The sequence below is a fragment of the Pseudomaricurvus sp. ABR4_320 genome (assembly GCF_056159445.1).
Map to the genome: position 1 here is coordinate 346,028 of NZ_JBSWVF010000005.1, position 57,223 is coordinate 403,250.

58 protein-coding genes and 1 pseudogene (1 of these 59 only partly in view) are annotated in these 57,223 nt (G+C 51.0%); 22 read left to right on the forward strand and 37 right to left on the reverse strand.

The window, feature by feature from the left end:
• On the forward strand, window positions 1-697 hold the 3' portion of the coding sequence (locus tag ACXAFR_RS13015) for a MipA/OmpV family protein (RefSeq protein ID WP_475177517.1). The gene continues 176 nt to the left of window position 1, outside the view; 697 of the gene's 873 nt are visible here — the last part of the coding sequence; its start codon lies beyond the left edge, outside the window; it ends in the stop codon at window positions 695-697.
• A 6-nt stretch (window positions 698-703) separates the two neighbouring features.
• Here the strand turns inward: ACXAFR_RS13015 and ACXAFR_RS13020 are convergent, their stop codons facing one another.
• Window positions 704-2,257, reverse strand: a complete 1,554-nt coding sequence (locus ACXAFR_RS13020; RefSeq protein ID WP_475177519.1) for a sodium:solute symporter family transporter — start codon at window positions 2,255-2,257, stop codon at window positions 704-706.
• A gap of 35 nt (window positions 2,258-2,292) precedes the next feature.
• Entirely contained in the window at window positions 2,293-2,856 is a 564-nt protein-coding gene (locus tag ACXAFR_RS13025) for an NUDIX domain-containing protein (protein WP_475177521.1), read from the reverse strand.
• Between the two features lie 199 nt (window positions 2,857-3,055).
• Here ACXAFR_RS13025 and ACXAFR_RS13030 point away from each other — a divergent pair, with 199 nt between their 5' ends.
• A complete protein-coding gene (locus tag ACXAFR_RS13030; RefSeq protein ID WP_475177525.1) occupies window positions 3,056-4,702 on the forward strand; it encodes a CHAD domain-containing protein in 1,647 nt (548 codons plus the stop codon).
• Between the two features lie 44 nt (window positions 4,703-4,746).
• A complete protein-coding gene (locus ACXAFR_RS13035) occupies window positions 4,747-5,505 on the forward strand; it encodes a ParA family protein (protein ID WP_475177527.1) in 759 nt (252 codons plus the stop codon).
• 2 nt (window positions 5,506-5,507) lie between these two features.
• On the opposite strand, the gene ACXAFR_RS13040 is transcribed toward ACXAFR_RS13035, so the two are convergent.
• Complete coding sequence (locus ACXAFR_RS13040) at window positions 5,508-5,867, reverse strand: roadblock/LC7 domain-containing protein (protein WP_475177530.1); 360 nt, start codon at window positions 5,865-5,867, stop codon at window positions 5,508-5,510.
• A 25-nt stretch (window positions 5,868-5,892) separates the two neighbouring features.
• Entirely contained in the window at window positions 5,893-7,491 is a 1,599-nt protein-coding gene (locus ACXAFR_RS13045) for an FAD-binding oxidoreductase (protein ID WP_475177535.1), read from the reverse strand.
• Window positions 7,492-7,734: 243 nt separating this feature from the next.
• Between ACXAFR_RS13045 and ACXAFR_RS13050 the strand changes: the two genes are divergently transcribed.
• The 5 genes from ACXAFR_RS13050 to ACXAFR_RS13070 are packed head-to-tail and all read left to right on the forward strand — an operon-like array spanning window position 7,735 to window position 11,501.
• Window positions 7,735-8,322 (forward strand): hypothetical protein, encoded by a 588-nt coding sequence (locus tag ACXAFR_RS13050; RefSeq protein ID WP_475177537.1) that lies wholly within the window; start codon window positions 7,735-7,737, stop codon window positions 8,320-8,322.
• A gap of 2 nt (window positions 8,323-8,324) precedes the next feature.
• Window positions 8,325-8,852, forward strand: coding sequence for a GTP-binding protein (locus ACXAFR_RS13055; protein WP_475177540.1), 528 nt, complete (start codon window positions 8,325-8,327; stop codon window positions 8,850-8,852).
• A 1-nt stretch (window position 8,853) separates the two neighbouring features.
• Complete coding sequence (locus ACXAFR_RS13060) at window positions 8,854-10,182, forward strand: phosphatase domain-containing putative toxin (protein ID WP_475177542.1); 1,329 nt, start codon at window positions 8,854-8,856, stop codon at window positions 10,180-10,182.
• 6 nt (window positions 10,183-10,188) lie between these two features.
• Entirely contained in the window at window positions 10,189-11,073 is an 885-nt protein-coding gene (locus tag ACXAFR_RS13065; RefSeq protein ID WP_475177543.1) for a hypothetical protein, read from the forward strand.
• Window positions 11,074-11,111: 38 nt separating this feature from the next.
• Window positions 11,112-11,501, forward strand: coding sequence for a roadblock/LC7 domain-containing protein (locus ACXAFR_RS13070; protein WP_475177545.1), 390 nt, complete (start codon window positions 11,112-11,114; stop codon window positions 11,499-11,501).
• Between the two features lie 14 nt (window positions 11,502-11,515).
• Here ACXAFR_RS13070 and ACXAFR_RS13075 read toward each other — a convergent pair whose 3' ends face one another.
• On the reverse strand, window positions 11,516-11,812 hold the full coding sequence (locus ACXAFR_RS13075; RefSeq protein ID WP_475177548.1) for a PilZ domain-containing protein: 297 nt from the start codon (window positions 11,810-11,812) through the stop codon (window positions 11,516-11,518).
• 203 nt (window positions 11,813-12,015) lie between these two features.
• The gene (pckA, locus tag ACXAFR_RS13080) at window positions 12,016-13,623 is read right to left on the reverse strand and encodes a phosphoenolpyruvate carboxykinase (ATP) (RefSeq protein ID WP_475177549.1); all 1,608 of its coding nucleotides are present in this window, start codon (window positions 13,621-13,623) and stop codon (window positions 12,016-12,018) included.
• 456 nt (window positions 13,624-14,079) lie between these two features.
• Here pckA and ACXAFR_RS13085 point away from each other — a divergent pair, with 456 nt between their 5' ends.
• Entirely contained in the window at window positions 14,080-14,625 is a 546-nt protein-coding gene (locus tag ACXAFR_RS13085; RefSeq protein WP_475177552.1) for a DUF3617 domain-containing protein, read from the forward strand.
• A gap of 47 nt (window positions 14,626-14,672) precedes the next feature.
• On the opposite strand, the gene ACXAFR_RS13090 is transcribed toward ACXAFR_RS13085, so the two are convergent.
• Complete coding sequence (locus tag ACXAFR_RS13090) at window positions 14,673-15,335, reverse strand: SDR family oxidoreductase (protein ID WP_475177554.1); 663 nt, start codon at window positions 15,333-15,335, stop codon at window positions 14,673-14,675.
• A 326-nt stretch (window positions 15,336-15,661) separates the two neighbouring features.
• On the opposite strand from ACXAFR_RS13090, the gene ACXAFR_RS13095 reads away from it, so the two are divergent.
• Both ACXAFR_RS13095 and ACXAFR_RS13100 read left to right on the forward strand, forming a co-directional pair.
• Window positions 15,662-16,720, forward strand: a complete 1,059-nt coding sequence (locus tag ACXAFR_RS13095; protein ID WP_475177559.1) for an efflux RND transporter periplasmic adaptor subunit — start codon at window positions 15,662-15,664, stop codon at window positions 16,718-16,720.
• A 34-nt stretch (window positions 16,721-16,754) separates the two neighbouring features.
• Window positions 16,755-19,928 (forward strand): efflux RND transporter permease subunit, encoded by a 3,174-nt coding sequence (locus ACXAFR_RS13100; protein ID WP_475177562.1) that lies wholly within the window; start codon window positions 16,755-16,757, stop codon window positions 19,926-19,928.
• A 47-nt stretch (window positions 19,929-19,975) separates the two neighbouring features.
• On the opposite strand, the gene rnhB is transcribed toward ACXAFR_RS13100, so the two are convergent.
• The 25 genes and pseudogenes from rnhB to ACXAFR_RS13225 all read right to left on the reverse strand — a co-directional run.
• Window positions 19,976-20,575 (reverse strand): ribonuclease HII, encoded by a 600-nt coding sequence (rnhB, locus tag ACXAFR_RS13105; protein WP_475177564.1) that lies wholly within the window; start codon window positions 20,573-20,575, stop codon window positions 19,976-19,978.
• Window positions 20,568-21,722, reverse strand: coding sequence for a lipid-A-disaccharide synthase (gene lpxB, locus ACXAFR_RS13110; RefSeq protein WP_475177565.1), 1,155 nt, complete (start codon window positions 21,720-21,722; stop codon window positions 20,568-20,570). The genes rnhB and lpxB overlap by 8 nt, the downstream gene beginning before the upstream one ends.
• Window positions 21,723-21,728: 6 nt before the next feature.
• Window positions 21,729-22,499, reverse strand: coding sequence for an acyl-ACP--UDP-N-acetylglucosamine O-acyltransferase (lpxA, locus tag ACXAFR_RS13115; protein ID WP_475177568.1), 771 nt, complete (start codon window positions 22,497-22,499; stop codon window positions 21,729-21,731).
• Window positions 22,500-22,510: 11 nt separating this feature from the next.
• Window positions 22,511-22,948 carry a 3-hydroxyacyl-ACP dehydratase FabZ gene (gene fabZ / locus ACXAFR_RS13120; protein WP_475177571.1) on the reverse strand — a complete coding sequence of 146 codons (438 nt, stop codon included), beginning with the start codon at window positions 22,946-22,948 and terminating at the stop codon, window positions 22,511-22,513.
• A 26-nt stretch (window positions 22,949-22,974) separates the two neighbouring features.
• On the reverse strand, window positions 22,975-24,021 hold the full coding sequence (gene lpxD, locus ACXAFR_RS13125; protein WP_475177572.1) for a UDP-3-O-(3-hydroxymyristoyl)glucosamine N-acyltransferase: 1,047 nt from the start codon (window positions 24,019-24,021) through the stop codon (window positions 22,975-22,977).
• Between the two features lie 62 nt (window positions 24,022-24,083).
• Window positions 24,084-24,593: an OmpH/Skp family outer membrane protein gene (locus ACXAFR_RS13130; RefSeq protein ID WP_475177574.1), complete on the reverse strand. Its 510-nt coding sequence runs from the start codon at window positions 24,591-24,593 to the stop codon at window positions 24,084-24,086.
• A 40-nt stretch (window positions 24,594-24,633) separates the two neighbouring features.
• Window positions 24,634-27,207 (reverse strand): outer membrane protein assembly factor BamA, encoded by a 2,574-nt coding sequence (bamA, locus tag ACXAFR_RS13135; RefSeq protein WP_475177575.1) that lies wholly within the window; start codon window positions 27,205-27,207, stop codon window positions 24,634-24,636.
• Window positions 27,208-27,322: 115 nt separating this feature from the next.
• Window positions 27,323-28,678 carry an RIP metalloprotease RseP gene (gene rseP / locus ACXAFR_RS13140; protein ID WP_475177578.1) on the reverse strand — a complete coding sequence of 452 codons (1,356 nt, stop codon included), beginning with the start codon at window positions 28,676-28,678 and terminating at the stop codon, window positions 27,323-27,325.
• A 206-nt stretch (window positions 28,679-28,884) separates the two neighbouring features.
• Window positions 28,885-30,096 (reverse strand): 1-deoxy-D-xylulose-5-phosphate reductoisomerase, encoded by a 1,212-nt coding sequence (ispC, locus tag ACXAFR_RS13145; protein WP_475177580.1) that lies wholly within the window; start codon window positions 30,094-30,096, stop codon window positions 28,885-28,887.
• Window positions 30,097-30,111: 15 nt separating this feature from the next.
• On the reverse strand, window positions 30,112-30,939 hold the full coding sequence (locus tag ACXAFR_RS13150; protein ID WP_475177583.1) for a phosphatidate cytidylyltransferase: 828 nt from the start codon (window positions 30,937-30,939) through the stop codon (window positions 30,112-30,114).
• Window positions 30,932-31,666 carry a polyprenyl diphosphate synthase gene (gene uppS / locus ACXAFR_RS13155; protein ID WP_475177585.1) on the reverse strand — a complete coding sequence of 245 codons (735 nt, stop codon included), beginning with the start codon at window positions 31,664-31,666 and terminating at the stop codon, window positions 30,932-30,934. Before uppS ends, ACXAFR_RS13150 begins: the two co-directional genes overlap by 8 nt.
• Before the next feature lie 39 nt (window positions 31,667-31,705).
• Window positions 31,706-32,263 carry a ribosome recycling factor gene (gene frr / locus ACXAFR_RS13160; protein ID WP_475177587.1) on the reverse strand — a complete coding sequence of 186 codons (558 nt, stop codon included), beginning with the start codon at window positions 32,261-32,263 and terminating at the stop codon, window positions 31,706-31,708.
• A 17-nt stretch (window positions 32,264-32,280) separates the two neighbouring features.
• Entirely contained in the window at window positions 32,281-33,036 is a 756-nt protein-coding gene (pyrH, locus tag ACXAFR_RS13165; RefSeq protein WP_475177589.1) for a UMP kinase, read from the reverse strand.
• 107 nt (window positions 33,037-33,143) lie between these two features.
• Window positions 33,144-34,016 carry a translation elongation factor Ts gene (tsf, locus tag ACXAFR_RS13170; RefSeq protein WP_475177591.1) on the reverse strand — a complete coding sequence of 291 codons (873 nt, stop codon included), beginning with the start codon at window positions 34,014-34,016 and terminating at the stop codon, window positions 33,144-33,146.
• 110 nt (window positions 34,017-34,126) lie between these two features.
• On the reverse strand, window positions 34,127-34,876 hold the full coding sequence (rpsB, locus tag ACXAFR_RS13175) for a 30S ribosomal protein S2 (RefSeq protein ID WP_475177592.1): 750 nt from the start codon (window positions 34,874-34,876) through the stop codon (window positions 34,127-34,129).
• 349 nt (window positions 34,877-35,225) lie between these two features.
• Entirely contained in the window at window positions 35,226-35,732 is a 507-nt protein-coding gene (locus ACXAFR_RS13180; RefSeq protein WP_475177594.1) for a hypothetical protein, read from the reverse strand.
• 31 nt (window positions 35,733-35,763) lie between these two features.
• Window positions 35,764-35,982 (reverse strand): hypothetical protein, encoded by a 219-nt coding sequence (locus ACXAFR_RS13185; protein ID WP_475177595.1) that lies wholly within the window; start codon window positions 35,980-35,982, stop codon window positions 35,764-35,766.
• Window positions 35,983-35,995: 13 nt separating this feature from the next.
• The gene (locus tag ACXAFR_RS13190) at window positions 35,996-36,286 is read right to left on the reverse strand and encodes a hypothetical protein (protein ID WP_475177596.1); all 291 of its coding nucleotides are present in this window, start codon (window positions 36,284-36,286) and stop codon (window positions 35,996-35,998) included.
• A gap of 167 nt (window positions 36,287-36,453) precedes the next feature.
• The gene (locus ACXAFR_RS13195) at window positions 36,454-36,906 is read right to left on the reverse strand and encodes an HNH endonuclease signature motif containing protein (RefSeq protein ID WP_475177598.1); all 453 of its coding nucleotides are present in this window, start codon (window positions 36,904-36,906) and stop codon (window positions 36,454-36,456) included.
• Between the two features lie 524 nt (window positions 36,907-37,430).
• The gene (locus ACXAFR_RS13200) at window positions 37,431-37,664 is read right to left on the reverse strand and encodes a hypothetical protein (RefSeq protein ID WP_475177600.1); all 234 of its coding nucleotides are present in this window, start codon (window positions 37,662-37,664) and stop codon (window positions 37,431-37,433) included.
• Between the two features lie 105 nt (window positions 37,665-37,769).
• Window positions 37,770-38,714 (reverse strand): ParB/Srx family N-terminal domain-containing protein, encoded by a 945-nt coding sequence (locus tag ACXAFR_RS13205; RefSeq protein ID WP_475177602.1) that lies wholly within the window; start codon window positions 38,712-38,714, stop codon window positions 37,770-37,772.
• Between the two features lie 851 nt (window positions 38,715-39,565).
• The gene (locus ACXAFR_RS13210; protein ID WP_475177603.1) at window positions 39,566-40,054 is read right to left on the reverse strand and encodes a hypothetical protein; all 489 of its coding nucleotides are present in this window, start codon (window positions 40,052-40,054) and stop codon (window positions 39,566-39,568) included.
• Window positions 40,055-40,105: 51 nt separating this feature from the next.
• Window positions 40,106-40,687, reverse strand: coding sequence for a recombinase family protein (locus tag ACXAFR_RS13215; protein ID WP_475177606.1), 582 nt, complete (start codon window positions 40,685-40,687; stop codon window positions 40,106-40,108).
• Window positions 40,688-41,199: 512 nt separating this feature from the next.
• On the reverse strand, window positions 41,200-42,246 hold the full coding sequence (locus ACXAFR_RS13220) for a tyrosine-type recombinase/integrase (RefSeq protein WP_475177661.1): 1,047 nt from the start codon (window positions 42,244-42,246) through the stop codon (window positions 41,200-41,202).
• A 69-nt stretch (window positions 42,247-42,315) separates the two neighbouring features.
• Window positions 42,316-42,501 (reverse strand): annotated as a pseudogene (locus tag ACXAFR_RS13225) (DUF6538 domain-containing protein); the annotation flags it as partial.
• 209 nt (window positions 42,502-42,710) lie between these two features.
• On the opposite strand from ACXAFR_RS13225, the gene map reads away from it, so the two are divergent.
• The 4 genes from map to nth are packed head-to-tail and all read left to right on the forward strand — an operon-like array spanning window position 42,711 to window position 48,099.
• Window positions 42,711-43,481 carry a type I methionyl aminopeptidase gene (gene map / locus ACXAFR_RS13230; protein WP_475177608.1) on the forward strand — a complete coding sequence of 257 codons (771 nt, stop codon included), beginning with the start codon at window positions 42,711-42,713 and terminating at the stop codon, window positions 43,479-43,481.
• Window positions 43,482-43,484: 3 nt separating this feature from the next.
• Window positions 43,485-46,214 carry a [protein-PII] uridylyltransferase gene (locus tag ACXAFR_RS13235; protein ID WP_475177610.1) on the forward strand — a complete coding sequence of 910 codons (2,730 nt, stop codon included), beginning with the start codon at window positions 43,485-43,487 and terminating at the stop codon, window positions 46,212-46,214.
• Between the two features lie 6 nt (window positions 46,215-46,220).
• Window positions 46,221-47,426: a succinyldiaminopimelate transaminase gene (dapC, locus tag ACXAFR_RS13240; protein WP_475177612.1), complete on the forward strand. Its 1,206-nt coding sequence runs from the start codon at window positions 46,221-46,223 to the stop codon at window positions 47,424-47,426.
• A complete protein-coding gene (gene nth, locus ACXAFR_RS13245; RefSeq protein ID WP_475177614.1) occupies window positions 47,413-48,099 on the forward strand; it encodes an endonuclease III in 687 nt (228 codons plus the stop codon). The genes dapC and nth overlap by 14 nt, the downstream gene beginning before the upstream one ends.
• A gap of 91 nt (window positions 48,100-48,190) precedes the next feature.
• On the opposite strand, the gene ACXAFR_RS13250 is transcribed toward nth, so the two are convergent.
• On the reverse strand, window positions 48,191-48,661 hold the full coding sequence (locus ACXAFR_RS13250) for a hypothetical protein (RefSeq protein ID WP_475177615.1): 471 nt from the start codon (window positions 48,659-48,661) through the stop codon (window positions 48,191-48,193).
• A gap of 279 nt (window positions 48,662-48,940) precedes the next feature.
• Here ACXAFR_RS13250 and ACXAFR_RS13255 point away from each other — a divergent pair, with 279 nt between their 5' ends.
• From ACXAFR_RS13255 to ACXAFR_RS13285, 7 genes are all read left to right on the forward strand, one after another.
• A complete protein-coding gene (locus ACXAFR_RS13255) occupies window positions 48,941-49,291 on the forward strand; it encodes an ArsC family reductase (RefSeq protein WP_475177616.1) in 351 nt (116 codons plus the stop codon).
• Between the two features lie 38 nt (window positions 49,292-49,329).
• Window positions 49,330-50,364, forward strand: a complete 1,035-nt coding sequence (dapD, locus tag ACXAFR_RS13260) for a 2,3,4,5-tetrahydropyridine-2,6-dicarboxylate N-succinyltransferase (RefSeq protein ID WP_475177620.1) — start codon at window positions 49,330-49,332, stop codon at window positions 50,362-50,364.
• Window positions 50,365-50,386: 22 nt separating this feature from the next.
• On the forward strand, window positions 50,387-51,520 hold the full coding sequence (gene dapE, locus ACXAFR_RS13265; protein WP_475177663.1) for a succinyl-diaminopimelate desuccinylase: 1,134 nt from the start codon (window positions 50,387-50,389) through the stop codon (window positions 51,518-51,520).
• 252 nt (window positions 51,521-51,772) lie between these two features.
• Window positions 51,773-52,513, forward strand: a complete 741-nt coding sequence (locus ACXAFR_RS13270) for a flagellar brake protein (protein WP_475177623.1) — start codon at window positions 51,773-51,775, stop codon at window positions 52,511-52,513.
• A 71-nt stretch (window positions 52,514-52,584) separates the two neighbouring features.
• Complete coding sequence (locus ACXAFR_RS13275; RefSeq protein ID WP_475177625.1) at window positions 52,585-53,775, forward strand: molybdopterin molybdotransferase MoeA; 1,191 nt, start codon at window positions 52,585-52,587, stop codon at window positions 53,773-53,775.
• A 9-nt stretch (window positions 53,776-53,784) separates the two neighbouring features.
• On the forward strand, window positions 53,785-54,093 hold the full coding sequence (locus ACXAFR_RS13280; protein ID WP_475177627.1) for a DUF1244 domain-containing protein: 309 nt from the start codon (window positions 53,785-53,787) through the stop codon (window positions 54,091-54,093).
• A 2-nt stretch (window positions 54,094-54,095) separates the two neighbouring features.
• Window positions 54,096-54,941 (forward strand): MOSC domain-containing protein, encoded by an 846-nt coding sequence (locus ACXAFR_RS13285; RefSeq protein ID WP_475177628.1) that lies wholly within the window; start codon window positions 54,096-54,098, stop codon window positions 54,939-54,941.
• A 10-nt stretch (window positions 54,942-54,951) separates the two neighbouring features.
• Here ACXAFR_RS13285 and ACXAFR_RS13290 read toward each other — a convergent pair whose 3' ends face one another.
• The 4 genes from ACXAFR_RS13290 to ACXAFR_RS13305 form a co-directional block, all read right to left on the reverse strand.
• On the reverse strand, window positions 54,952-55,644 hold the full coding sequence (locus tag ACXAFR_RS13290; RefSeq protein ID WP_475177630.1) for an aspartate/glutamate racemase family protein: 693 nt from the start codon (window positions 55,642-55,644) through the stop codon (window positions 54,952-54,954).
• 49 nt (window positions 55,645-55,693) lie between these two features.
• Complete coding sequence (locus tag ACXAFR_RS13295; RefSeq protein WP_475177631.1) at window positions 55,694-56,062, reverse strand: cupin domain-containing protein; 369 nt, start codon at window positions 56,060-56,062, stop codon at window positions 55,694-55,696.
• A 128-nt stretch (window positions 56,063-56,190) separates the two neighbouring features.
• Entirely contained in the window at window positions 56,191-56,643 is a 453-nt protein-coding gene (locus ACXAFR_RS13300; RefSeq protein ID WP_475177632.1) for an HIT family protein, read from the reverse strand.
• A 337-nt stretch (window positions 56,644-56,980) separates the two neighbouring features.
• Complete coding sequence (locus ACXAFR_RS13305; RefSeq protein WP_475177635.1) at window positions 56,981-57,148, reverse strand: hypothetical protein; 168 nt, start codon at window positions 57,146-57,148, stop codon at window positions 56,981-56,983.
• Window positions 57,149-57,223: the final 75 nt, after the last annotated feature.

The window sequence follows — 57,223 nt, forward strand, 5'->3', positions numbered from 1 at the left end:
AGGTTCCGATAAAAGTAACAATTATGTGCTACCCGCACCTTATGGAGCTTATCGAGGAAAATACCTGCGCGCAGATCGAGATGGACTGACGGGATACCTGTTTCAAAACCCACATCTACGGCTCGGCCTCAGTGCCAGCTTCGCCCTGCCCGCTGACAGTGACGATAGCGATATCCGAGAGGGAATGGAGGACCTGGATCCGATGGTTGAAATCGGGCCTCGCCTACAGCTGCCTATTTGGGACGCAGATCAACAACAGCTGGGCATAGATCTACCCATACGCGCGGTATTCAGTGTTGGAGATGCCACCGATAACTACATCAAACATCAAGGTTGGACATTTGAGCCTCGGGTGTATCACCGTATGGAATGGCATGAATGGTCATTTACAACAAGTGTTAGCGTGTTGTTTGGTGATGAGCAATATCACAGCTACCTATATGGCGTAAGTCAGGATGTCGCCGAATCCTGGCGACCGGCCTACGCCGCGAAAGCTGGCTACACAGGCGCACGCCTGTCAATCGGGGCTAAAAAGCGTTTTGGGCGCCTGTTTATCGGTACCCGACTCGGAATGGGTTATCTGGAAGGTGCCGCCAACGAAGACAGCCCACTGTTTATCCGTAATGGCTACCCGACCGTCGCCCTACTCGTCGCCTGGGTCTTTGCGGAATCCAAACAACGGGTCCCCGACGATTGACGAAGGCTAGAGAAATTGCAAAAAACAGCAGATTGCCAAGATTACGAAAAAGGTTAATAACAGCGTCACAATTAAGTGTTTTTCAACACTTGCCTGTAAATCTGGCAGGTCAATGACGAGACAGCCTTTAACTCGGGAAAACGCAAACGCCAATATCAAGCACAGCCCAAAACCCAGCGGATTCCACCATAACCACGACATGTCCGGTAGGCACAACCAGCAAAAAAGATTGGCCAGCAGCGCCAGCGAAAAAGCCAGCAGCACGCCGCCCTGCCATACCTGCCGACACACCATGGCTAACACAAACAGTGCCAGAAGCGGACCGTTTGCCATGGAGCCAATTTTATTTATCGCCTCTAAAACCGTTGGTGCGATGCTCTCGACTTGAAAGGAAAACACCACAGCAAATAGCCCCCAGGCTACCGTCGTTACTTTAGAAGCGAGAAACAGCTGTTTCTCAGACAAGCGGCGGAACCGATCCAGGTAATCTTCCACCGTGCTTGCCGATAAGCTGTTGAGCGCCGAATCCACCGACGACATCGCAGCAGCAAAAATGCCGACAATCACCAGCCCCACCAAACCCGGCGGGAACTCCGCCATGACGAATCCTGGAAAGACCAAATTGATATTGGGTTCACCGCTTCCCGTACGCGGCAAACTCTCAAGGAAACCACTGTGTTGGGCGGCGTAGACAGCCAGCCCCAATCCCAACAGGCAGTAACAGAACACCAAGGGGAAACGCAGCAAACCATTCAGCAGTAGAATTCTCTGCGTTCCTTTCAAATCGGACGCAGACAGGAGGCGCTGCGCCTGGCTTTGATCGCAGCCATAATAGGCAATATAGAGAAACAGCCCGCCGAACAACATGGGCCAAAAGCCATAGTCGTTGCCACTTTGCAAGCCCCAATCGTTCACCAGCGCGGCCGCCCTGGGTCGTACCTGCTCAAAATTATCCAGCAATGGACCTGCCAGCCACACCAGTCCCACGACGATAGCACCTATCAACAGCAGCATCTGCACAACATCGCTGAGCACTACCGCTTTCATGCCCCCCAGCAAATCGTATGCGATCGTGATTCCCATAAGAATCATCACCGCGTAGAAATAGCTGATACCGGACACCAACTCGATAACTGACGCTACGCCGTACACAGTTACACCAGTCGCTATGCCCCGAAAAAACAAAAAACAGCCCGATGCCAATAGCCGGCAATGCAAACCCAAGCGTCGCTCAAGAAAGCTGTAAATTGAGATCAGATGAGATTCACGCAGGGGTACAAACAGATAACACAAAAGCAGCATCGCGAGCGGCACGGCCAACTCGTATTGCAGCCAGATCATACCGCCGCCAATAACAAATCCAACGAACGCCGGAGCCCCCAGCAGACTGTTCGTTGAGCATTGAGTCGCGATAATCGACGTGGCCAGCGTCCAGTTGGGCAGCTCGCCACCGGCGCGATAATAGTCATCTCGGGATGACTGCTGGCGTCCCAAAAACCAGGAACCGACCAACATGACCTGTAGGTAGAGAGCAACCACCCACCAATCGAGACTGCTCATCTTCCCCCCGGATTCATACTGACTAAGGCAACCAGCTACAAACGGTGCCTGCGAGCCAGACTCAACAGCGCAGCCACGGAAATAGCGTCGGTAATCTCACCGCGATCTATCATCGCTAACGCATCGACCAAAGGCAATTTGCGCACACTGATATCTTCCGTTGCTTCAGGTCTTGACTCCCCTTGCACAAGATCCGTTGCCAGGTAGACTCTCGCCTCTTCATCACTGACCGAGTTTGACAGATGCATGGTTAAAATCTGCTCCCAGGAACCCGCCTTGAGCCCGGTTTCCTCTTCGAGCTCTCTCTGCGCGGCATCCAGTGGTTCCTCATCAAAAGGCGCGCCGCCTTCAGGAATCTCCCAGCTGTATTGATTCAGCACGTAGCGCGTCTGCCCCACCAACCAAATATTTAACTCATCATCCAGAGGTACAATGCCGATTGCACGGCTTTTAAAATGCACAACCCCGTAAATTCCGTCGGTATTCGCCGGTGTTTTCACCGTATCGTGGGACAGTTTGATCCATGGGTTCTCATAAACGTCTTTTCGAGAAACGCGCCGCCAAGGCCCGATCGACGCGTTACTATCACTGTCACACATATGTATCGATTTCTTGTTTAGATGGGAGAGCCCGCAAGCTCCAAAAGCGGCTTTGATCCTATCAACTGAGGCAAATCAAGCAGCGTACAGAGACCGAATGTACCAACTCACAGGGTTGTTGACAAACACGCGGCGCCCGTTAGGGTTAGCACAGAATTATCCAGTACAGGCGTAGGCGCCTGCAGACAGGCACAAAGTAATGATCGAATCCACTGGCAACCCGAGTCCGCTTTCCGCTCCGGAGGCATTCTGCAATCTCACCAAGCTTCACCTTATCCCTCCCCCCTCAGATCCCGACGCCTTACATGAGGCTGTCACCTTACCTGCGGGATACACATTGGCAGCATCGGAAATACGTCCACCTGACCAACAGCTACAATTACTCGACAGCTTTGATCGCCTGCTCCTCGGCCAGAAAAAAGTTCTCTTGCGGCAGGAGAGTAACTTTGCACTGGCGCTGCTGAAGACATCTCAGATACTCGTCACTGGAGTCTCAAAACTCAAAAGCCAGGATATTGATCCCAGCGACCTGCCAGACGAGCTGGCAAGCTTCGTAAAGCCTGTGGTGTACCCTAGGGTAGTCTTCTGGCAAAACACTCTCCTGTGGCGTCAGTGGCCATGGGTTTTGCGAGATGATGAAGAAAAAATCATCGCCCATGTGAATGTGCACCATTGGCAGCTGCTCGATCAGGAAGCCCCCTTGCAAGATCAATGGGGGCTGGAAGTCTGTACCCTTCGAGGTTACGACAGTGAAGTGTCGCAACTCAATATCCCCGCCTGTTTTAACCCGGATCCTCAAAATCTTCCCCTGCAACCATTGACGGATCTTATTGGCCCCTGGCTTAAAGAGCTGACCAATAACGGATATCGCAGCAAGCCCAGCTTACAATTTCGTCACGACGAGCCGGCAATTGAGATATTTGCCAAGGCAATGCAGGAAAATCTCAACGTTGTCCTGGCGAATCTGGATGGCGTCAGCCGAGACAGAGATCCCGAGTTTCTCCATGACTATCGCGTCGCCCTGCGTCGCATGCGCGCAATCCTATCGCTGCTGAAAGGTGTTTATGCACCGGAGCTTAAATCATCCTTGGGTCAATCCCTCAAAGAATTCGCCAAGGCGACGAATGCCCAAAGGGATCTTGATGTGTGGCTGCTCGATGCCGATGAATTTTGCAGCCTGCTACCGGATTCCATGCATCTGGGGTTCAAACGCCTGCAGACGCAAATTGCTCACGAGCGTAAACGAGCCTATCAGGGCGTTAAGCAGTATTTAAAGAAACATCAGGTAGAATCACAACTGGAATCGTTATTAAAACAGTTTACTGACGATGTTGAAGCTATCTCAGGTCCTTCTGCACAAACACCTGCAGCGACCATCGCGAGTCGCAAATTACGTAAACAAAGCAATCAGCTCATCAAAGCTGCGGACAGTATTACCTTTGATTCACCCGATGACGATGTGCATGAAGTCCGCATTCACATCAAAAAATTACGTTACGTTTTGGATTTATTCAAACCTATCGCCAACGTCGACATGGCGAGAACATTGACGCGTAACCTAAAAGCACTGCAAGATCATTTGGGTAAATTTAACGATCTGGCGGTACAACAGGAATTTCTGTCTGAGATCATGACATCGCTAGAACAGCAGAACAAATTGGAGCTCTCCTCCACAATGACTGCCGGAGCCCTCTTGTGCTTGATGCAACAGGAAAGTCGACAAGCGAAATCCCATATTATTGGGCTGTTGCCCGCGTTTGCAGAATCTCTTAAACAAATGGATATCTCTGCGCTGTTTGATCCCAATACTGGTATCGAACCCGAACGCCAAGACAACCGTCAATAACATTTAACACTCTCAACCTAATCTACGTGTGCTCAGATAAATCTATGAAAATCATCGCGTCCTATAGCATTAAAGGCGGTGTTGGTAAAACTGCAACGGCGGTCAATCTGGCAATGGCTGCAGCTCAAAAGGATAATCGTACGCTGCTGATCGACCTCGACCCGCAAGGTGCTTCCTCGTTTTATTTCCGGGTTAAGCCCTCCAACAAATTAAAAACTCGGCGTTTCTTTAACACCGGCGAGAAATTAATGAATCATGTCAGGGGTTCCGACTTCGCGAATCTCGATGTACTGCCAGCGAATCTTTCTTATCGAAAGTTTGATCTCACCCTTAATCAGGAGTCTTCCAATCGCAAAGCGCTGAAAAAAATCTTGAAGGCAGTTGCAGAAGACTATGATCTTGTTGTGTTGGATTGTCCTCCCGGCCTCAGCCTGCTCGCTGAACATGTGTTTGAAGCCGCCGAGCAAATTCTGGTGCCGGTCATTCCGACCCCTCTGTCCGAAAGGACTCTGTCCCAGCTCTATGACTTTTTCAAAGATAAGGGGTTACCGAAACGAAAGATCCAGCCTTTTTTATCGATGGTTGATCGGCGCACGTCACTGCAGAGAGAACACTGTGAAGCCCTTAGAAAGAAGTATTCGAACTTGGCTCGAGCATTCATTCCACTGTCAGCCGAGATCGAAAAAATGGGCATACGTAGAGCGCCAGTGTTGAGTTACGCCCCTCGACATGTGGCAAGTGACAGCTACCGCAGCTTATGGCAGGAAATCACACCGTCCATGAAAAAACGTCGCAAACGCTGAAATTAAATCGTGTCAGCCAGGCTCCTTACCGCCTTCCAAGTGACCATTTGCAATTTGGAGGCGTTGAGCCGCGGCGTCGACATACAGGCGAGAAACCCCTTCGCCTGAATAGGAACGACTGTCACACATCCTGACGCCGAACGTAGAAAAATTTCCTCGACGCCATCATAGTCAAGTTCGGACAAAATCTTCTCACAAACCAATTGTAATTCAACAAAGTAAGCGCCAAACATATCCGGCTCTTTTACGTTACCCTCATGGCCAATCACCAAACCATCGGAGGTTAATACCATCGACAACAGAATATCTTCCGATGATCCATTCAGCTCAACCAAAATCTCATTCAGTTTTTCGTGGGACACTCGTTCACCTCAAGCTCAACCGTTATCACTTACTTGCGTTAGGACAGTCCACTGTCATGCCATCGGGATGACAGTGACGACAAAATACCTGCCCAGTACGCAACTCGTATAGCACACGCTCGCCTTTATCGATCACACCGGAACAACTGTCGCAACAACAGCCCTCATCGAGAACTTCATACGCGAAACCTCCAGCAGGTTGCTCTACACCCCCTACTCGACGCCCCCGAGGCGCTTCTTTTACGATATCCTGACGGTAATAATTCTCATAAAACAGCCACTTTTGTACGAAGGCTTCAGGTAGATTGTGGCGTCGCATAGAACGCGTCAGTAAATCAATACGATAGTCGTAGAGTTCGTTGTCGATCACCATCCAGGAATGTGAGTTGCGCGGTCGATCACCGAAAAAAACCTTCTCCCCACTGAAAATCTGTCGATAAAAACTGTAGACCTTTTCCTTGGAGCGCTGCTTGGTAAAATGCTGAAAAAAAGGTGACAAGCGTGGATCTAAGAAGACCGCATCATAAAAATCATCGAGAATGGCTTTCAGTTTCACGCCCCCTCCCAACGCCTGCCAAAGTTCATCAGACGTCTCCGGATATGGAAGCTCCTTAGTAGACTCATGAGCACGCCCAAAATCCTTTTGAAACTCATAGGGATCGGTCGTTATTCGGCTAGTTTTCACTCCAAGGGTCGCCAGTCGGGACGACAAGCCATCCACAGATTCAGGATTACCACTGATAAACACCTGAGAGCGCTCATCAATTACTTTCGCAGATGTAATTCGTTCAGCCAATTCGTCGAGAGTTTGCTCGTGCTGACCATGACGCTGCAACACATCGTAACGAAAGAACGGATACGTTTGCGTCAGAATGTCATGCTCATTTTTCAAATAAGCATCTTCAGCACAAGCCACAACATGAACTAATTCCACCAAACGGGATGGATCGGCACTTGAGCGACGGCAGGCATCGAGCAGCACACCTTGTAGCGAGGACAATCCCACGCCAAAGGCGACTAAGTATAAATTACCCATAGCCGGGCGTAGATAGCAATTGCCACCCGCTTGCGAAATCTGCAGGGCTTCACCTTCTCGTAATTGCGCCATCCAAGCGCTCAAACGACCATGGGTTCTAAGTCGAATATGCAGCTCAAGTCTACCGTTGGGCTGAGGACAATTGGCAAGAGAATAAGCCCGTGAATCACCATCTGGGTGATACACATGTATAAATTGGCCAGGCCGAAAATCCAATGGCGTAGCTGGCAGCAATTCAAGCTGGAAAATATCCGGCGATAACCAACGTCGTTTGCTCAAGATAGCGGTGACGGCTAGATCACGCTTGTCCGCTTTCTCTACGCGCAATCCCTGCGTTGCATGACTGCGACAGGGAAGAAAATACCCTTTTGCCACCAGCTTTTCCGGCAGAGTTCCTGTGAACAGATCGCCATCCTTCGCGGTATCAGTTTTGCTCATACAGACATTACAAACACCGTTACGGCACGAATATGGAACGGCTACAGCATGGCGTAACAAGGCTTCCAAAAACGACTCGCCGCGCCGAAAAGAGATTTTCTTACCTGCGTATTCAAAACTGCTTTCTGATGTTTCGGCGTTTACATCCATAACTCGACCGTGTTCGACTGGAGCAAATACTATGAAAGTATAGGTAAGTCACCGGATCACGCAGAAAACTTCCCGTGTAAATGGTGGAAAAACCATCGATCTTGACTAACTTTTTAATGATGATTGTCGACACAAATCGACAATTCGGCAGATAGCTGCCAAAAGAGATGCTTTAAACGCCAAAACTGTCTTTTTCACACGTTACCGCAACACAATATGCTGGCGCTCGGGATATCACCGCTCATGGCAAAACAATCTTTTGTACTGGATTCAGTTAAAAGAGCTCTGGCAAATGGCCAAAATATTCATCTCACCATCGAAGGCGGCGGACAACTCATCGTCATGGGAAAAGACGCCTTGTTTCGCCAGAATGGCTGTCAGCTCAACAACTTAATTCGCTCCGACAAGAAAAATACCCGAATCTCCTTACTCTCTGACGATTCACAAAGCGTGCAGAACTCCAGAGACAAGGGACGGGAAATCTCCGAATTGCTATGGATGCTCGGCTATCAACTTTCCGGTGGCGAATTACTGGAAGGTTGCACCAGTACCGATGTCTTCCAACTGGCGCGCTGGCCAAACTTTACCCGCTTGCCTCACAACCAAAACTGTATGCGTATTGCGGCGTTGACCAGTGGCCGGGCTACATCCACAGAGATGGTTCATCGTATCCTTAAAATTCCTCAAGAAGATGCCTATCGTTTCTACAGTGCCGCCTGCACAGCCGGTTATGTACAACTGGTTGGTCGCGAGGCCGACGAAATTACACTGAAACCCCACAGACACGAGTCGATCATCGGCTCCCTGTTAGCAAAACTTCGCAGAGCCTAACCATGGAACACAAGATTATTTTTGCAGGACAGGTCGGCTCAGGAAAAACCACCGCCATAAAAACCATTAGCGATATTGATATGGTTAGCACTGAGGCAAAAGCCAGTGACGATGTCGCCAAACGCAAAGAGACAACCACCGTTGCAATGGACTATGGTGTTCTCAACCTGGATGGCGGCAATCGGGTGCATCTTTACGGAACGCCGGGCCAGGATCGATTCAGCTTTATGTGGGACATTCTTACCGCCGGCGGGCTCGGGCTAGTCATTCTTATCGATAACGCCCGAATTACACCAGAGTCAGAGCTGGAACACTACCTGAATAGCTTCAGCAAATTCATCGCGAACAGTCCTGTTGCCATCGGTATTACGCGTATGGACGTCATGGCGGTACCGAGACTCAGCAGCTATCAAAAAACCCTCGATAAACTACAGCTTAAGGCTCCGCTTTTTGAAGTAGATGCTCGCCGTGAAAACGACGTAAAAACACTGCTGCAATCATTACTTGTCCGCATGGAGTTGGGCCTGTGACATGAGCCCCCTGTCGGCAAGTAAGGTATTGCAGCTGCAGAATTACGGCATCGGCCTCGGCGAAAGAGTCATTCTCAGCTCCGTTACCTTTGCTATTTCTCCACTCGGCATCACCTCTCTGCTTGGACCAACAGGGACTGGAAAATCGACACTTCTTCGAACGCTGGCGGGACTCAATGACGCCAACCCGAATCTGCGCACCTGGGGAGAAGCCACCTATTGCGGCACCACACTGGGAACCGGTGAACGCCCGGCAATGATCATGCAAAGTACTCAATTGCTGACGGCCAACGTTTTACAGAACGTCCTCTTCGATCTGCCGGAGAAAGCAACGCTGGAACTGGCTCAACAGAGAGCGTTAGCCGAGCGACTGCTGAGCGAAGCAGGCTTAGAGGACTTAATACACAAACTCTATCGACCGGTTTCCGAACTCACCTTTTACCAGAACCGGCATCTCTCTATCGTCAGAATTTGTGCCTGTAATCCACGACTCATTTGTCTGGATGAGACCACGGCGGACCTCGCCCCAGAAGATACCGAACGGCTGCTTCGCTATATTGAAAAACAAAGCCAGCATCGCGCGGTATTGATCGTCTCACACAATTTACAACAGGCGCGACGGCTGGGAGGACAAACGGTCCTGCTTGCCGGAGGTGAAGTTCAGGAAGCCGCAGCGACAGAGGCTTTTTTTACAACGCCTCAAAATCCGATCACTCAGGCATTTTTGAAATCAGGTTCTTGCAGTTTACCCGCTCCGGATGCAAAACCAGAAGACCTGGATCCAGAAAGTCCACCCCCGCCACCACTCCCCGATGCCGCGACAAACTACGTTAGCGATAGTTTTGGGCCACGTGGTTTTCTTTGGCTATTCAAAGGCCAGCTGGCTGGCACACCTCGGCCGGGTATTTTTCTCGACATTCACTATGATCTGGAAGCGTTACAGAGGGTTGGTATAAAACATCTCATCAGCTTGACGGAACCGCCCCCGGCTGAGCCTGCCATGGAAGTGGATCTGCTTGCAGACTACGGCATTGCACACAGTCATTACCCAATTCCAGATATGGAGGCTCCTGATATTGAAACGGCTGTTCACTTATGTGAGCACATCCATGCCTTGCTTGATTCGTCGATCCCCGTTGCTGTTCATTGTCGGGCCGGTATGGGAAGAACCGGGACGGCGCTTGCGAGCTATCTCATATGGCAAGGAAAAGATGCGATCACCGCTCTCGAAACTGTCCGTCGTATTGAACCTCGCTGGGTGCAGTCTGATCGCCAAGTTAAATTTCTTGAGGTTTTCGACGATCATTTAACAGAAGCCTGTCACCGGTAACCCAACATGACGAAGAAAGCACCGTCCAATCAAAATCTTAGGTCAGACTCTTCCGACAAGTTGGAACCTATCGATGAGAGCTTTGCGGAGCTATCAACGGACGATGGGTTTCATTCTGTCTTTTCCCAAGTAGATTCCGGTGTTGAGCAAATTGACTTCGACACGGAATTTGACAGTGACCTGGACTATAGTGAGAGAGAGCTTTTCGAAGACGAAGTAGAAACTGCTGAAGAAATGGCTGAGCACAAGGTCGAGGACGACATCGACGAGCACACCATCTCAAAGCCAAGCCCGTCAAACAAAAAAGCTGACGTAAAAAAAGTAACCCGTGAAACGCAAGAGAATGTCATTGCAGCACCACCGGATAAGCCTACGGCCGCTGCTGATCATCCGATCGAAGAGGTTCAAAAATTAGCAGACTCTGACAAAGAGATAATTTCTGAACCCACGACTTCAACGACACTCCCAAAGGAGATACCAACAATGTCAAAATTTGACGATGCAATAGCCGCAGCGGTAGCTGCCGTTCCGGAATGTGTAGCAGCAGGCTATGTCGATCTGGAAAGTGGCATGTTACTGGGAATGAAAACGGTAGATTCTCACCCGACAGAAGTGATGGATTTGCTCGCTGCGGCAACGGCGGATTTGTTTCAAGGCAGCAACGTTGTCAGCATTGAAAACATTTTTAAGCAAGCTCGCGGTCTTCCGCTGGATGATTTCCACTACTTCAAAGAAATCATCGTCAATTCAGAAAACCTCATCCATGTTTTTTTACGCAGTAAAAAGGAACCTACCCATGTGGTGACTTTCGTCTGTCGACTGTCTGCCAATTTGGGCATGGTGCTCACCAAAGCGCGGCAGCAAGTACCAAACCTAGACGCAGCATTGTAAGGGCGACTTTACGTTAAATTTAATACGGGCGGTATGTTATGCAGAAAAATGAATCAGATAGCCAAACAGCAGGCTTGCACAAGATAATCCGTGATTTGATTCATGATTCCAACGGAGACATCACCGCCTGCGCCGCGATGAGTAGTGACGGCTACATTCGCGTCTCTGAACTGCGTGAAGGCGTTGATGGGGACCGTTTTGCAGCCATGGGCGCATCCCTTTTGGCACTGGCTGACAACACCTCATCTGAAATCGAAATTGGCGATATGCGCCAGGTTATGATTATGGGAACAACAGGGGTTGTTATTCTTACTCACGCTGGCAGAGATACTGTGCTGGCGATATCTGCCGTCGCCAAAGCAAAACTTGGGAAGGTACTACTGGATACTAAGCGCGCCGCTCAAAAATTTGAGGAACTACTGAACTAACGTAGCCGGCGGAACTATCCGCCAGCACGTGTAAAGCGAAAACCAATGGTAAAACCTTTATCATCATTGGGCGTGCAATGGGCGACAGTGCACTGCTCAGTCACACTGGTCTCTCGCTGATTGCCGAAAACGGCTTGTACTATCGTATCCGGCACCAATTCAAAATCCGCATTGACGGCAAATCCGCCGGCACTCAAGTCGGCAATTTCTGCCGTCAGGCTCCCCTGATCATACGCAGCGTCTTCAACGGTTAACGTACACGTCTCGTAATAGGGTACCCGATTAAAACGCCGTCGAGATTCTTCTGTCATACGTGCCAACCCATTCTCTCTGCTTGCCCTATTGGCGGACCTGTCACAGTTTTCAAAACCAGTTCTTGATTTAGATCAGCGTTTTTAACGCTCTCCTAAGAGCATAGCTCAGTATCGACTGGGCGGGTTGATATATCACCGACCAGTATTCTACAGACATAAAAAAAGCGCCTTTCGGCGCTTTTTTTAGAGTGCGGTGTGATTTACAACTGAGGACCAGCAGCAACCAGAGCAGCACCTTCTTCGTTGTCGGTGAACATCGAGAAGTTAGCAATGAACAATTCCGCCAAATGACGAGCTTTGCCTTCCCACTCGCTGGCTTCTCCGTAAGTATCACGAGGATCGAGAATACCGCTATCAACACCAGGAAGTTCGAGAGGTACTTCCAAGTTGAAAATTGGAATGGTCTTGATTTCTGCTTTGTCCACGGAGCCATCGAGAATCGCATCGATGATACCGCGAGTGTCCTTGATGGAAATTCGGTTACCCGTACCGTTCCAGCCAGTGTTGATCAGATACGCCGTCGCACCGGAGGCTTCCATTTTACGTACCAGCTCCTCGCCGTAACGTGTTGGATGCAGAGTCAAGAATGCCTTACCAAAACACGCAGAAAAGGTAGGAGTAGGCTCAGTAACACCACGCTCTGTACCCGCAAGCTTCGCGGTAAAACCGGACAGGAAGTGATATTTGGTTTGCTCAGGCGTCAACTTGGAAACCGGCGGCATAACACCGAAGGCGTCCGCCGTCAGGAAGATCACTTTGGTCGCATGGCCAGCACGGGAAACCGGCTTAACAATGTTTTCAATGTGATTGATCGGATAGGAGACGCGGGTATTTTCAGTGACAGAATTGTCGGAGAAATCGATCTTGCCATCGGCGTCGACAGTCACGTTCTCCAACAGAGCATCACGGCGAATAGCGTTGTAGATGTCGGGCTCACTGGCGGGATCAAGATTGATCGTTTTCGCGTAACAGCCGCCTTCGAAGTTGAAGATACCGTCGTCATCCCAGCCGTGCTCATCATCACCAATTAATTCGCGATGAGGATCGGTAGACAAAGTGGTTTTACCGGTACCAGACAGACCGAAGAAGATCGCTACGTCACCTTCTTTGCCAACGTTGGCAGAGCAATGCATGGACGCCATGTTATTCAGCGGCAGATAGTAGTTCATCATTGCGAACATACCTTTTTTCATTTCGCCACCGTACCAAGTGCCGCCAATGATCTGCATTTTTTCTGTCATATTAAACACGGTGAATACTTCCGAATTCATGCCGTGTTTTTCCCAGTCAGGGTTGGATGTTTTCGACCCGTTCATAACGACGAAATCCGGCTCACCGTAATTGGCCAGCTCAGCGTCTGTTGGGCGAATAAACATGTTTTTCACGAAGTGGGCCTGCCAGGCCACTTCCATAATGAAGCGAACTTTCAAACGAGAAGATTCGTTGGCACCACAAAAAGTATCAACAACGAACAAACGCTTGCCGGAAAGCTGGTCGGCAACCCGCTTTTTAAGATCCGTCCAAACTTCTGGAGAAATAGGCTTATTGTCATTTGGCGCGTCTTTGGAGTTCCACCAGAGATGCTGCTTACTAACCTCGTCTTCAACGATGTATTTATCTTTTGGCGACCGCCCGGTAAAGATTCCGGTCATCACGTTAACGGCGCCTAATTCGGTCACTACGCCCTTTTCGTACCCCTCAAGATCAGCGCGAGTTTCCTCTTCAAACAACTGCTCATAAGAGGGGTTGTAAATAATTTCAGCAGCATCAGTGATGCCGTACTGCGACAAATTCAACGTTTCGGACATTGTCCAACTCCTTGATTTTATTAAACCCCGTTTGCATATTTTGTGTCATCCATCTCCGCCGCAAACAGTAGCGGTAGCGATTGATGCTCTATTGGCTCATCCTTTGGTGGTACATCAGGCGGCCTGTATCCGAGAACGGATAACTTTTCTAAGCGCGCGTAGTATACCGAAGACGAGAGGTCCGAGAAACTTCAGCTCTTGACAAAAGTCGCACGACTCAAAAATTTTAAACTAAAGTCTATCTTCCCTGTCGATAGTTATGCCTGCTAATAGCTTAAGCATCAAAATGACAGCGATGTCACAACAACGTTTATCATTTTTATGATCATATTGAACAAAACCTCCTTTAATTCGGAAATATGCGGTAACCAAGCGGGTTATCCGTCGCTATCCACCAACACGCAAAATCGCTAACATGCGTTTCAAGTTCTTATAAAAAATTAAGGAAAAAAGACAATGCACTCATGGAAACGCGTCGCTGGCATCACCCTGCTCTCCCTCTCCAGTATCCAGGCTTCCGCCAAGGACACGCCCGATATCAAGTCGGGCTTATGGGAACATTCCATCGAAATAAAGAGCGCCAGCGGTCGCATTGAAGCAGCCATCGAGCAAAGCCGCCAAATGATGGCCAATATGCCACCAGAACAACGGGCCATTATGGAAAGCATGATGGCCGAACAAGGGATCAATCTGGATCTTGGCGGCCGTACGGTAAAAACCTGTATGACCGAAGAAATGATCGCCAATGTCGGCCTTCCTCAAACAGATGAAGACTGTACCCAGGAGATGACCGAGACGAAAAAAGGCCACTTCTCCATGACTCTCTCCTGCACCGGAGCAGAAAAGATGACGGGCACAGGGGAATTCATCGTTGCCGACCGGGAAAACTTTTCTGGTAAGGTCGATATGGATGTCACGATGGAAGGTCAGGAAGATAAGATGACCATCACCCAGCAGGGTCGCTGGCTCGCCAGCGACTGTGGGGATGTCCCCAGCGAATAATCGTAGTCACGCGTACGCTTTGGTAGAGAGCGAGCCCAACGTTGCCGCTACCAGGGCAGCGGCTGACCATTGCTATGCCAAAAAGAACCGGAATTTTCCAGGGTTAGGGCGGCCATTCGCTGAAAAAGTCGTTGGGCAGCTTCTTCAGCGGAAATATCCCCACGCCCTCCAACCATATCCGTTTGCACATAGCCGGGATGTAGCACGGCAACCGCGACACCCCGCGGCGCCAGATCCACGGCCAATGATTTTCCGGCCATGTTCAACGCGGCCTTCGACATGCGATAGTCATACCCACTGCCACTGGTATTGTCGGCAATTGAGCCCATACGGCTGGTGATCAGTCCAATTTTGCTGCCCTGCCCCAGATTGTCGAGCAGTGCTTCGGTAATCCTCAATGGGCCCAAGGCATTCGTGGCGAAAACCCGGTCGAAATCCTCATAGTCAATCGCGCCCAACCTCGCTTTCCCCCATACGCCCGCATTGTTGATGAGGTTAGAAACCTTCTGACCAGCCAAGCGCGCCGCGAGTGTTTTTCCCACATCAGGTTCCGCAACATCAATGCCTTCGATAATATCGACCCCCAGCTCCGTAAGAGGCTCGGAACGTCTACGGCAGCAGGCAACGACCGTCTCTCCAGCATGTTTATATACCGAACATAACGCCAGTCCAATTCCCCGATTTGCCCCTGTAATGACGGTAGTTCCCATAATCTGTTCTCTCTTTGTCGGTCAGTTTTTCATCTGCGCTTCATGATAGGCAATTAGTATGCTCGGCTGTCCTCTGCGATTGCCCCGACCGTGGTAGCACCTGTCGACCTCCCCTACCATAGTAAATTGCCTTACAGGCGGGTAGGATTGAGAACAATTCGCACTTTCTAAGCTGCCATAAGCTCCTATAGCCTGCATTCATAGAGCTCAGGAATTATGGCTTCCGCATCATACGAGCCGATGGCTCGAACTTTCTGAAGGCTGATGGTTTGTCATACGTTCTATCCATCCTATACAGGCATGTTTCTTTTACTCAAAGGACGCGGTTGCTACTGCCACTTGCGCTCTTCTTCACGGCACCAGCGCTATACGCTCAAAACGATTCCGGAACGCCTGTCAATATCAGCTCTGCCGAATCAGGATCCATTTACCAGTCACTCAATTTGACGGGAACCGTCACATCACGACACGTGTCTCGACTATCGACCTCAACCAGCGGCTTAGTTAAAACCCTCAACGTTGATGCCGGCAGCCACATCACACAAGGCGATATTTTGCTGACACTGGATGATGAGCTGGTTTCGCATCAGTTGGCAGCGAATCTGGCAAGAGTGGAACAAGCCGAAGCCAGCCTAGAGGATGCCCGGCGAAGACGCCAGGAAGCGGAGCCGTTAATCGCCAGTAACAGTATTGCGGCCAGCAGTGTTCGAGATATTGATACAGAAGTCGCCACCGCCGAAGCCCTGCTAGCAGAGCGCCGAGCCGCAGCCGCGTATCAACAATCGCTGCTGGATCGTCACCGACTTAAGGCCCCTTTCAGCGGCGTCATTAGCGCGAAATCCACGGAACTCGGCGAATGGGTAAATTCTGGCACCGGCGTACTGGAGCTGGTCGCCACTGACTCGCTGCGGCTTGATTTTTCCGTCCCGGAAAACTATCTCGGTAGTATCTCTCCCGGAGCCGATGTGAGTTTCCGCAGCCCTGCATTCCCCGGTACCGAATTCAAAGGCCATATCGCGACGCTGGTGCCAATCACAGAAACCGGCGCGCGTACGTTTTTACTTAGGGTAGAGATAGATACCCCAGACAAGCTGATTCCCGGTCTTTCGGTACAGGCCAATCTGCGCCTACCAACCGGCCGCCAGGGCTTACTGGTCCACAGAGATGCACTCCTCACCTATCCCGATGGGCGTACCGTTGTCTGGACGGCCGAAGAAGATGACCGTGGCGGCTACGTGGCAAAGGAAAACCTGGTAACAACCGGTCTGTCGTTCGCAGAGCGGGTCGAGGTCATCGACGGGTTGGCATCTGATGCAAAGGTCATTGTACGTGGCAATGAAGCCCTACAGAGCCAACAGCGACTCCACATACTAAATTCGCCCTAATTTCCTCCCCGCCTCATCAGGAGACTCTGGCAAGATGCTGGAAAAAACCATTCGCAACGGGCTGCTCACAACGGTCATTACGTTGATTGTCAGTGTTTTGGGAATCATGGCTGCCATGCGGATCCCGGTACAGATGATTCCGGATCTCGACGTGCGCGTCATCAGCATTCGCACGACCTGGCCTGGAGCCACACCCCAGGATGTGGAAAAAGAGCTCATCATTGAGCAAGAGGAGTATCTTCGCAACTTGCCAAATCTGGCCCGGATTATCTCGACAGCAGAGAGTGGGCAAGCAGAAATCGAACTTGAATTCCCATTTGGCACAGACGTCACGGAAATGCTGATTCGCGTCAATAACGCACTGAGTCAAGTACCGTCTTATCCTGAAAATGTCGACGAACCCAGAATTTACGCCAACTCGTTTTCCAGCAATTCGTTTATGTTCTTTCGGGTTGTGCCTCTTCCCGGCAACCCCAGACACCTGGACATGGATCTGGTACTGGACTTTTTGGAGGATAACGTCAAACCTCAGATGGCCAGTGTCACTGGCGTTTCTGAAATCAATGTGGGCGGTGGCAGCGAACGTCAAATTCAAATCATGGTGGATCCTGAACGTCTCGCGCAGCGTCGCTTACAACTCAGCGATATTCGATCTGCAATTCGAGAGCGCAATCGCGACCGTTCCGGCGGAGAAATCGAATCCGGTAAGCGCCAGTATCTGCTGCGAACCATTGGACGTTTTGAAGATCTCGATGCGCTACGCAATCTCGTGTTATCGCGGGATGGGGACGTCATCGTCCGATTGAAAGACGTAGCCACTGTCAGTCTCGATCACTTTGAAAAAAGCGACGAAAATTACATCAATGGCAACCCGTCATTAATGATCAGCGTAAGGCGTGAAGCTGGCTCAAACGTTATCGACATCAAACAGGCGATGCTGGTCGAAGTCGAACGCCTGAATCAACAGGTCTTGGCTCCGGCCGGACTGGAAATGTCCCCCATCTCAGATGACGTTCGCTATGTGGAAGAGTCCATCCGCAATGTCTGGCAGAATTTGTTTCTCGGCAGCCTGTTCGCGATTGGAGTCATGTACCTCTTTTTACGCAACGCTAAGTCGACCTTGATTGGCGTCATGGGCATTCCGTTTTGCATTATCGTTGCCTTTCTTGGACTTTTGATTAGCGGTCGAACCATCAATGTTATCTCCATGGCCGGCATTGCCTTCGCGATCGGTATGACACTGGATAACAGCATCGTGGTCATGGAGAGCATTGCCCTGGAAAGGCGCAAAGGTAAAACCGGTTTGGATGCGGCAATCGCTGGCGTTAAAGCGGTCTGGCCTGCGGTATTTGCGTCGACCATGACAACCGTGCTGGTGTTTCTACCGATCGCATTTGTCGAACAGGAAGCCGGACAACTCTATTCCGATGTCGCTATCGCAATTTCTGCCGCGATAATCGCCTCAATGATTACCGCGGTCACGCTGGTGCCGACAGCACTTGGCCGGATCTCTGATCGCACCGCAGAACAAATGGCCGCAGCACTTGGTGAAAATTCGCAGAGCGGCTGGCAACAGCGCTTATTGCTAGGATGCCGCTGGCTATTACGAACTGCCAAGCGACGATACACCTGTATCGCCGCGACTATGTTGATCAGTGGTGGAATTATTTATTTTCTAACGCCACCTGCGGAATATCTACCCGAAGGCGAAGAGCCAAAACTCTTCGCTATGATGAATGCCCCACCCGGCTACAACCTAGCCGAAATGCACAACATCGGAATGGACCTGGAAGCCCGCCTGCTCCCCTATGTCGAAGCCGACCCAGCTGACTTCGCCTCTGGTGCAGCGCCTGTTCCAGCCCTAAAGTACATCAATATGGGGATCAACCCTCAGTCCCTACGCATCATTACAGAACCCGTGGACGCCGGCGATATTGAAGCATTAACGCAAATTCTCACGAAGATGTATGAAGAGTATCCCGGCGTGCGTCCTTTTGTATCGAGAGGCTCCATCATTACCAGCAATGATGGTGGTACTCGGAGTATTAACCTCGATATTTCCGGGCCAAATCTGCAACAAATTTTTGATGTCGCCTTGAAGGCCTATCGGCATGCCGGAGAGCTTTTCGATAATCCACGCATTCAAACCAGTCCAGGTTCACTTACACTGGCGCAACCGATGGTAGAAGTTCACCCCAATTGGGAGAGAGCGGCGGAAGCCGGATTATCGGCAGATACCCTAGGGTTCACCGTCGCCGCGTTAACAGACGGCAGTTTTATCGATGAATTCTTTATGGACGACGATAAGATTGATATTTATCTCTACAGCACAGCTGGACAAGGCGCCCGCCTGGCGGACCTTTCGCAACTCCCCATTTACACACCGCGTGGCGATATTCTGCCGTTGGAATCCGTCGCCAATATTATAGAAAAAATGGACACCAGCAGTATCCGCCGGGTAAACGGCAATCGCACGGTGACACTGAATATCATTCCCCCTCGCTCAGTACCTCTGGAGACGGGTGTTGCCACCGTTACCGAACAATTGCTGACCAAAATGCAGCAGGCTGGCGAAATTCCAGCCGGGGTATCAATGTCCATTTCTGGTGCCGCCGACCAGTTGGATGCGACGCGCAATGCTCTCAGCGGGAATTATTTGGTGGCATTGTTTATCATCTATTTATTGTTGGTCGCCATTTTCTCCCACTGGGGCTATCCGCTGCTCATTATGATTTCTATTCCCCTGGGGATTGCCGGTGGAATCGTTGGGCTTTGGGTATTGAATGCCGCTGGCAGCTTGCTGCCAATTCTCGGGGTCAGCGCGATATCTCAACCCTTCGACATGATATCCATGCTGGGTTTCTTGATTCTGATGGGCACCGTGGTGAACAACCCTATTTTAATCGTGCACCGAGCGGTCGATAACCTTCAAAATAACGCCATGAACGCTCACGACGCGGTTATGGAGGCTCTTGAAGCTCGGCTTCGCCCAATCGCCATGTCGACCATCACAACCCTCTGCGGATTGGCGCCGCTGGTATTGATTCCGGGATCGGGAACCGAGCTTTATCGTGGCGTCGGCGCCATTGTGATGTTTGGAATTCTCGGCGCGACCTTGGTGACATTAACCATGTTGCCGGCATTAACAATCGCTGTACTGGAGTGGGTAGAGAAGCAACAACAAAGGCCGCTGACACACTCCCTGTAATATCCGCCAAGTCTCTCTTACAGATCGGAGGCCCTAAAGCCTAGGGCCTAAAGCAGGGGCATCTGCTCAATGATAGATTTTACGGGACCGAAGCTGGTACGGTGAACAGGCGTTACCCCCAGACGTTTGATCGCATCGAGATGTACAGCAGTCGGATAACCTTTGTGGCGAGCGAAGCCATAACCTGGATAGGTTTTTTCCAGCTCAACCATTTCTCGATCTCGGACAACTTTGGCAAGAATGGATGCTGCGCTGATCGCAGGTACGAGGCTGTCGCCTTTAACCACCGCCTGGGATGGGTAATGCCATTTTGGTAAACGGTTACCATCCACCCAAACAAATTCGGGTGGAATATGCAGCCCTTCGACGGCCCGCTTCATCGCCAGCATGCTGGCATGCAGGATATTGATCTGATCGATTTCTGCAACGCTTGCACGAGCAACACAAAAGCTCTTAGCTTTCTGCTGAATCTTCTCAAACAGGGATTCACGACGCTTTTCAGACAGCTTTTTGGAATCAGCTAACCCATCAATAGGCTGCTTGGGGTCTAAAATAACGGCGGCAGCCACGACATCGCCGGCCAAAGGGCCACGACCCACTTCATCCACGCCAGCGGCCAGGTCTGTGGCCACGGAATAATCATCCATTCCGAGATCTTCCATTTTCGAGTAATTTGACGATGGCTTTAGCAGCCGATTCACTGGCATCACACTGCAAACCATCGTGCAATTGGGTAAATTTAGCTTGTAGCTCAGCCCGTTTATCAACATCGTCAAGTAATCGCCCTACAGCCGCCGCCAGGCTTTTAGGTGTTGCGGCATCTTGGACAAATTCTTCCACCAGCGGCTCATCAGCCAGTAGATTCGGCAGGGATACATAAGGCGTTTTTACCAAGCGCTTGAGAATCCAGTAACCCAGCTTGGAAAAACGATAGGCGACCACCATAGGCCGTTTGTATAACATGGCCTCCAAGGTCACAGTGCCAGAGGCCATTAAAACCACGTCTACAGCAGCAAGAACATCGTGCGAGCGCCCATCAATGATCTTAACCGGCAAGCCAGATTGATCTGACAGTTGCTGCGTAATTTGCTCGTGACGACTGGCGTTTGCCGCTGGAACCACAAACTGCACACCGGAATGATGTTTCAGTATTTCGCGGGCTGCCGCCCAAAACAAAGGCCCCAGATTACCGACCTCGCCGCCGCGGCTGCCAGGGAGAACTCCTACGTAGACCTGCCCTTCCGCCAGCTCCAAACCTTGTCGAGCCGCGCTCTGATCTGGCGTTAATGGAATGCGATCAGCCAGGGGATGACCGGCATAAGCCACAGGAACCTGGTGATCTTCATAGAATTTTGCTTCGAACGGAAACAAGGTAATCATCAGATCAACGGCGCGCGCAATTTTAAATATTCGCTTTCGCCGCCAGGCCCAGACCGTAGGGCTCACATAATGAACCGTTTTAATACCGGAAAGGCGCAATTTTTCTTCAATCGTGAGGTTAAAATCCGGCGAATCAATGCCGATAAAAACATCCGGCTGCGACTGTCGAAAATGCTCAATCAAAAATCGGCGCATGCGCAAGAGTTCTGGCAGTCGCTTGAGCGGCTCGATTAACCCCATTACGGCTAACCGATCCTGAGAAAAAAAGGAATGGAACCCCTGCGCCAGCATCTGAGGTCCGCCGATGCCTTCAAAAACGGCATCGGGGTATCGCTTTTTCAAAGCTTGAATCAAGCCCGCACCAAGGGCGTCGCCGGATGCTTCTCCAGCGATGATACCGATACGCAATGGCATATATAACTACCGAGTAATTCCGCGAGTGGAGTTGCGTACGGAATCTACCAACGGGCGCAACGCCTCACAGCCGGCAACTTCTTGATCCAGCTCATCGAGCGCTTGCGCGACCGTCAGACCACGACGGTAAATGGTTTTGAAGGCCCGCTGAATTGTCGCAATGGTTTCTTTTTCAAAACCGCGACGCCTCAGCCCCTCCGCATTGATACTCTTTGCGGCAGCGGGGTTGCCCGTCACCATCACGTACGCTGGAACATCTTTGCCAATGCCCGCCCCCATGCCGGTGAACGCATGCTCGCCAACATGGCAGAACTGGTGAATCAGAGAATATCCGCCCAAATTTGCCCAGTTGCCCAAGTGAACATGCCCCGCCAAAGAGGCATTATTCGCCATAATGCAGTGATCGCCGATCACACTGTCGTGACCAACATGGACGTATGCCATCAACAGATTCTTATTACCAATCGTTGTTTCAGCTCTGTCTTGCACCGTTCCGCGATGCAAGGTAACCCCCTCACGCACGGTATTGTTATCTCCAAGCACCAAACGTGTTGGTTCGCCTTTATATTTTAGGTCTGGAGGAGCTTCTCCCAGCGTCGCAAACTGAAAAATATGGTTATTACTGCCAATGACCGTTCTGTCGCGAATGATGACATGAGATTCGATGCGAGTATTGTCGCCGATGACAACATCAGGCCCGATAATGGTCCAGGGCCCGATTGAAACACCCTCCCCTATTGAGGCGGAAGGATCGATAATTGCGCGGGGATCAATCAATGGAAATGCCCTTACACTTTCCGATCAGCACAGAGAATGGTGGCCGCTGCAGCCAGATTATCGTCTACTGTCGCTTTGCATTCGAACTTCCAAATGCCACGCCGCTCTGAGACGATCCGAGATTCCAGATCCAGACGATCACCGGGTATAACCTGCCGTTTAAAACGCACATTGTCAGCGCCGGCGAATAAATAAATAGAACCGTCGGCGGGAGTTTTTCCCACAGTTTTAAAACCGAGAATGCCAGCAGACTGAGCCATTGCTTCCACAATCATCACACCGGGAAAGATCGGCGCCTGAGGAAAATGGCCATTGAAAATGTCTTCATTAATGGAAACATTCTTATAGGCTTTAATGTATTCACCTTCCACAAGCTCAACCACCCGATCAACCAGCAAAAACGGATAGCGATGCGGGAGGTACTCACGGATCTCGTTAGTTCCCATCATTGGCTTTGCCTTAACTTACGAAATTTCTAACTCTTTTTGTTATCCGGCGATACCAACTTTTTTTCAAGGGTTGTCAGTCGCGAATAAATTTTATCCAGCTGCCCAAAGCGTATTGCATTTTTACGCCAGGTCGCACTGGGGGCCGCCAGTATACCCGAAGAATAAGACCCCGGCTCGTCTATCGATCGATTCACAAAGGTCGTACCACTGATCTGAACGTGATCAGCAATGGTCAGATGGCCTGCAATGCAAGCGGCACCCCCGATAAGACAGTGTTTGCCTACCGTTGTACTACCCGCAATACCCGCGCATCCAGCAATGGCAGTATAGTCACCAATTTTGACGTTGTGCGCGATTTGGACTTGATTATCGATAATGACGCCGTTACCAACGAGCGTGTCATCGAGTGCGCCCCGATCCACAGTAGTACAAGCGCCGATCTCTACGTCATCGCCAATAATAACGCCACCAAGCTGGTGAATCTTAACCCAGCGCCCAGCGCCCGGTGCAAACCCAAAGCCGTCGGCACCTATCACACAACCACTGTGCAGAGTGACTCTACAGCCGATAGCAACACCGTGATAAACCGTCACGTTGGCGTATAACCGAGATCCTTCACCGATAACCGAATCACGACCGACCACCGACCCAGGCCCGATGATCGCACCATCACCGATTTCGGCACCTGGTTGAATAACCGCATTAGGGCCTATCGCAACCTCTTTACCGATACGCGCGTTATCAGCCACATAGGCGGTGGCGTCAGTGCCCATTGGCACCAAGCCGGCAGGCTGGAAAACCTCGGTGAGTTTGGCGTAAGCCAGGTACGGATTTTTAACCAGAATTCGATTTCCGGAAAATTTATCGTCTAAATCGGGTGACAGAATGACAGCCCCAGCCTGGGTAGAATCCAAATACTTCTGGTAGGCAGGGTTAGCAAGAAAGGTGAGCTGGTCGCTGCGAGCAGCTTGCAAGGTGTTTAAGCCGCGAATGGGATACTTTTTATCTCCGCGCAGATCACCTTCAACCAGAGCCGCCAAGTCCCCTAGTAGGTGGTCTTTCTCCGCGGACATATACTGAACTCCATTGGCTGTTGCCTCGATGAACCGAGACAACAGAATATGAGACTGGGGTCTTACTTGCCGTTAAGCTTTTTGGTAATTTCTGGCGTCAAATCAAAATCAGGTGTCGCAAAGTATGCCGTACTGGCATCAAGCACCAGCCCAAAATCACCTGTACCGACCAAATCGCTCAACGCTTGCTTGGCCGCTTCACCCTGCTGCTGCATGATAGTCTGAATAACACCATTGCGCTCGGCCTTGAGCTTTTCAGCGGCCAGTTTGAGATCAGCGCTTTTGTATTCCACATTTTTACGATGGGCAGCACGCTGCTCTTCCGACCAGGTCATGCCATTAGTTTTGGCGTCTTTGTCGAGATTCATCAGATCAGCACGGAGGCTTTCGAACTTTGCTTTCATAGCAGCAAATTCAGAATTGTCTTCCAGAGCCTTCAACTGCTTTTGAGCTGCGTCTGTCTGAATGATGGCTGCCTGCATATTGACGATGACAACCTTGCCTGCCGCCAGTGTTGACGAAGAAAACAAGCCAACAAGTGCGACGGCTAAAAGGGTCTTAATTACTTTCACGGTAGTACTCCAATAAAATCCGTTTACGGATTGCTATCAATTAGAAGGCAGTTCCCAGTGAGAACTGGAAGAACTCAGGGTCGTCATATTCGTTTTCTTTGATCGGCTTGGCGATACTAAACGTCAGCGGACCAAAGCCGGTAATCCAGGTAACACCGATACCTGCGGACATACTGAGCTTATTCAAATCAACATCATAACAATTGAGCTGATACTCGCCACAATCTGTGTCGAAAACGTTACCCGCATCAATAAAGAATGCCGATTGTAGAGAGCGCTGATCCTTAATAAAAGGCATCGGGAAGAGCACTTCGACACTGGCTTCAACCAAGATATTTCCGCCAAACGGGTCATCGTCATCGCCGGGAATGCTGGTCGCCAACTTACCATCCTCGCCCAGTAGATACGTAGGATCATCGTAATCCCCTTCAGACGTATCGATATACGAATAGCCGTAATCGTAGACCTCTGCTGGAGTTGCCAATGGGCCCAGGGTATTCCGCTTGAAGCCGCGAACAGAACCAAATCCACCAGCATAAAAATGCTCGAAGAAAGGCAATTCCTCAGTATCACCGTAGGAGCCCGCATATCCCAGCTGAGTTCGCAGTCTCAAGGTAAGACTGTCCGTCAGGGGGCGGAAATACTGTCCATTGTAGATCAATTTCCAATATTCCAAATCGCCGCCCGGCAAGCTGATTTCAGCAGACACAGATTGCGACGCACCGCGGGTGGCCAAACGACCGCGGTTGAGCGTCGACTGGCTCCAGGATCCATTCAGGTTGAAAATATTAAAGCTGTCACCGTGAACATCGATCCAGCCTGTCGGAGAATCCACGTTATACGAGGAGGTGGAATCGTAAGCCGTACGTTCGGCTGTTAAATCACAGTCCTGATAGGAAGAGCTTGAATAGCAGCTGTCGTAATAGAGATCTTCATCTACGACATAATCAATGCCACTGCGATAGCGTGGTGATCCGATAATTTCTTGAACAGCATAATCACCGGTTTCAATGGATATATGAGAATAACCAACCCCAAAATTTAGGCGCTCAATTTCAGAAATCGGGTAACCAAAGTTTACATTACCACCAAACGAATCCGTGGTGTAACTCGATACGTTAACTTCATCGAAGTTACGTTCGCGGAAGAAGACGTTAAAGCCGCGGCTCACACCGTCCGGAGTAAAATACGGGTCTGTATAGTTAAAACTGTAGACTGTCTGGTAGGTCGACGTACTGACATTAAAGCCGACGCTCTTACCGGTACCAAACCAGTTGCTCTGCTGAATATTCGCACCCAGCACGAATCCGGATCCCTGCGCATAGCCAAAGCTCGCGCCGATACTGCCCGAAGGTTGTTCTTCTACCGTATATTCAACATCCACCTGATCCTGCGACCCAGGAACTTCGTTGGTAGCAACCTCAACCTGCTTAAAGTAGCCTAAACGCTCCAGGCGAACTTTTGAGTTTTCTATGCGAGCGGTTGACGCAGAGCCGCCTTCCATTTGGCGCATTTCACGGCGCAAAACCTCATCCGCAGTCTTGGTGTTGCCACGGAAGTCGATACGACGAACATAAGCACGCTCACCAGGATTCATGAAAAATGTGACCTTAACCGTATGGTCTTCTTCATTCAGCTCTGGAATACCCCGGACTTCCGCAAAGGTGTACCCTTCGTTACCCAATCTTCGAGTAATATAGTCAGAGGTGGTAGTCATCAGCACCTGTGAAAAGGTTTGTCCATCCCGCAGCAAAAACAGTCGCTCGATCTGCTCTTCAGGTACCACTGGATCTCCCGCCAATTCGACAGAGTCCACGGTATAGACGTCACCTTCAGAAATGTTGACCGTAATAAAGACGTTTTCTTTGTCAGGGCTGAGAGACACCTGAGTAGAATCCACGGCGAATTCCAAATACCCGCGATCCAAATACCAGGATTCCAAACGCTCGATATCGCCAGTTAACTTCTCACGGGAATAGCGATCATTACTGTTCAACCAGGACAACCAACCCGTGGTTTTCAGTTCGAACAAATCCGTCAATTCCTCATCGGAGAACTTACCGTTGCCCACGATATTGATATGCTTGATTTTGGCAACCGTCCCCTCGTCAACCAAAACTTTGATCTTGACCTGATTGCGCGGCAACTCTTCAACTTCTGTCTCTACCTTGGCGCTGTAACGCCCCTGAGAAACGTATTGACGCTCCAGCTCACGAGACAGCCCCTCAAGGGTCGCCTGCTTGAAAATCTGACCTTCGGACAAGCCATTGTCGTTCATGCCCTGTTCGAGATCTTCTGTCTTAATCGCCTTGTTACCTTCGATTTCAATCTCGCTGATTGCCGGCCGCTCTAAAAGAGCAATGACCAGGACATCGTCGTCTCTCCCGATCCGAATATCGGCGAAATAACCGGTCTGGAACAGGGACCGGGTCGCGTTCTGGATATCCAAGGTATCCACCGACTGCCCGACCTGAATCGGCAAGGCGGCAAATACAGTACCCGCAGAAACCCGCTGCAAGCCCTCGAGCCGGATATCATTAATCTGGAAACTCTGAGCAAAGGCGACAACAGGGGCCAGGGCCCACAACAAAACAAAAAAACGAAAACGCTGCATATATGCTTTCTGGCTTATTTTTCAAATAAGCTCATTTGTCTCAACCGATAGTATTTCGCTGAGAAAAAAGAGCCAAAAGGATCAACTACCTTTATGGGAAGTGTTTCTGAAGTACTTAGAGGCGCATCACATCGTTATACAATGCGACGATCATTAATCCGGCAACCAAGACTAGGCCAACTTGATATCCCGCCATTTGTACCTTCTCGGAAACCGGACTGCCCTTGATGGCTTCTATGGCGTAATACAATAAATGGCCACCATCTAGAACAGGAATTGGCAACAGATTGAACACTCCGAGACTAATGCTCAATAGAGCAAGAAATCCGACGTAGTAGTTCATTCCGGCCTTGGCTGATTCCCCCGCCACCTTGGCAATGGTGATGGGACCGCTGAGATTTTTTGTCGAAATCTCACCCAACAAAAGCTTTTTAAGAGACAACAGGACAAAGGTGGAAGTTTCCCAAGTCTTGTCCACGGCCTGCTGTAAAGCAGAAAAAAGAGAGTATTCTTGATGCCTTAGCATGTCCGCTGGCCACTCAGGGCGCTTGGGCATAATACCGATTTGCCCCTGACGTGCGCCATCTTCATCAATAACCCCGAGCGTTGTCAGCGCGACGGTATGCTCCGATCCGTCCCGCAGATAGTGAATTTGCATGGTCTCTTCGGGGCGCGCCTTTACGTAATCAACCAGCCCATTCCATGTTTCAATCGTACGGTCATCAATACCAACTATCGTATCGCCCTGGGCCAAACCTGCGGCTTGTGCGGGACTGCCCTCCATCACCTGGGCAATGATTGGCTCAAGTTTTGGTTGCCACAGCGTTAAACCCAGCCCGCCGACGGGATCTGGCTCCTCTTCACCTTTCAGCCAATTATTCAATTCGGCTTCCGATTCGTAACGCAGCGAAGAGTCCTTGTAGCGAGTAACAAAGGTTATCGGACCGGATTCCCCTAGACGGTGTAACAGTGCGCGGTTCAGATCTTGCCAGGTGTGGACTGGCTCACCATCAACAGCGACGATTTCCTGATTAGCTTCGAGCCCTGCCTGATCGGCAACAGACCCAGATTCAACGGCACCAATGACCGGCGCGATATCCGTGGTGCCGGGCATTAACATGACCCAAAAGAGCACAATCGCAAGAATAAAATTAGCAACCGGGCCCGCGACGACGATCAGCATGCGCTGCCACACGGATTTGCGATTGAACGCCATGTGAAGCTGCTCTTCTGGAACGTCCCCTTCCCGCTCGTCGAGCATTTTGACGAAACCACCTAGGGGAATACCAGCGATGGTGTAATCGGTGCCGGACTTATCCGTCCAGGTATATAGGGGCTTGCCGAAACCGACTGAAAAACGGAGGACTTTTACGCCGCAGCGACGCGCCAGGTAAAAATGGCCAAATTCGTGAAACGTGACCAGCACGCCCAAGGCGACCAAAAACCAGACGATCGTTAACAGACTTTCCACTCTCTCTTACCTTTCGTAAAGATACCCGTTGTACAAAGTATAAACGGGTCATCTGTTGAATACCTTTTGTCGAGCCTTCCCGATTCGGCGATTCAAACAACGTCAGCTGTCACAATAATCCTTTTGTGTGCATCATACCTCAAACCATGCCCCTGAGCTGTACCAATCTTGCGACAAATACCCCCTCACAGAGCCAGTGAACGGCCTCAGTGGCGGCACTCTAACTGACTTAACCGCTCTCGGGCAAGGTTCCTGGCAGCCATATCAATACTTTGAACCTGATCTAGATCCTCGGGTTCGCGATGATCCGTGCGCTCAAGCACCCATTCGATCAACTGCACAATACCTGTGTAAGGAACTCTCTCTGCAAGAAAGGCTTCCACCGCAATTTCGTTGGCGGCATTTAAGGCAATGGGCAGTGAACCGCCACGTCTTGACGCCTCAATCGCTAACCGCAACCCTGGAAAGCGCTCAAAATCGGGCGCTTCAAAATCTAACCGGCCGACTTGAGTCAAGTCGAGGGGTCCAACGCCCGATGGAATGCGCTGCGGCCACGCCAATACATGGGCAATCGGAATGCGCATGTCTGGTTGCCCCATCTGCGCCAATACCGAGCCATCATTATACTGCACCATGGAGTGCACGATACTTTGTGGGTGAATCACTATATCCATGGCGTCAACACCGGCTGAAAACAACCAGCGAGCTTCTATGTACTCCAAACCTTTATTCAGCATGGTGGCGGAATCGACGGAAATCTTTCTGCCCATTGACCAATTGGGATGAGCACAAGCCTGATCCGGCGTAACTTGCGCCAAATCCGCTAATGGCGTTGTACGTAGAGGCCCTCCCGATCCGGTAAGGATAAGCTTACTCACCCCCAGCTCGGCCAAATTAACTTGGGTCGAAGGCGGAGCGAGACACTGGAAAATAGCATTGTGCTCACTATCCACAGGCAAAAGACACGCACCACTGGCAGCCACAGCGTCCATAAATAACTGACCCGCCATAACCAAAGATTCTTTGTTCGCTAGCAGCACTTTTTTGCCGGCGGTTACCGCCGCCAGGGTTGGCGACAAACCCGCAGCCCCCACTATCGCTGCCATCACTGTATCGACACGTTCACAGCGACTAACAGCAATCAGCCCTTCGGCACCGCTGAGAACCTGAGTCTCGGAACCGGCAGCCTGCAGTTTGCTCCGCAACTCATCTGCGCGATCTGGACATAACATCACAGCAACAGACGGATGAAATTGTAAGCACTGCTGAAACAGCTTATCGACACTTTGGTGCGCCGTTAGCGCATACACCGAAAGCACTCCGGGATAGCGCTGAATAACATCCAGCGTACTTTCACCAATGCTGCCGGTCGAGCCAAGAATCGTGATGGATTGGGGGCGAGGACAAGAATCGTTCATAAGTTTCCGGGCGGGCTAAAACTGCCAGCCTGTAAGTACAATAATCAGTGCAAAAACCGGCGCTGCAGCCGTGATTCCATCCATGCGATCGAGAAAACCGCCGTGCCCTGGCAACAGATTGCTGCTGTCTTTTAGGCCTCTCTGCCGTTTGAACATGCTCTCCGACAAATCGCCCAACACCGAAAACAAACTGGCTGCGGCAAAAAGGAGGAAGAGCGTCCAACCGCCGCCGTATAAGAGGAAAACGACGGCAGCCAATATCATGCAGCAAACGAAACCACCGTAGAGCCCCTCCCAGGATTTTCCGGGACTCACCCGAGGCGCAAGCTTACGACGCCCGATAGATTTACCGACAAAATACGCACCAGTATCCGAGACAGCAACAGCCGCTATATTAAGCACAATTAACCAGCGCCCATGGGGCTGGCTGTGTAGATAAATCAGAGCCAACCAAGCCGGTACGAGCACTAATACTCCGGCCAGTATCTTTACCGGAGGCTTGTTCCAGACAGACACCAAACGCGGATAATTGCGAACCCAAACATACGCCAACAACCACCAGAACGTGGTAACAAGGAGAATGATCTGCACGGAAAACCGGTCAAATGTGTCTTCACCGACGCCAACCTGAAACCCCGTTAGAAGCGTCAAAACGGCAATCACCAGCGCGTAGACACAGCGGGCGAACTGGGATTCCAATCCCGCTAAATTTGCCCACTCCCAGGCACAGACAACCAAGACAGCTCCGACCAGCACAGCGAATGCACTGGTCGGCAGAAAAAAAAGCATGGCCAGAAACAGCAGCGCCATGGATACACCGGTAATTAACCGTTGTTTAAGCACTGCCCAGTCCTTGCACCACCTGCTCAGAAGTTTTTCCAAAGCGCCGTTGACGGCGATGGAAATCGGCTACCGCCTCCGCAAGCGCTTCGGAGCCAAAATCCGGCCAAAATAGATCTGTAAAATAAAGCTCGCTATAAGCCGCCTGCCACAGGAGAAAGTTACTGATGCGATGCTCTCCACCTGTTCGAATCAACAGATCGAGCGGAGGATAATCCGCCAAAGCCGTAAAATCATGCAATGAGGATTCATCAAATTCATCGAGGGACATTTCACCCTGATTGGCCTTCTCGGCAAGCTGCCGTGCGGCATTGGCGATATCCCAACGGCCGCCATAATCCGCGGCAATCACCAAGGTCGTGGCACCGGTACTCGCAATTTTCTCCGCGTCAGCGATCGCCTTGCGGATTTTGTCGCTAAACCGATCTCTTCGACCAATAACCTTGAGTCGCACGCCCTCTTTATCGAGCTTGACCGCCTCCCTCTTCAGATAGGTCAAAAACAGCGTCATAAGCGCATCGACTTCACGCCGAGGCCGCTGCCAATTTTCGGAACTGAATGCGAATACGGTCAAAACTTCGACACCATACTCCCGACAGGCCGTCATTACTTCACGGATTTTTTCAACACCTGCGCGATGACCATGATGACCAGCTTTACCGCGCTCCTTGGCCCAGCGATTGTTTCCATCCATGATGATGGCGATGTGACGCAGAGAGTTATCACTCACAATAAACTCCCGCGACCGCTTGCTTACTTGTTGCCAACATCAGATTTCCATCAGGTCCTTTTCTTTTACCGCCAGAGCGGCATCAACCTGGGCGACGTATTTGTCGGTGATTTTCTGCACATCGTCCTGCGCGCGACGATCTTCATCTTCGCTGATCTCTTTCTCTTTCAAAAGATCTTTAAGGTTGCTGATGGCATCACGACGAATGTTGCGAATCGATACCCGAGCAGACTCGGCTTCATTGCGCGCCTGTTTAATATAGCCCTTTCGAGTCTCTTCTGTGAGCGGTGGCATTGGGATTCGCATCAAATCCCCGGTGGTTACGGGATTCAAGCCCAAATCTGACTTCATAATGGCTTTTTCAATCTCGGGAACCAATTGTTTTTCCCAGGGACTCACCGACAGCGTCCGGGCATCTAACACAGATACACTGGCCACCTGGGCCAGTGGAGTATCCGCACCATAGTACTTAACGGTAATCCCATCCAATAAGCTTGGGTGGGCTCGTCCGGTGCGAATCTTGTTGAAGTTATTGCCCAGCGCCTCGATAGCTTTGGCCATACGATCTGTGGCTTCTTCTTTGATATCGTCAATCATTGAGAGCTCCCTAGTTATTACTCAGCGTCGTTGCGCTCGACGATTGTGGTGCCTTCATCCTCGCCTTTGATGATGTTCAACAGCGCGCCTTGCTTGTTCATACGAAACACCCGTACCGGCATTCTATGATCTCGGACCAGACAAATTGCGGTCAAATCCATAACACCCAACTTACGATCGAGCACTTCGTCGTAGGTGAGAGTTTCATAGCGGGTAGCATCAGGATTCTTCATGGGGTCTTCGGTATAGACGCCATCCACTTTTGTCGCCTTCAGCACGATATCGGCTTCGATTTCAATGCCTCGCAAGCAAGCCGCTGAATCTGTGGTAAAGAAGGGGTTGCCTGTACCCGCGGAAAAAATCACCACTTCGCCCTGCTCCAAAAAGCGAATGGCGCCGCGACGATCATAGTGTTCGACCACCCCACTCATGGGAATCGCAGACATTACTCTAGAGGAAATATTACTGCGCTCTAACGCATCACGCATAGCCAGGGCGTTCATTACCGTCGCCAGCATACCCATGTGGTCACCGGTGACTCGGTCCAGCCCTGCAGCATTGAGCGCCGCCCCACGAAACAGATTGCCGCCACCAATGACCAGTCCTACCTGGACACCGATGCCGACCAGCTGCCCGATTTCCAGGGCCATCTTGTCCAGCACTTTAGGATCGATACCGAAGTTTTCCGACCCCATTAATTCTTCACCGCTGAGTTTCAGCAGAATACGTTTGTATTTCTTTTCACGACCCGTCGACACAGACTCTTTCTCCATTATCACCTACTGGTAGAAAACGGCGGTGAGTGTATCAGAAAAAAAGGCGGAGTGAGTGCCACCCCGCCTTTCTATTGTCAGTCTAGATCGGTTGATAACCGGATCGATTACTGCTTGTTCGCTGCCTGAACCTGCGCAGCCACTTCGCTGGCAAAATCAGTTTCTTCTTTCTCAATACCTTCACCCACTTCCAAACGGATGAAATCGAGAATTTTGGCACCTGCATCTTTCACCAGCTTACCAACGGTAACGTCAGGATCCTTAACGAAAGGCTGCTCAGTCAGACTGTTCTCTTTCAAGAACTTGTTAATACGACCGACCATCATCTTTTCAACGATGTTGTCAGGCTTGCCTTCCATATCGGGCTGCGCCTTGATGATGTCCTTTTCTTTCTCCAGAACCTCTGCCGGCATATCTTCAGGACTGGTAACACGAGGATTCACTGCAGCGATGTGCATGGCAACGTCTTTAGCGACGTCTGCGTTACCGCCTTCCAGCTTGACCAAAACCGCGATGCGATTGTTAGAGTGAACGTAACCACCGATCACACCACCCTCAAACAACTGTACGCGACGCAAACCGATATTTTCACCGATTTTCTGTACCAACCCCTGACGAGTCTCATCGAGACCACCGTTCAGCAGCGCTTGCACATCATCACTTTTGGCGTCATATGCAGCATCCAAACAGGTGCTTACGAAACCCAAGAAATTCTGGTCACGAGCCGCGAAGTCGGTTTCAGAGTTCACTTCAACAGCGGCAGCAAAGCCATTGTCATCGGCGATTTTAATAGCCACAACACCTTCAGCCGCAGTACGACCCGCCTTTTTCTCTGCCTTCAGACCAGAAGCCTTACGCAGATTCTCAATCGCCACGTCGATATCACCACCGGCTTCTTGCAGTGCTTTTTTGCACTCCATCATGCCCAGACCGGTGCGCTCACGAAGCTCTTTCACCATTGATGCAGATATTGCTGCCATGATTAAAACCCCTATAGTGAATTCTCGTTGAAAAAAGGGGGCATGGCCCCCTTATCGAATCTTTGTCAAAGCACTCTACCGATCATTAGATCGGCAGATACCTTTGCAAATCAGTTAGATGCAGTTTCTTCGTCGTTAATTTCAACGAACTCATCTGCCTGAGGAGCAGCGGTCTGTGAACGCGCAGCACCTTCAAGGCAGGCATCAGCAACCGCAGTTGCGTAAAGTTTAACCGCACGAATGGCGTCGTCGTTACCAGGAATAACGTAGTCGATACCTTCTGGGCTACTGTTGGTGTCAACGATACCAATAACTGGAACGCCCAGTTTGTTCGCTTCTTGAACGGCAATACGCTCATGCTCGACATCGATAACAAACAGCGCATCGGGCAGACCACCCATGTCTTTAATACCACCGATAGACAGATCAAGCTTGTCCTTCATACGAGTGCGCATCAGTGCCTCTTTTTTGGTCAGCTTGTCAAACGTACCGTCGTTTTGCTGAGTTTCCAGCTCGCGGTAGCGGCGAATTGACGCACGAATGGTCTTGTAGTTGGTCAACATACCACCCAGCCAGCGATGGCTAACGAAAGGCATTCCTGCTCTATCGGCCTGCTCACGGATGATTTTAGAGGCAGCACGCTTGGTTCCTACGAACAGAATTTTTTTCTTCTGTGCGGACATTTGCGCGATCACTTCAAGCGCTGCGTTGAACGCAGGCACAGTGTGCTCTAAGTTGATAATGTGGATCTTGTTGCGGGCACCGAAGATGAAACCATCCATTTTCGGATTCCAATAGCGAGTCTGGTGGCCGAAGTGGACACCGGCTTGCAGCATGTCGCGCATACTGATATTTGGCATGATAAATTCCTTGGGTTGAGCCTCCATATATCCCAACGCACCAACCTAAAAATTAGGCACCCAGGTCGCTGTGACGATATATGTGTGACATTACAAATTGACGAATTTCTGATGCTACTGTGAAAATTGACCGCCATAACCGGACAGAAATGACACCCCAGCCACATCAGGGCGCGCTTTATACCATAGTCAACCGGCTAAATAAACTCATTTCATCCCCTATGGATTAATTGGCGCATAGTTTACAAATATGTGTCGTTCTTCAAGAGGCCCGGCTGGTGGGGGCTGTAGAGGTGTCGCTAATTACGATGTTGGAACGTTTGTTGGAACGCTCGCGGGGATTATAACCTTATTCTGAGATGTAGAGCATTAAGTTACGAATTGTGCTCGCTGCCTTCGTGAAGTCACCCTTCAGCAGATCCTCGACGACTTGGTCGCCTACTGTGATCTTACGACGTGTCCTTGGATCGTACCCATCTTGGTAAGGTAGCTCGGGTAAGCGCTTCAGCCTATCAAGGTGCCTGACCTCTTCGTTGATAGCTTGGGCGATCTTAGAGGCTCTCTGGCTTACTGAGCGTATCTTAGCTGGCGCTGGGACAGCTCGACGTACGGCGTTGTAGTCGTTCTTCAAATTGATCAGGGCGACGGTGAAGTCACTTGCAGCTGTGACAAAGTGTGCTATGCCGTTGGCTTTGACGTAGAAGTGTCGGTTCATGCCAAGGTTAAGGATGTCGCTGCCGATCTTGGTATGCCCTAGGTGCTCGGTCAGTTCCTTTTGCAGGGTGGCGAGACTCTTAGCTTTAGCCTTGTAGCCAGTTGCGTCTGCGATTAATTGTTTGGCGTCTTCGAAATCCATGGTGATCTCCTATAAATTGATTGATTGAGTGTTATTTCTTGCCATAGCTAGCTAGGCCAGCGTTGATTGCTGACTGGTAAGTCATCGTCATGCCGTTAATCTCGACGATAGTGTCAGGACGCAGCTCTGTATGTACCTCGCCGTGCGGGCCGCGCTTTAATCTGCTGAAGTCGTTGGCTTGTTCGTTTAGTAGACGCTTAGCTTCTTTGGCCGCGAATACTTCCTCGTTCCATTTTGGGTTGTTTGACATGGTTCTTTCCTCTTTAGTGAATTGTGTCCGAGCCTTCCGACTCTTCTTTGACTTCTTGTTCAATTGTCTCGACTACTTGCTGGCCAGCGTACGCAGCCTTCATTGCTCTTAAATATGTGCGGAGAGCATGGAGCACGATTATCTTGCGAGTAGGGTTTGCTCCTGGGTGGAGGATCGTGCAATAGCTTTCCATCTCATCGACAATCTCTTCGAACTCCAGCTCTAAGCCTTCCTCGCCTATTAAATCGACATCTACTTCGGTCTGCTCTAGTCGCTCTAACATTTTTCTCTCAGCGTCGTCCATTCTGCTCACCTCGCTTAAAACTAAATTCTCTTCGTGCTCTGCGTTTCTCTGCTGTCACGACCTTATCCTCCGCTACAACTTTCTCTAAAGCCGTAGTCATCCTCCGTGCTGCATACTCATCTCGTAGCTGCCAGCCAAATTTCTGCATCGCCATAATAAGTAGCTGCTCATCTGACGCAGCCTCGCCATAAACTTTGCGGTAATATCTGCGAGCATTCTTCAGTAGCGGGAATGGTAATCCTATCGTGCTGCTCATTTAATTCTCCTCTAATCTCCTGTTGATGGGCGTGACGCTTGGCAAGGTTCTCAGCCTTGGTAAGCCACTGAAGGTTACTTGCGCGATTATCTGACACGTCATGGTTTATATGGTCGACCTCTAGCCCTGGCTGATAGCCTTCGACAAAATGCATAGCGACCAGTCTGGACACCTGCTGTCTTGACGACCTGCCATTGAGGTGTAGAGCCACCTGTCGATAACCTTGTCTATTTGGCAGTGACTTTAACTTCCTCCACTTGCAAAGCTTGAAGCTCCACACTTCGCCTTCAGAGGTTACGTAATAGTCGGGCCAGTCGGTTAGCTGCTGGCAGTAGTCTGGATCTGTAATCTGGTTCCAGTTCATGACAGCTCACCTATAACAGAGGCAGCCGACCTCCAGCCTTTGTAGGATCTCACGCTGCCTGATGCGGCCTTTCGGAACGTGGGATAGTCAAAACCTCTAGCCTCACAAAATAGAGGTAGGTCAGTTACCGCCAGCAAGCCGCCTTCAGGGCTGACAAGCCAATAGGTCTTACTCTTCGTACGCGCTGAAACTTTCTTACGTCTCTTCGACGACCTAACTAACTTCAAGTTATTGATATGAGTGTTACGACTGTCACCGTCGATGAAGGTAACGGTCATCGCCTCTTTGAATTCAGGATAAAATAGCCTCGCGACCAGTCTTGAGATTTGAATGGTATGAGCTTTGCCGTTTGTCCATAACACTGCACACGGCTGCTTATTCTTCCCACTAGTCGCTAACCTTTTGTGGCTTCCAGATTTCGATGAGTACACGTTACCGTGATCTGAAACGAAGTAGCCGGGATGGCCGGGTATTGCTTTGATCCTCTCTTTCGACGTCATCATGATAATCTCTCCTGTCTAACGTTAAGCTTCTTGCGACCCATGGTCACCCACAGTCGACTTAATGATCCCTTCCCTGACCGCGGTAGCGACAAGTGAACTAATCGCCGTTGAGCGAGACACAGGGCCACCTAGAGCCTCCTGAAGCTGCTCCTGGTAAACTGCAAGCGAGCTGAGGGTCGTTGCCCTGAAGTTGATCGACAGGTTAGAGATAGGATTGGTGGCTGTCGCCTTTGTATAAACTTTCTTGGTTGTCATAGGATGTTCTCCTGGTTGTTGATTAAATGGTGTTTCCTCCACATCACTCGAAGTTTTAAAAGGTAAGACGAGGATGTGGTCTTTCTAATATGCGGGTTAATTGAATTAGACGGTCACAGCTATGTCCCCCCCGAATCCTTTATGAACCGCGTTTAGATTGGTTAACACGTCTGCAAACTCTCTTATTTCGTTCTCCACAGCCCCCTGACGCCACGCTGCTCCTACTGCCTCATAGCCACCTGGGAAACTATTTAGGCTCTCCAGCGACTTATGGAACTTCGAGACAGCTGAGGTAAACTCACGGACGACCTGCAGATCACCTTTGGCCTTCTTAGGCTGAGCTGTGGGGGTGGCTTCTGGCTGGGCTTCCGGCTGGGCTGGGGGTGACTTTGGGTTATCTGAGGTCTTAAGAATCTTACCGACGTTCACATTAGTCATACCCATCTTCTTGCCGATCTCAACGTTGCTTAGACCTTCCTCATGAAGGCGTCTGATCTCCGCGTTGCGTTGTTCTGTCTGGGTAGCGACCAGATCTTTCAGTATTCGTCCGGCGTGTTGAGTAGAGACCTGCGCCCAGCGTGCGATAGCGCTGGCGTTGACGACACCAGCTTTCATGAAATCGGGATTCCCACTCTCAGCAATCTGTCGGATCAAGCTACCGATGTCAGCTGGACTTGCTCCCTTACCAGCCTGCTTATTGAATGCGAGACCAGCTAGCTCAGCGTCTGCTATTGTCATGCCCGCATTAACGTTGATTTTGTAAGCCTCGATGCCTGCTTTCTTCATTGCGTGGTATCGGTGGTGTCCATCCACTAGAGTCCACTTACCGTCAATCTCAAAGACTCTTAGAGCTGGAAACCTAGCGTCATCCTCAGTCAGAGCTACGGCGTAACTCTCAACCACTTCAGGGTCTACTCCGGTCCCTTCGTCGACGCCACTTACTCTGGTCTGTTTGAAGTCTGTAATCTTCGACAAGGGTGCGTCGTGGTGCATCTTAGCTTTCTTATTCAGCTCATTGAGCCACTGGGATATATTCTTAAACTCTTGCATGTTCAATCTCCTGATTAACGTTGTGTTACAGGAAGATTAGATTAGGGTGGGCTGGGGGGTCAACCTTTTGTTTAGGTAATTAATTGTTAATGTGAACTAATGAACATTGAGGTTCAATAGTTTAACGCCTGTCACGTTTTATCCCGATAAGTAAATAGGTTTCTATCGGTGGTCTTTGTGCTCAATGCGAAACTAAAGGTTCGATCTGAGCATTAGTGGCTCTGGACAGGCTACAGCTCACGATAAAATCTTGGTCTCTCTACTCTCACTGGTATCTCTCAATCATTATTAATTCATTGTCTATCACTTACAGGGCAGCGCTGTGCTTACCGCGGTAGCTGTCTACACAGCGTTACCTAAGCTCACCTACAGCTACCTACAGCAACCTCAAGCTAACCGACAGCTCTCTAATAAGACGGGCCTTGGGAAGGCTCTGGGAAGGCCCTGGGCTATCGCTGGGTTTCTTTGAGCTGGACTGTGGGTTGTCTTAGGTCTGTAAAGACAGGGCGATTGAAGTGCTCGGAGGAAGCAAGGCCCAGCCCCTCTTGACGGGAGAGACTGAGCATCACCGGAGATACATTACATGACTTGGTGCGAGGAGAGACACACCCATAGAGCTACTCTTTAGAATAGACCTACAACTGTTCTCTATTGATTGATAGGGGATCATAGACCTACAGCAGAGCCTACAGACCTCAGTCTTGCTTAGTCTGACCTTACGACACCTAACGATACATTAAGTCTCTTACAGAAATCTCTCCCCTACTTAAAGTTTTACCTATAGTATATACCTGCCCACTGAAGTAGCGGGTCGATTAAATATTCTCTACAAGCCAGACAGGGCGGGGACTTTAAACCCAGCCCTCATCCCCCCCTTTATCTAGCAGATACGGGGTGACAGATTTGATGTCAAAAGGTCTATGTCCTCTTGACGATACAACCTTGTACCCCCAGACTGAATACTCTCCAGTCGTTATAGATCTCTCTAGCGAGGAGAGCTTCACCCCCTCGTCCTCAGCGAACTGCTTTAAATCCTCAACAAGTCTGGTCTTGCCATTGTAAACGACCAAGTAGGGGTATTCTTTCTCAGGTCCTCGATTAGGGAACACTGAGTCAAGCAGGCCATCTAACGCTCTGTCTACTTTCTTGCCTTCGATGGATAACCTAACGAAGACGCTACCACCGCTGTTCTTCTTACGTGGCTGCAGGGCCTTGGGTGTCTCTCCCTTGATAGACCAAATGACACCATTAGAATCAGCAGCGTATCCTGGGTAGTCTGGAAGCTCCCTTAGACCTCTTGTCGTCTTCCTTGTAGGGGGCCTGGCGTGTTTATGTTTCATATTGTATCTCCTGAGTTTGATAAGTAGCTGTAAAGTAGCGGGTCGATCTATTTAAGCCTTCTGCATCCGCTTAACCGTCGTAGCTGACACGCCCAAACGCTCAGCCGTCTTAGAGATACTCAGGCCCTCAGCCCTTAGCTTCTTCACTGCCTCCGGCGTCGTGGTAGCCTTCCTCCCGAACTTAATGCCTTCAGCCTTGGCTCTCTCCCGACCAGCCTGTGCCCGCTCCATGATCTTCCTGCGCTCCATCTCAGCTATCTTCGACATGATAGTCACCAGAAGCTCTCCAGCGTCAGACGCCAAGTTGACGCCAAGTCTCTCAATGATCACATCGACACCTTTATCTTTGAGCATCTTTAGGTTCTGCTGCACGTCTATGGAGTCACGCCCCAGGCGGTCTATATCGACCGTCACGAGCTTATCGCCCTTGCGGAGGTAGGCAACCATAGCCTTGAACCCAGGACGCTCACATCCCCTTACAGAGCCGCTGACGCCTTCGTCATAGTATTCCTCATCGATGGCATAGGTCTTCGACAGTTCCATCCTCTGGTTCTCTATCGTCTGGTCCTTGGTCGACACCCTGTAATAGGCGATCACCTTCCCGTTAAACTCTTCCTTCAGCTCTACAGCCATAACCGCCCTCCTATCTGGGCCACAAGTCATACACTCAGTATTGTCTAGGGCCACAATTAAATCAATCCACTTGTGGACCGCTTTGAGACACAGTTAACTAATTGGGCTGAAACTGGATATTTGTGGACCGGGAGGATGGCAGGGTTTGCCTCGTCAGCTGTGAGGAGGAAGTAGGTAGACGCTGAGATCAAAGAGTTAGGGGGTGCCGGGGGGAATTCCGAGCGCCGACAAATTTAATAGGGCCGACAATTTTATGACAAAAAAGTTTTGGTATTTAGAATAGGTCGCGAAGGCTAATTAGAGCCTCTGGAGGCCAGAGACCACGGGGGCTGTAGCTCGACTGCCCACCCTACCCGGTACATTGATATTAAATAGATGGGCAGTCAGCCTAAGACGACCCCCAGTCCACCCCCAGTCCACTCACAGTAACCCCCTGTCAAACCCTCTGCAAGGCTCTCTGCTGGCTTCTGTGGGTAGGCTGTAGGTAGGCTTGGGCTGGACTGTAGGATCGCTCAGAGAGGCTTACAGAGGCTTAGCGTGGGTATCTTATCGACCTCTCCCTTTAATGTCTGTAGTAGCTGGCCTCGACTGTACTTGCTGAAGGTGTAGACCACAGTGTGCCCCAAGAGACGCGCAGATACTGTAGGATCGGCCTTAGCTCTCTCAAGATTGGTCGACATATGAACACGGAAGCTATGAAAGCCCCTGTCTCGCCTACTCTCTCCCAGCTTACGCTTCAGCCTGCCAAACTCCTTCGAGTACTTATTACTGGTACGACCATTCGCCAAGGGAACACCAAGCGAGGGAAATAGTAGACCATCAGCCGGGACGCTCTGTGCATAAGACCATAGATCATCGGCTATAGCGTCGTGCAATACGATATCACGCTTGCCGTGTCTGGTCTTAGCTTTAAGGATCTTGAAGTTCACAATACCTTCATCGCGCTGTATCTGGTCTGCCTTCAAGCTGGTTAACTCTTCCAAGCGACAGCCAGTGTAGTAGCCAAGTCGAGGCATTAGATACTTGTACGCCTTCAGGCCTGCACCTCTGTATTGCTCTGTCTCCCTGAATAGACGCTCTATGAAAGCATCCTCGAATAATTGATATTCCGATTCATCGTCTCTATCGAAGGTGTGACCACTGAAGGGGTTACTCTTGTCTCTATCGATCAGCTCGGCCTTACGTGCGACATTGAAGATAGAGCGCAAGTTGGCTATGTGTGCTTGGACAGTTGCTTGCTTATGAGACCCAAGACTCTGGTTAACGAAGCGTACAGCGTCGGACCAAGCGAGACCTGCAAGTGGCGCATCGCTCACCCCCAGAAACCCCAAGTAACACTCAGTCGACCAAGCGGCCTGTCTTAGCGTCGTAGGCTTCAAGCGTCTCTCATTCAATTCACGATACACTTTCAAGGCGTCCTTCAGCGTACCCTTAGATAACTCCGAGTCATGCCCATAGTACAGAGTACGCATAGCTTCACGCTGGGCCAGCTCTTGGTCGTCTCCGGGCTGGTGTCCCGAGTAGGCTTCGAGTGCGGCTTCAAGGTTATCTTGGGACATGCTGTCGTAGAGCTTGAGGTAGAGGCGGTATAGGCTTTGTGCGCTGTCGTCACTTCCCTGGCGCAGCTCAGCTATAGTTCTTCTGTAGGTGGCTAGGAGCTGGTCTCGGAGTAACTGTGCCTTCTGTAGGCTGTCTGTGCCTAGACTCTGCTCTATGGTGGTCTTGCCCTTGAAGGCGTGTTTACAGTCACTGGGTACACGCCATACGAAGTACCAGAGGCGCCGTTTCTTACGGAGGTATTTAGTGTCAGACATGATATAATGATAGGCCAATGTTGCCACGTTTGTTGGAACACGAGACCCCTACAGCCCAGAGATACCGTAGTTACTGGGCCTTCTCGATGTTTGACAAATAATTTACAATTGGCCGCTTGCTGAGCCTGAGGGCTAATCTGGGACGCATCCCCGCCGGTCACCGGATCCCCCGCGCCATCGTAAAGACCCAAGAAGATATCTGACTCCCTATGAATGTAACTCTGAAAACGCCTGATCAGATCGAGAAGATGCGTATCGCCGGCCGTATGGCGGCTGAAGTCCTGGAAATGATAGAAGAATATGTCGTCCCGGGCGTCACGACAGAAGAGCTGGACCGACGCTGTCACGATCACATTGTGAATGTTCAGAAAGCCATTCCCGCCTGCCTGAATTACCGTGGCTTCCCAAAATCGATCTGTACGTCCGTAAACCAGGTTATCTGCCACGGTATCCCCTCAGAGAAGAAGATCCTCAAAGACGGTGACATCATTAATATCGATGTCACCGTGATTTACGATGGCTGGCATGGTGACACCAGCAAAATGTACAGCGTTGGCAAGCTTGCCCCGCACGCTGATCGACTGGTGAAAATCACTCAGGAATGTCTCTATAAAGGGATTGAACTGGTTAAACCCGGCTGTCGCTTGGGCGACATTGGCCATGTCATTCAGCAGCATGCCGAGAAGAACTATTATTCCGTGGTGAGAGAATATTGTGGCCACGGCATTGGTCAGACATTCCACGAAGACCCCCAGGTTTTACATTATGGAAAACCTGATACCGGCATGACCTTGCAGGAGGGTATGACGCTGACCATCGAGCCCATGATTAATGCCGGCAAACCCGGAACCAAGTTGCTCAAAGACGGCTGGACAGTAGAAACACGCGACAAGCGACTATCTGCTCAATGGGAACACACCTTGGCAGTCACTGCGGATGGCGTCGAAGTGCTAACCAAACGCCACGAAGAATCTTTTTAAGGTATGGACTCCTACCCCATCCCATACTTTGAACAGCAACCGCTGTTTTTTGCCCAAAACCGCCTCCGCCGCGACCTGGCAGAGCGCCGGGAAGGTGTCGTCAATGTACTGCGCAACGCCATTCACGGTGCCGATGCGCATTTGAATGAACGGTTTTTAGAAGGGGAGGAAATCCGCAGCCTTGTCCATGAACGGGCAATGTTCATCGACTGCATACTGCACTACGCGTGGCATCAATTTTGCTGGAGCGATGAAGTCGCCCTTATTGCGGTCGGCGGCTATGGCCGCGCCGAACTGCATCCGAAATCCGATATCGACATTCTTATTTTACTCGACGACGAAAACGCCGGAGACCTGGAAAGCGCCCAGGAATTTCTGGTAATGCTGTGGGATATTCGTCTCGAAATCGGCCACAGCGTCCGCACGCTGGAACACTGCCTGGACTTTGCCCGTCAGGACATAACCGTCGCTACCAATGTGATGGAATGCCGACTCATTACCGGCAGTCGCAATCTCTGGCTAAACCTAAAGAAAAACCTGATGCCGGATAATCTCTGGCCAACTCAGGAGTTCTTTCAAGCCAAATGGGAAGAGCAAAAGGCCCGCCACCAGAAATACCATTATTCCGCCTACAGCCTTGAACCCAACATTAAAAATGCGCCCGGTGGCCTACGTGATATACAAACCATCGGCTGGATCGCCAAGCGACACTTCGGCGTCAACACGCTCGACCAATTGGGCGGACAGGATTTTTTTACGGAAGAGGAATTTGCCGTCCTCATTTCCGGTGAAGAATTTCTCTGGAAAGTTCGATATGGGCTGCATCAATTAGCCGGGCGCGCTGAAGAGCGCTTGCTGTTTGATTACCAACGCCAACTGGCAACCATGTTTGGTTATCGGGATACCGACCATAATCTCGCCGTTGAGCAGTTTATGGCCCGCTATTATCGGGTGGTATCCGCACTGCGAGAGCTAAACGACGTCCTCCTTCACTACTTGGAAGACGCCGTCTTTGAGCGGAATGAAAACCCTCATATTCTTCCAATCAACAGCCGCTTTCAACTTCGCGACCACTATATCGAAGTCACCTCTGCAGATGTATTTCGCAATACCCCATCGGCGCTCTTAGAGATTTTCCTAATCATGGGACGGCGCCCTGAAATTGTCGGTGTCAGCCCCGGAACCATCCGCCTGCTGCGCGAACATCGCAATTTAATCGATAAACGCTTTCGTGACGATCCTCGCAACACCCAACTTTTTATCGAAATACTGAAATGCGGCAGAGGCTTGTCACGACAGCTAAAACGGATGCAACGCTACAACATTCTCGGTCGCTATCTGCCCGAGTTTGGTCGCATTATCGGTCAAATGCAGTACGACCTATTCCACATATACACGGTGGATCAGCATACCCTGCAAGTCATCGAGAACATTTGCTCCCTCGATGACCCAGCCAGCCTGGAGAAGTATTCGCAAGCTTACTATTGCGTGAAAGCGCTGCCCAAGCCGGAGCTGCTGCCGATTGCAGGGCTCTACCACGATATTGCCAAGGGCCGGGGTGGCGATCACTCAACACTTGGCGCCACCGACGCCTACGACTTCTGTCTACGCCATGGCTATCGACGTCACGATGCACGGCTGGTCGCATGGCTGGTGGAAAATCACCTGCTGATGTCCCAGGTCTCGCAAAAGAAAGATCTTTCCGATCCCGAAGTCATCCACGAATTCGCTCTGCAAATGGGCGACGAAGTGCACCTCAATTACCTTTTCGCACTCACAGTGGCGGATATCAATGCCACCAATCCGAACCTATGGACCACTTGGCGCGCAAGTCTTATGCGCCAGCTCTATAACGAGACAAAACGCATTTTGCGTCGCGGCCTGGAAAATCCCATTGATAAAAAAGACATCATCGAGGAAACCCAGGAAACCGCCATGCGCACATTGGTTGCCCGTGGACTGGAAAAAGAATCCGTAGAACGACTGTGGAGCTATCTCGGCGAGAATTACTTTTTACACGAGAGCCCAAGGGATATCGTATGGCAAAGCGAATCGATCATTCGCCACAATAGCCAGGAAGACCTTCTGGAGATTCGCGAAACCACCAACTTAAAGTACGAGGGGGCAACGGAGATTTTCATTCGTACCCGCAACCGCAAAAGCGTATTCGTACTGGTTGCTACAACCCTAGACCAGCTCGGGCTCAGTATTCAGGATGCCCGCATCTACAATTCTGATCGAGGCGGTTATGCCGTCGACACCTTTTACGTCCTCGACGAAAATAATTTACCAATTGGCAATAATCCTCATAAGGTTGAGACTATCCAGCAAGCTCTGGAAGAAGCGTTGCATCGTGAAGACTACAACCCGGAAAGTGTCCGCAAATTGACGCCCCGACAGCTCAAGCACTTTTCTTTCCCCACGCGCACCAGCATCAGCAACGACATCAAAACCAATACCACCCTTTTGGAAGTCATCACAGCAGACCGAGTTGGCCTGCTGGCCACCATCGCCAAGATTTTCTATCGTCACCAGATCCAACTCAACAGCGCCAAGATTGCAACGCTGGGTGAACGGGTTGAGGATATCTTTTACATCAGCGACGCCGATGGAAAGCCGCTGAGCGATCCAGAGTTTTGCCGTACCCTGCAAGACGAAATTAAATCGGCAATCGATCAACAAGTTGAAGGGTCAAACTCTTACCTCGGCGCCGCCCCTTCCAGCAAGCATTGACCGTTTATGAATCCTGAATTATCCCTGCTACAACCCTACCCCTTTCAGCGCCTGGCCGAATTAAAAGACGGTGTACTACCACCTGAAAATAAAGCCCATATTTCACTGTCGATCGGCGAACCTAAACACGCGCCTCCCGCTTTTGTACTCGACGCCATCTCCGCAAATCTGGATCGTTTATCCAGCTACCCGGCGACTCTAGGTATCCCCGAGCTACGCGGAGCCATTGCTCAGTGGTTGCAGCAACGATTTAAACTGGGCACCGACTTTATCGATCCCGACCGCCATGTCTTACCGGTGAACGGCACCCGCGAGGCACTGTTCGCGTTTGCCCAGGCTGTCGTTGATCGCCAGAAGCCGAACCCCCTCGTCGTAAGTCCCAATCCGTTTTACCAAATTTACGAAGGCGCAGCGCTCCTTTCCGGTGCTACCCCTTGGTTTTTAAACTGCCTTGAAGAAGACGGTTACATACCTGATTTTAAGGCCGTACCTGCCGATGTCTGGCAGCGCTGCCAACTGCTCTACATTTGCTCACCCGGCAATCCTACAGGCGCCGTCATGAGCATAGATGTGTTGAAACGTCTGATCGAATTGGCGGATGAGCACGACTTTATTATTGCCAGTGACGAGTGCTACTCAGAGCTCTACGACGATGACACCTCGCCCCCCCCAGGATTATTACAAGCCTGCGCTGAACTGAAGCGCAATGATATGGCGCGCTGCGTGGTGTTTCACTCCCTGTCCAAACGCTCAAATCTGCCGGGACTCAGATCCGGCTTTGTTGCCGGCGACGCCACTGTGTTGAAAAAATTCCTGCTTTACCGCACCTATCACGGCTGTGCGATGTCAGTTACCAACCAAATTGCCTCAGTTGCCGCATGGCAGGATGAAGAGCACGTCAAAGCGAATCGGCAGTTGTATCGCGATAAATTCACTCAGGTCTTGAACATTCTTAATCCATACCTGGCTCTATCTCGTCCGGCTGCTGGGTTTTACCTCTGGCCAACATTGCCTGTAAGTGACGAAATCTTCACGCGCGCGCTCTTCGCCCAACAAAATATTACCGTTCTGCCTGGCCGCTATCTCGCTCGCAACGCCGGTGGCACCAATCCCGGTGAACAAAGAGTACGCCTGGCCCTGGTCGCCTCCAGCGATGAATGTACCGAAGCCGCGCATCGGATAGCGGAATTTTTACAACATGGAAACTACTGAACCCGCTCTGGTAAAAGATCTCGGTAAACCTGCTCGTGTAGCGTTTATCCTGCAGCGCCTCAATGAGCTCTATCCCGAGCCGCCGGTGCCTTTAGATCACAAAGATCCGTACACCCTACTGGTTGCGGTCCTGCTGTCAGCACAATGCACCGATGCCAGAGTTAACCAGGTAACGCCTGCTCTGTGGCAACTCGCAGATACGCCCGAGGCGATGGCGCAGCAACCCGTGGAAGACATTCAGAAGATTATTCGCCCCTGCGGCTTATCGCCTCAAAAATCCAAAGCCATATCCGGCTTATCAAAAATTTTGGTGAACGAGTACAACGGGCAAGTTCCGCAGTCTCTGGAGAAGCTGGAGACATTACCTGGGGTAGGCCATAAAACCGCAAGCGTGGTGATGTCCCAAGCTTTTGGTGTGCCGGCATTTCCCGTGGATACCCACATTCATCGGCTGGCACAACGCTGGGGATTAACGAGCGGAAAAAATGTCCAACAGACGGAAAAAGATCTGAAACGTCTTTTCCCCAAAGAGCACTGGAACAAACTGCATCTACAGATTATTTTTTATGGGAGAGAGTTTTGCAGCGCGAGAGGCTGTGATGGTCGTGTCTGCGAGATCTGCCGCACCTGTTATCCAACACGCAAGCATCCTAAGAAACTGCGCAAGCCTTAACGCGTAAACCTTGAATTGCCTGACACCCACACGACGATCGTTGATTTCGCCAAAAACCATGGTGAAGCCAGCGACCTGAAAGATGGCAGACTTACTTGACGATAAACAGTGTAGGTTTACCTGGCTTGGACTTCTTCGAAGGCGTTGCGTCATCCGAAGTGAATCGAGCGAAAAAGTCCGCCGTCTCCGGTTTTGCCTCACCGCTTTTCTCCACTAGCTGAAGCTGACGCTGGTTCACCAATTGCAGAGCACTCGCCAAGCGACGCTCAGAGGCAGACTGTTGCTCTGTCGAGCTCAGAGACGAGAGCGCTGGCGGCACAAACTCTTGTTCCAAGCGACAAACAGCCCCCATGCCACGAACTAAATCACTGTAGACTTTCGCCTCAGCGTAGGTCATCCCTTTTTTCATGACAACCATGCGACCGGAGAACAATTGACGCAGCTGACTGCGACGCGTAATTTTGAAGCGCTTAACGAATCTTCGGGCCACAGCGGCACGTTTCTGACCTAACAGAACGGCACCCCAGAATACCACCCGGTAGTTGCGACTATTGTCTGACATTATTTGGCCCTCGATTCTGCCGTCCCTGCAAAGACTCCATACGGACCTAGCGTCACGCTCTGTCTTTATACATTTTCCGGCTAAGAAAAACAAAAAAGTGCGAATAAGGGAATATCGTGCCAGTCGATGGCGTCAATCTCAACATTCATTTGGTTATGTTCAGATCTCTGCTTATAAAAACGCCAAAAAAATGTCACCGTGAACCCAGATGCGGAATTTGCTATCCTCTCGCCCGCCCAAATCCAACCAGGTTTCTTTAAATACGTCAGGAAAATAGCAATGCTAACCCTCTATGGCATCACCAACTGCGACACCGTCAAAAAAGCGCGAGTCTGGCTTGAGAAGAATGATGTGTCCTTCAAGTTTCACGATTTTCGCAAAGATGGTCTCGAAAAAGAAAAGATTCAAGGATGGCTGGACCAATTGGGATGGGAAACACTGGTCAATAAACGCAGCACTTCATGGAAACAACTGTCGGAAAGCGCCCGCAAGTCCATGGACAAAGATCAGGCATTAGTCGCAATTTTGGCGTCACCAACATTGATTAAGCGTCCGGTTTTGGAGAGTTCAGAACACCTGACCGTCGGTTTCAGCGCCGACAACTACGCCAAACTCGGACTGGGCGCTTAATTTACTTTCGTTAGAACACAATCAAGAGAAGAACACACATGAGCACACGCTACGCTTTCGGGCTGGGAGTTGGTACCCGCAACGGCAACGGAGATTGGTTAGAAGTCTACTTCCACGCACCGCTACTCACTCCTTCAGAAGCCCTCTTTGGCGCACTGGAAGCCACGTTAAACTACGAGGGCGGCAATGCGGAGATCAATCTTGGTGAAAGCCAATTAAGCGCACTTGCCAGTGCCTTGGACAGCGCCGGTGAAGCCGAACAGGCAGAACTTGCCGCCAAACTCAGCACCAGCGACCGTCCCTGCGTTGCCGTAATTCTGTCGGAAAATGGCGCACCCACGGGCGTACCAGAGGGCTATCTTAAGTTACACCTGCTCTCACACCGCCTGGTTAAACCCCACGAAACAAATCTCACCGGACTCTTCGGTGTTCTGCCCAACGTTGCCTGGACCAATCGCGGCGCGATTGACCTCGCTGAGCTGCCTGCCAAACAGCTGGAAGCTCGCTTACAGGGTGATGTCATCGACGTCGCCTGTGTCGATAAATTCCCCAAAATGACCAACTATGTTGTTCCGACCGGTGTGCGTATTGCCCACACAGCCCGTGTAAGACTTGGAGCCTATATCGGCTCAGGTACCACCATCATGCACGAAGGCTTCGTCAACTTTAATGCCGGCACCGAAGGCCCAGGCATGATCGAAGGCCGCATCTCAGCGGGCGTCTTCGTCGGCAAAGGCTCCGATCTGGGCGGTGGCTGCTCCACAATGGGAACTCTGTCCGGCGGTGGTGATATCGTGATCGCTCTGGGAGAAGAATGTCTGCTCGGTGCCAATGCAGGAACCGGTATTCCCCTCGGTGACCGCTGCACGATTGAGGCAGGCCTCTATATCACCGCAGGTACGAAAGTCGCTCTGCTTGACGACGCCGGTGAGTTGGTTGAAGAAATTAAAGCCCGCGATCTGGCTGGAAAGTCCGACCTGCTGTTCCGACGCAATTCCATCAGCGGACGCGTCGAGTGTAAAACCAATAAATCTGCCATCGCCCTGAACGAAGAATTGCATGCCCACAACTGATACAAGAACGCCTTCGGTCAGCATGTCACCGACGCTGGCTCTGGCCTCAGAACTGATTGAACGTCGCTCGGTGACTCCAGAAGACCGCGGCTGCCAGCAACTGATGGCCGATCGTCTGGCCGCCCTGGGTTTCAAAATCGAGCATCTGCGATTTGGTGATGTCGACAACCTCTGGGCCGTCCTCGGCGACGAAGGTCCTCTATTCTGTTTTGCCGGCCACACAGACGTTGTCCCGACGGGGGATCCCGCAAAGTGGGAGTTCGAACCTTTCACGGCAACCCTGCATGACGGCTATCTATGCGGGCGCGGCGCTGCGGATATGAAAGGCAGTCTCGCCAGCATGATCGTCGCCTGCGAAGCGCTGCTGGCGAGCGCTCCACCCCTAGAGGGTCGTATCGCGTTTTTGATCACCAGTGACGAAGAAGGCCCCGCCATCAATGGCACCGTCAAAGTCGTGGAGTGGTTACAGCAGCGGGGCGAAGCGATTGACTGGTGCCTGGTAGGCGAACCCTCCAGCACGGCGAAAGTCGGCGACGTCATCAAGAATGGTCGCCGTGGATCACTTGGAGCGAAGCTCACAGTAAAAGGCATTCAGGGGCATGTCGCCTACCCACATCTCGCGGAAAACCCCATACACACCTGCGCGCCTGCACTGGCAGAACTGGCCGCAGAAGTCTGGGATCAGGGCAATGAATTCTTTCCCGCGACCAGCTTCCAGATCTCCAATTTTAACGCCGGCACAGGGGCGACCAATGTGATTCCTGGCGATGCATCCATTGTGTTCAACTTCCGCTTTTCCACGGAATTGACCGCTCAGGAATTGCAGGACCGGACAGAGGCCATCCTCAAACGCCATCAGCTTAACTACGAGATCGATTGGCAGCTCAGCGGACAACCCTTTCTCACCGACTGTGGTCCACTGGTGGATGCTACCGTAGCCGCCATTCGTGACAAAGCTGGCCTGAAAACTGAACTGTCTACCGCTGGAGGCACCTCTGACGGGCGCTTTATCGCACCAACGGGAGCCCAAGTCATTGAACTTGGCCCAGTTAATGCCACCATCCATAAGGTCGACGAGCGGGTGATTGCCTCCGACCTGGACACCCTCACAGAAATCTACCAGCAAATCCTGACCAATCTCCTCGTCAGCGACTAAACCCCTTCTACGCCTGACCATCCCGGTCAGGCGCTCTCGCCGCCTATAGTCGACTCTATATTCGCGCGCCCCTTAGCCCGAGCCCCTAGAACCTAGGCAAGAGTCTTTCTGCGCCACACGCAAAGCCCTTCTATACTTGCAAGAATAGCGACCGCATCACAAAAACCCTTCAGAAAAAAGTCTTAACGCCGATAGTTTTTACAAGGCCGATAAAGCATCCACAGCACATAAGTTATCGAGGAGTCAGGTTACATGTTTTCCCTACAGCGTATGCTGAAGCCCTTCGTCAAACCCGACGCCGCCATGCCCAGTCTGACACCCGATCAGATCATCGTATTGGCGAACCTGGAAAAGTTGCGACAGAAACGAACCTTTGTCTATCTGGGAATCGGCAAAAGCGGCGCCGCGCGCTATCAAAGCATTATTCTCGATATCGACTATGCGCAAGCGAGATTCACCATCGACGAACCCTTTCAGACCAAAACACCATTACACGAAGGGGACATGGTGAACGTCTCGATTCGGGAATCCGATACTCATTCGCTGGCCTTCATCACGCGCGTTCACTCTGTGAATCGAGACAATGACGGTACCGAAGTCATTCTGGACTGTCCCGATCATCTCGATGAACAACAACGGCGCGGGACCTTCCGCTTACCGATTCCCGGACGCGCCAGCTGGCAAAACGATGACGACCCAGCGGTCAACCGAGCCCGCGTGGAAGATATATCCCTCGGCGGCGTCAAACTCGCTCTGCCTCTAGATGGCATGCATCATTTACGTCCAGGAACCGCCTTGGAAAATTGCCAACTGGAATTTTCCACCATGAGCCTCAACTGCGACCTGGAAATCACTCGTGTCGAAACCGACAGCGGCATACCGGAGCGCAGTACCATCGGAGCCAGAATGCTGACGATTGATCCATTGGAAAGGCGCAAGCTGGAACAGTTTCTGATGCAACAACAGCGGCGTCTACGCAATCGCGCCGGGTAATCTCACCGATCAAACGTACAAAAGCCTGGGTGACTAGCGGTATACTGGCGGAAATTTAAGGAATTTTCGCTATGAAACCTGCCGCTCAGGCACTCGAACAGCTCCTCGCTTCTGTCAGCCCTCTGACTGAAACTGAAACCCTACCTCTGCTACAGGCCGTTGGACGACTGCTCGCTGTCGATATCATCTCCCCAATCGACGTTCCCCCTGCCGACAACAGCGCTATGGATGGCTATGCCTACTCCAGCAACGACCACCAAGCGCCGGATCGACAGTGGTTTGCCATTTCCCAGCGAATTCCTGCGGGGCAGCCACCGCAACCCCTTGAATCGAACACCGCGGCCAGAATCTTTACCGGTGCAGAAATTCCTGCCGGTGCGGATACCGTAGTGATGCAGGAAGATTGCGAGCTCAAAGAGGGCAAAATCGGTATTCCTGCCGGAGTTAGCAAAGGCAATAATGTGCGTCTCTGCGGACAGGATATCAAAGCCAATGCTCTATTGATTAGTCGCGGCACCAAGCTCTCGCCGGAACACATTGGCTTGATTGCATCGGTGGGCTTTGCCGACGTAAGCGTCTTAAGGCGCCCCAAAGTGGCATTGATCGCCACCGGCGATGAACTGGTCGATCCCGGCAAACCACTGAATCCAGGACAAATCTATAACTCCAATCGCTACCTGCTCACCGGCTTGCTAGGCAAGCTTGGGGTCGATGTTATCGACTGTGGCAATATTCCTGACACTCACGATGCGACACGTGACGCCCTCGCGGCCGCGGCTGCCCAAGCGGATTTCATCATCACCAGCGGCGGCATTTCCGTCGGCGAAGAAGACCACGTCAAAGCGGCAATTGAAAGCCTCGGCCAACTCGATCTCTGGCGACTCGCCATCAAGCCAGGCAAACCTCTGGCTTTCGGACAGGTTCAGGGTACACCGCTATTGGGCCTGCCTGGCAACCCACTGTCGGCGTATATCACTTTCCTGTTTTTTGCACGCCCCATGCTGCAGAAACTGCAAGGCGGCATACCGCTGTTACCCAAAGGACAATTCTTACCCTGCCCTTTCGCACACAGCGCCCGCAAGCGACAGGAGTATGTCATGGTACGCCTCGGTGAACACGGGGAGCTAAAGCCCTACCCAAACCAAAGCTCAGGCGTATTATCTTCCGCCGTATGGGCCAACGCGGTTGCCATTGTTCCGGCAAATACCGACATACAACCGGGTAATCCAATCCGAGTAATACGGCTCGACGAATTGTTTTAAGGGGAGATCATGGATCAAGCAACACAAACCCAATTGGAAGCGGCCGCCTTTCGTCGACTTCTTCAGCACCTGGACGAGCGCAAAGACGTTCAGAATATCGAACTCATGGAACTCGCGGGCTTCTGCCGTAACTGCCTCAGCAAATGGTATATGGCGGCGGCAGAACAGGAAGGTGTTACCATGGACTACGACCAGGCGCGTGAAATCGTGTACGGCATGCCCTATGCCGAATGGAAAGACAAATACCAGACGCCCGCCACGCCCGAACAAATGGCCGCCTTTGAAGCCCATAAAAAAGAAAGCGGAGATGATCACTGAGTATGCCAGTCATCAGCGAACTGTGGGTCTACCCGGTAAAAGCCCTGCAAGGTATTTCCGTCTCACAGTGGCAAGCGACTTCCAAAGGGCTCGACTATGATCGCCAGTGGATGTTAGTCGGGCCCAACGGCCGCTTTGTATCCCAGCGACAATTTCCGCCAATGGCACTCATCAAGACAACCTTCGAAGGCGACGAACTTCGCTTGAGTCGCGAAGGCTTTGGCTCGTGTTGGCTACCCCTCAAGCGCCAGGCAAAAGACAGCGGCCAGCGTTGTACGGGTGCAATTTGGCGGGACGAATGTGACCTTCTTGAAGCCAGCCTGGATGTCTCGGCTTGGATCAATCAGGTACTCCGCCCGCCAAAGCCTCTGCAACTGGTGCAATTAGCGCGGGAACAGCGGCGTAAAGCCAATCCACATCGATTCGGAAATGGGACTTACACCCACTTTGCCGATGCCGCCCCCTACCTCATTGCCAACCAAAACAGTCTGCGGGCACTCAATCAGCAACTTGTTCGCGAGGGGAAGGCTCCCGTGGATATACGCCGTTTTCGACCCAATGTTGTTTTGGAAGGCCTAACGGCTTTCGCTGAGCAAACGTCGAAATATCGGCAACTCACCAATTCTACTGGCCATCACTTTCAATTGATTGACCGCTGCGAACGCTGTGTCGTCACGACCATTAACCCGGATACCGCCGAACGTGCTAAAGATTGGCACCCCTACCGAACGCTCGCCCATCTCAACCCAGTGCCCGGCAGAGCAGGCGCTGCCGCATTTGGTATGAACGCTTCGTTTTTGGGTGGTTCAGCCGAACTAAAGGTCGGAGAAACACTTGCCCAGCAGTGAAGAAAGGACGTCAGCTTAAAGCGAGGGATACCGCTTGTTCGGCGTGCAATTGCGTTGTGTCGTAGAGTGGTACTGGTGAGTGCCGCTGCTGAAGTAGCAGAGCAATTTCCGTACAGCCTAGTACCACCGCCTGAGCTCCGCGAGCGTGCAGATGATCGACAACATTGAGATAGGATGCTCGAGAAGTTTCGTTTATTTCCCCGAGGCACAACTCTTCAAAAATAATCCGGTGAACTAAGTTCCGATCTTCGGTATCTGGCACCAAAACGGAAATTCCATACGTCTCTTCAAATCGAGAGGTATAAAAGCGTTCTTCCATCGTGAATTTTGTTCCTAGCAGCCCCACGCGGTCTACCCCGTCGAGCTGCAACTTTGCCGCCGTCGCGTCAACAATGTGCAATAAAGGAATGTTGATGGCAGCCTGAATCTCATCGGCCACCTTGTGCATGGTATTGGTACAGATCAATAAAAAATCTGCACCTCCAGCCTCTACCGACTGAGCGGCTTTACAGAGGATTTCAGCAGCATCCTGCCAGCGCCCTTCACGTTGTAAAGTCGCCACCTCTTGAAAATCGACACTAAAGAGACAGATTTTTGCCGAGTGCAAACCACCCAGAGCCTGCTTGATACCTTCGTTAATGGCTTCGTAATAGCTAATGGTCGATTCCCAACTCATGCCACCAAGCAAACCGATGGTTTTCATCTCGCTCTCGCCCCCTGCTCTAGACCATGAACTACTTCACCGTTCTCTACTACACCCAGACATCATTTTTCGCCGTATGCTCACTGGTTTCACCATCTCCGGTATTTACCACGCCTCTAGGCTCAATCAGCAACACTTTGACCTCTTCGTCGGCGTAGGGTTTGTGCTCGATGCCCTTGGGAACAACGTACATTTCACCTGCAGCTAGCTCCACGCTGCCGTCCCTAAAATCGATTCGCAACTTACCGTCTAAAACGATGAAGGTTTCATCGGTATCATTGTGATCATGCCAAACAAACTCTCCCGCCAACTTCGCTACCTTAAACTGATAATCGTTCATTTCGGCAACCACTCTCGGCGCCCAGTGCTCATCAAAAAGGCTGAGTTTTTTGGCAAAGTTTATCGCTTGGTAATCCATACGGCCTCACTTAAAGTGGCTTCTGCAAACAGGGTAAGTCGGCAATCCTTCCGACATGGTTTTTCTATGACCTTACCCTATTTCTAACACCAACCCAAGTCACCGTAAGAGCCATCGCAAGAGTAACTCTAGTCAGCCGTGACACCTCGGCTCACCAATTTCTGCTGCATCGCTTGGATAAAACAGCCCATCGCTGATTTATTAAAGGAAGGCGCATTTTTCCAATCATAAAACCAAGCAGGATACTGACGAAACTCGTCGGGTTCATCCGCGTAGCGGGGAAAAATGTGCGCATGCAACGCCGGCTCACTATTCCCCAGAATTTCATAGTTAATCCGATAGGCGCCGGTGATCTCCAGCAGAACATCACCAACGACAGCCATATCGCTTAAAAACTGAATCCGATGATGCGACGATAGATCGTTTAGAGAATCGACCAAAGGATCGACCAGTAGCAAACAATAGCCGTGATGGAACTGTACGTCGCCCACCACCACCCAACCACTGCGAAGTCGACAGACAACCGTGTCATTCTTTCCCTGACGAGCCAACTGCACTCGCTCTTGTATTAGATTTCCCATAAAACCATCCTGGTTTTGATCAAGCGTATAGGTTCCTTATTAGAAAGAAAAAGTATACCCAACACTGTAGGCGTTTACATCGACGTCTTCCAAACCGAGTCGCTGGTAACCCAGGCTCAAGCGCCCCTTTTTCACCCACGGCGACTTGCCATCCAGCTCGAATCAAATAGCCCACACCGTTCTCTTCTTTCGATTTCCGGGCTTTGAAATCCAGTTCCGTCTCATTAAAATTTACACCAACACCCGCGTACAAACTCTGGTTCGCCGTCAAAGTCAGAGCCAGAACCGATGTGCCCAATAATCATCGGTGTAAAACCGCTATCCAGTTCTTTGCCAACTACATTGTCCCCATCCAGGAAGCATCTAAATCTTCTGAGGAAGGGGTATATTCCGCGGAACCAAGGCCGACTTCAGCACCGATAACCGTATCTGCGTTACTGAACTGGGTAACCCCCATCATCAATGCAGTAAAAATAAATGGCTTGGCGATATCACTCGTGTTCATCAAATCAATCTCTCATCTGTGTAAATGATGAGCGAATGATAGAGTTACAAAGTGAGTGCGTCGTGGAGAAAGCGG

Excerpts from the sequence above, each read along its gene's own strand:
- ACXAFR_RS13020 (WP_475177519.1), bottom strand. The coding sequence starts at position 2,257 with ATGAGCAGTCTCGATTGGTGGGTGGTTGCTCTCTACCTACAGGTCATG.
- ACXAFR_RS13025 (WP_475177521.1), bottom strand. The coding sequence starts at position 2,856 with ATGTGTGACAGTGATAGTAACGCGTCGATCGGGCCTTGGCGGCGCGTT.
- ACXAFR_RS13030 (WP_475177525.1), top strand. The coding sequence starts at position 3,056 with ATGATCGAATCCACTGGCAACCCGAGTCCGCTTTCCGCTCCGGAGGCA.
- ACXAFR_RS13035 (WP_475177527.1), top strand. The coding sequence starts at position 4,747 with ATGAAAATCATCGCGTCCTATAGCATTAAAGGCGGTGTTGGTAAAACT.
- ACXAFR_RS13045 (WP_475177535.1), bottom strand. The coding sequence starts at position 7,491 with ATGGATGTAAACGCCGAAACATCAGAAAGCAGTTTTGAATACGCAGGT.
- ACXAFR_RS13050 (WP_475177537.1), top strand. The coding sequence starts at position 7,735 with ATGGCAAAACAATCTTTTGTACTGGATTCAGTTAAAAGAGCTCTGGCA.
- ACXAFR_RS13055 (WP_475177540.1), top strand. The coding sequence starts at position 8,325 with ATGGAACACAAGATTATTTTTGCAGGACAGGTCGGCTCAGGAAAAACC.
- ACXAFR_RS13060 (WP_475177542.1), top strand. The coding sequence starts at position 8,854 with ATGAGCCCCCTGTCGGCAAGTAAGGTATTGCAGCTGCAGAATTACGGC.
- ACXAFR_RS13065 (WP_475177543.1), top strand. The coding sequence starts at position 10,189 with ATGACGAAGAAAGCACCGTCCAATCAAAATCTTAGGTCAGACTCTTCC.
- ACXAFR_RS13070 (WP_475177545.1), top strand. The coding sequence starts at position 11,112 with ATGCAGAAAAATGAATCAGATAGCCAAACAGCAGGCTTGCACAAGATA.
- ACXAFR_RS13075 (WP_475177548.1), bottom strand. The coding sequence starts at position 11,812 with ATGACAGAAGAATCTCGACGGCGTTTTAATCGGGTACCCTATTACGAG.
- pckA (WP_475177549.1), bottom strand. The coding sequence starts at position 13,623 with ATGTCCGAAACGTTGAATTTGTCGCAGTACGGCATCACTGATGCTGCT.
- ACXAFR_RS13085 (WP_475177552.1), top strand. The coding sequence starts at position 14,080 with ATGCACTCATGGAAACGCGTCGCTGGCATCACCCTGCTCTCCCTCTCC.
- ACXAFR_RS13090 (WP_475177554.1), bottom strand. The coding sequence starts at position 15,335 with ATGGGAACTACCGTCATTACAGGGGCAAATCGGGGAATTGGACTGGCG.
- ACXAFR_RS13100 (WP_475177562.1), top strand. The coding sequence starts at position 16,755 with ATGCTGGAAAAAACCATTCGCAACGGGCTGCTCACAACGGTCATTACG.
- rnhB (WP_475177564.1), bottom strand. The coding sequence starts at position 20,575 with ATGGATGATTATTCCGTGGCCACAGACCTGGCCGCTGGCGTGGATGAA.
- lpxB (WP_475177565.1), bottom strand. The coding sequence starts at position 21,722 with ATGCCATTGCGTATCGGTATCATCGCTGGAGAAGCATCCGGCGACGCC.
- fabZ (WP_475177571.1), bottom strand. The coding sequence starts at position 22,948 with ATGATGGGAACTAACGAGATCCGTGAGTACCTCCCGCATCGCTATCCG.
- lpxD (WP_475177572.1), bottom strand. The coding sequence starts at position 24,021 with ATGTCCGCGGAGAAAGACCACCTACTAGGGGACTTGGCGGCTCTGGTT.
- bamA (WP_475177575.1), bottom strand. The coding sequence starts at position 27,207 with ATGCAGCGTTTTCGTTTTTTTGTTTTGTTGTGGGCCCTGGCCCCTGTT.
- ispC (WP_475177580.1), bottom strand. The coding sequence starts at position 30,096 with ATGAACGATTCTTGTCCTCGCCCCCAATCCATCACGATTCTTGGCTCG.
- frr (WP_475177587.1), bottom strand. The coding sequence starts at position 32,263 with ATGATTGACGATATCAAAGAAGAAGCCACAGATCGTATGGCCAAAGCT.
- pyrH (WP_475177589.1), bottom strand. The coding sequence starts at position 33,036 with ATGGAGAAAGAGTCTGTGTCGACGGGTCGTGAAAAGAAATACAAACGT.
- tsf (WP_475177591.1), bottom strand. The coding sequence starts at position 34,016 with ATGGCAGCAATATCTGCATCAATGGTGAAAGAGCTTCGTGAGCGCACC.
- rpsB (WP_475177592.1), bottom strand. The coding sequence starts at position 34,876 with ATGCCAAATATCAGTATGCGCGACATGCTGCAAGCCGGTGTCCACTTC.
- ACXAFR_RS13180 (WP_475177594.1), bottom strand. The coding sequence starts at position 35,732 with ATGGATTTCGAAGACGCCAAACAATTAATCGCAGACGCAACTGGCTAC.
- ACXAFR_RS13185 (WP_475177595.1), bottom strand. The coding sequence starts at position 35,982 with ATGTCAAACAACCCAAAATGGAACGAGGAAGTATTCGCGGCCAAAGAA.
- ACXAFR_RS13190 (WP_475177596.1), bottom strand. The coding sequence starts at position 36,286 with ATGGACGACGCTGAGAGAAAAATGTTAGAGCGACTAGAGCAGACCGAA.
- ACXAFR_RS13195 (WP_475177598.1), bottom strand. The coding sequence starts at position 36,906 with ATGAACTGGAACCAGATTACAGATCCAGACTACTGCCAGCAGCTAACC.
- ACXAFR_RS13200 (WP_475177600.1), bottom strand. The coding sequence starts at position 37,664 with ATGACAACCAAGAAAGTTTATACAAAGGCGACAGCCACCAATCCTATC.
- ACXAFR_RS13205 (WP_475177602.1), bottom strand. The coding sequence starts at position 38,714 with ATGCAAGAGTTTAAGAATATATCCCAGTGGCTCAATGAGCTGAATAAG.
- ACXAFR_RS13210 (WP_475177603.1), bottom strand. The coding sequence starts at position 40,054 with ATGAAACATAAACACGCCAGGCCCCCTACAAGGAAGACGACAAGAGGT.
- ACXAFR_RS13215 (WP_475177606.1), bottom strand. The coding sequence starts at position 40,687 with ATGGCTGTAGAGCTGAAGGAAGAGTTTAACGGGAAGGTGATCGCCTAT.
- ACXAFR_RS13220 (WP_475177661.1), bottom strand. The coding sequence starts at position 42,246 with ATGTCCCAAGATAACCTTGAAGCCGCACTCGAAGCCTACTCGGGACAC.
- map (WP_475177608.1), top strand. The coding sequence starts at position 42,711 with ATGAATGTAACTCTGAAAACGCCTGATCAGATCGAGAAGATGCGTATC.
- ACXAFR_RS13235 (WP_475177610.1), top strand. The coding sequence starts at position 43,485 with ATGGACTCCTACCCCATCCCATACTTTGAACAGCAACCGCTGTTTTTT.
- dapC (WP_475177612.1), top strand. The coding sequence starts at position 46,221 with ATGAATCCTGAATTATCCCTGCTACAACCCTACCCCTTTCAGCGCCTG.
- nth (WP_475177614.1), top strand. The coding sequence starts at position 47,413 with ATGGAAACTACTGAACCCGCTCTGGTAAAAGATCTCGGTAAACCTGCT.
- ACXAFR_RS13250 (WP_475177615.1), bottom strand. The coding sequence starts at position 48,661 with ATGTCAGACAATAGTCGCAACTACCGGGTGGTATTCTGGGGTGCCGTT.
- ACXAFR_RS13255 (WP_475177616.1), top strand. The coding sequence starts at position 48,941 with ATGCTAACCCTCTATGGCATCACCAACTGCGACACCGTCAAAAAAGCG.
- dapD (WP_475177620.1), top strand. The coding sequence starts at position 49,330 with ATGAGCACACGCTACGCTTTCGGGCTGGGAGTTGGTACCCGCAACGGC.
- dapE (WP_475177663.1), top strand. The coding sequence starts at position 50,387 with ATGTCACCGACGCTGGCTCTGGCCTCAGAACTGATTGAACGTCGCTCG.
- ACXAFR_RS13270 (WP_475177623.1), top strand. The coding sequence starts at position 51,773 with ATGTTTTCCCTACAGCGTATGCTGAAGCCCTTCGTCAAACCCGACGCC.
- ACXAFR_RS13275 (WP_475177625.1), top strand. The coding sequence starts at position 52,585 with ATGAAACCTGCCGCTCAGGCACTCGAACAGCTCCTCGCTTCTGTCAGC.
- ACXAFR_RS13280 (WP_475177627.1), top strand. The coding sequence starts at position 53,785 with ATGGATCAAGCAACACAAACCCAATTGGAAGCGGCCGCCTTTCGTCGA.
- ACXAFR_RS13285 (WP_475177628.1), top strand. The coding sequence starts at position 54,096 with ATGCCAGTCATCAGCGAACTGTGGGTCTACCCGGTAAAAGCCCTGCAA.
- ACXAFR_RS13290 (WP_475177630.1), bottom strand. The coding sequence starts at position 55,644 with ATGAAAACCATCGGTTTGCTTGGTGGCATGAGTTGGGAATCGACCATT.
- ACXAFR_RS13295 (WP_475177631.1), bottom strand. The coding sequence starts at position 56,062 with ATGGATTACCAAGCGATAAACTTTGCCAAAAAACTCAGCCTTTTTGAT.
- ACXAFR_RS13300 (WP_475177632.1), bottom strand. The coding sequence starts at position 56,643 with ATGGGAAATCTAATACAAGAGCGAGTGCAGTTGGCTCGTCAGGGAAAG.
- ACXAFR_RS13305 (WP_475177635.1), bottom strand. The coding sequence starts at position 57,148 with ATGAACACGAGTGATATCGCCAAGCCATTTATTTTTACTGCATTGATG.